Here is a 57,671-nt window from a genome sequence, read left to right on the forward strand (position 1 = left end):
GTCATAACCAACCTCGACTGAGCTTTGATGGGTATTTCAAAGCCTAGTCAAGGCTGTGTGAAACATCAAAAAGATATGGCTGTCCTGTATTTTTGATCCTCTAGTCAAGGCTGGGCGAAACATCAAAAAGATATGGCTGTCCTGTTTTCTCGTGGTCCTGTTTTCTCGCTATTTTCTCGCTGTTTTCTCGCTTCTGCAATCATACCCTACCCTTATTTACTAACTATTACGTTGACTTATTTGATAAGCTATCTGTTTCACATGTTCAAATGTAAACATTTGACTCCGGCAAGTAGGAATTGTTTTCACTAACTGCCGATGATTCAATATCGGAAATGGCGGCTTTGAATCTCGATTAATGAACCATCCTGGAAACACCAACACAGGCATCGGCGAGACTTCGACTCCACTCGATTTACTGAGCCATTCACCAACCCATTTGGCTTGCCTAACAGCTTGCTCCAGAGGTTTAGTTTCAACCCAAGAGGGAAAGAGCAGCTTGCCGTCTTTGAACGTTAGCTCGTGATCTTTGCCACCGTTCTTTTTGTCTTTATTACGCTTATGGCGTCCCTTGGTTTCGATAACAAAAACACCATTCGAGCCAACCACTAAATGGTCAATATTGAAACCATCGGCCTGAACATCATGAAAGACTTGATAGCCTAATCCCTGCAAGCCAATGAGTTCATTTGCCGTAGCCACTTCTGCCGCATGACCAAGCCGCAGCTTGGTCAATTTACTAAATGACTTCCATAGTTTGAAAGCGGCATAAGCAACCCCTAAGACACTTACGGCAAGAAACGACCAAGGTATCGAACCTGAAACGATGTTCTGATGAATGCCAGCCACCGCAAAAGGCAAACAAACCACCATCACGGCGATCATGAATGCGCCAATAACGTCAAAAAGTAAGTCTTGAATCTGCTGTTGTAACCCTAAAGCGGGGATGCGCTGTAACTTATCACGGTCAATGGGCAACCTGACAGTCCGGTCTCTATGCCACAGCATCAACCGCATGACTAGCAACACAACCGCCATGCCTGATAGCAGAAAAACCACGGATAGGGTTTGAATAACGATTTCGCTCATGCTCTTCCTTGAGTAAAACAGATTAATTTAGCTTTATACCATGAATCTCTTCAAAGATACTTTGATGATGATTCAGATATTTTTCAAACCGTTCTCGGTCATTTGGAGTTAATTTCCCAGAAGCTAAGGCATCTCCTTCGTTAATGCCCAAGCCCTTCAGACTAAATAACTGTTCCAAATAGTAGATCACAGGAAGGGAACTCAGTCCTGTTTGAGCGTTCAGATCTATCGCCAAACAAACCCACCACTCGTCCAAGGACTGATAATGGCCATCTTAGCACCACTTTGCCGCGCTGAGTGTTAGCGCATGCAAAAACTGATTCAAAAAACCAATGATAAGCGCTTTGCCAGGCGTCTGATGGCGATGTTGATGTTGCATCAGGGGCTGTCAGCTTCTGAGGAGCAAAATGGGGACACCCATAATTCTTGGCAGGTTTCACTGATCCGGTCCTAGAAGCTGCCCTGACTGGATTTTTCGGTCACACCGCCTGTAAGGCTGTTATCCGCATAAACATCATTCCAGTATTACTGGCCTATATCTATCCCATTGATTGTACGGGGCCTTCAACTCTTGTAAAATCCGTCAGCAGGCTTGAGTGCGGGCCACTTTTGTGGTCACTGGAAGGAAAATCGGTAAATGGAATTAGTCAGCTCTTCGCATTGCGCGGCATCTTATGCTGCGCCTCCATCTGTAATTTTCGATGCCATATTCGGTGCACTTTTCGATGCACTTTACCGAGCATCTTGCAATCCATCTCGTTCTACATTTTCCGGCGCACTATCGACAGCGAATCTAGCCAAATCCAGGGCTTGTGTCCCCCTAAGCCCAAGTTCATCAGAACGATAAAACTACGGCGTTAAGCATCTGCAGTGGCCAACAGGCTAATAACCATACCCTACAATAAGTTGTTTATATTATGTCCCAATTTATAGAATCCCTCCCCGACTACTTTAATGCTGTTAAAAACAGTGACGGCTTTCCTGAAAAGTTCATCAACGACCTTTTCCTGATTGGTAAATGCAGCGCCGATACCGACTGCGTGAAAGAGATCCGCCAACTGCTGAAACAGCATGCGAGCCAGGATATTCAAAATGCCTTCAAGTGCCGCAAGAAACTGATTAAAGGCGAGAAAGAGCCTGATATGAGAGATGTCTTCTGTGTCCTTTGCGAATATGCCAGCCTGTCGGCCGAGCTGGATGTCGATTACCTCTATGCCAGGCTTGGACATACCATCATAGATATTCGAGCCGGTCAGCCGCTGGAGGCACTCTGCGAGCGCCCCGAGCTGTTGGCGCGTTTCCCCTCGGTGACTTTTCTGGCCATCGAAGAAGTGCCCTTTTGTGGACAACAGTTGCCTGAAAGTATCGGTAGTCTGCCACTGCTTGAAAAGCTCAACATTGAAGGCGATTACAAGACACTACCCAAGAGCATTGAAAAGCTTAAGAAACTGCAAGAGTTTAAAATTGACTCTGTGCCGCTGGAAAGTCTAGATCTTGATTTTCGCCAACTGACAAACCTTAGCAGCCTAACCTGGTACGATACCCCTATCTGCGGCGCCGAGCTGTTTGATTTACCGGCCGGATTGACCAAGATTGATTTGGGGTTAGTCCCGGATTTACAACGCCTTGGTACTAATCTGGATAAGCTGCCACAGCTGCAACACTTAAAAATCTCATGCTGTCCCCAACTTGCATCTATTGATGAGCAACTGACCTTAGCCAACCTCAATAAGCTGACACTATGGAAAAACCCGTTATTGAGTTCAATCCATGCCAATACGGTGCTTGGCAATCAAAAAACATCTTTCACTAATGGCATAGATATCCGCTTTGCCCCAAAGGTATATGAAGATATAACCCGGCTTAAAATCCAAGAAAAGAAACTGCTGGCATTGGTCTGTGAGCATGCTGCATGTTTTCCTCATCTCAAAGAGTTGCACCTGGGTTATACCAGAGACTTAACCGGCATTCGCTTCCCTTTTGGGGCGTTTTCGCAACTGGAGAGCATCTGGGGGGCAGATTTCGGCGACGACGGCTTCTGGGATGAACTGCCTCTATGTCAATGCCTTAAAAACCTTAGTTTTAATTCGACCAACTCGGAAACCATCCCCGAGTCGTTTAAAAAGATAGCGGCGCTGGACAGCCTCAGCATAATAAACGGCCAAAAACTCACCATAGATGCGTCATTGTTGCCGCGAAACATCAAAAAGTTGGAAATCGACCGTTGTCATCGCCTTATTGCCCCAACCGAGAGACTAACCCTGGATGAACTCATTCTAAGCCATTGCCCGGTGGACAATGAACGGCAGCTGTTCAGCAATATTTCTACAGCTGTGATGAAATACTACCCTGACGATGACACGCCGGACACGGGGGAAGAGCTGTCTCAATACCTGCCTCAGCCAGAGCGACTCACCTCCTTCACCACTAGACTGACGACAGCTAAAATCGCCGATCTATTAATGCATTGCCCCAATCTAGTGTCGCTCAATATTGACCCGGCCCAAGTTGAGACTGAGCTTGAGGATGGATGCGCAAACCCAAGGGAGACTTTACCTGGTTTGAATTGCCCCGCCGTTACCCAGTTGACCTCGCTGGAGCTGCACAATACAGACGTCGTTACCCTTGGCCCATTGTTAACGAGTAGCCCCAAGCTTGAAACAGTTGAACTCAACAAATTCAACGATTTCCCTGCCAATGTTTCGCTGCCACGGCTGAAAACCCTGTTGATTTCACGCAGTGATCTTAAAACCCTGGCCTCACTCGATGCGCCGGCATTGGAAACCTTGAAACTGGTCCTGTGTTATGAGTTTGGTCTGGAAGCCACCAAGGCCTTGGTGAAATATACCCGCTTGCATCACCTTAAACTGATGGGAATGCACAAGAGCCTGGATCATTTCCCCATAGAGCTTAAGGCACTACCGTTAAAACGGCTTTCTCTGAGAGGCGGCGATATCAAGGTTATCCCTGATTTTATCGGTGAGTTTACTGAGTTGGATACCTTATCTCTGGAGGATTTTGTCACTGAGTCTCTACCCGAGTCCATGTTGGCGCTTGAGAAGCTGGAACGCTTGAGTATCGATTGCTGCAAATTCCTTAAACCCATCCCTCCCAGCTTCAGAAAGCTCAAGCTGAAAGTCCTTTGTTACACCATAAGCAAATTCGGTGGTTTCAACATGAACCCCAAGCTGTATCAAAACTTGCTGACCCCGAATTACACCGAGCAGACCAAGTATCTCGACGATTAAGCCGAGCAATTGCAAAAGCGTGTCTGAATCTCTCTTTGGTTAAGCCAGACAAAGAGTGATTCGGCGCACTCATGCCGACTCAGGTCGTAATCTCCCGTACTCAAAACGATAGAGATGATCGGCCAATCTGGCTGTTTGATGTTCACAGTGAGAAACCATCACCAGGGTACAATGGCCGGCGAGGCGTTTTATCAAGGCTTCAATTTGTGCAGTAGCTTCGGGATCGAGTGAAGATGTAGGCTCATCGAGTAATAAGATATCCGGCTCAAAAATCAGGGTGCGGGCCAGGCAAAGGCGCTGCTGTTGCCCGCCAGATAAGGTTGAGGCCGGTGCCGACAGGCGATCTTTGACCTCATTCCACAACGCCGCCTGCTCAAAAGCTTGCTGCATCTGTTTCAGCGCGGCCTCCCCCTGCAGGTTACCGACCACTTTCAAGGGAAGTAATAGGTTTTGCGCCACACTGCCGGGAAGCAGTTGCGGATGTTGAAACACCATACCGACTTTACGGCGCAAATAGGGTAACTCTGTGGTTTTCAGTTGATTGACCGAAAGCGGCTTATCTGCCACGCAAAGCGTTATCTCACCCCGGGTGCGACTATGTTGATATTCGTCATTGAGGCGATTGAGCGCCCGTAACAGGGTGGTTTTCCCCGAGCCTGACGGCCCGCTGAGCACATTGATCCGCCGCCGATGGATCTGCATGTTGATGTTTTCGAGTGCCGCTTGTTGACCAAAATACACACTGAGGTTAGACACAGTGCCCGCGACATCCGCAGCCTTTGATAACGCCATACTAATGATTCCTTCCGGGAAAACGTGTCACCCAGTTGGCCATGGAAAATACCGTGGCAGTTAAACACAGGAGTGTCAGCGCGGCACCAAACGCCATCTGCAATTCGGCCTCGCTCTGATACTGGGCACTGTAATAAAAAATCGTAAAAGGCAGGGCTTCAAACCGTTCAAAGATCCCGCCAGGTAACCCCGCATTGGCAACGGCGCCGGTCAGCATGATCACCGCGGTATCTTCTGCGGCCCGGCCAATGGCCAACATGATGCCGCCGCGGATCCCGCGCTCGGCCTGGGGCAACAATACAAAGCGCAAAGCTTGCCACTGTGTCATGCCGAGTGAGAGTGCGGTTAAACTCAAAGACACAGGCAGCGCCTGCAGCGCCGTGCGGGTAGAAACGGCCAGATAGGGAATGATCAACATCGCCAGGCAAAATGCCGACAGTGCCAAACAAGTGTTGGCAGAAGGCAGCAAGGTGTTGCGCAGTAACAGAATAAGGGTAAAGCCAAATAAGCCCATCAATATCGAGGGAACGCCGGCCAGGATATCGACCGCCAGCTCCAATAGCACCTTTGCCTTGGATGTTTTCGCCGTTGCCAGCCAAATTCCGGTTGCCAGTCCGGGCAGCAAGGCGATCATCAAAGCACTGGCAACTACCGCCAGGGTTCCGACACAGGCAGGCCAAATACCATCCCAGATAGGCGCCTGTCCCAAGAAACCTTTTAAGGGTTCAGTATCACCAAAATAGAGCGACAGGCTGAGCGTGGGAACGCCTCGATATAGAATAAATCCCAGCAGTGACAAGAGACACAGCAACAGCATGGCGCTGCAGAATAAGCACCAATAATGGAAACACTTGGCTTTCAAGACCCAGAACCCTCGGTGGTGGCCTTGGCAGACGAAGTCATATAGCGGATCAACAGAGTCACCAGCACACTGATAGTGAGCAGCAACAAACCGGCGGCAAACAGTGAGTTGTACATGGCGCTATCATTTTCCGTGGCCAGCACCAAGCCAATATGCGCCGTCAGGGTGCGAACCGAATCAAATACACTGTCCGGAAGCTGCGGCGCATTGCCGGCCAGCATCAAAGGCAGCAAGGTATCGCCTATGGCCCTGCCAAAACCGAGTAAGGCGGCGCTGGCCATGGCGCGGCGGGCATTGGGTAATACCAGATGATACAGGGTTTGGAGATCGCTGAACCCCAGAGAAGCAGACACCATTCTGAGTTCTTTGGCCAAAGGGCGACATTGACTGTCCAACATCATCACCATCACAGGCAAGATCAACAGCACTATCACCAGAGTGGCACTGATGAGGCTGAACCCCGAACCGGTTCGAAAGGTTTCCCGGATCAGCGGCACCAGCAAAAACACAGCGGCCAACCCATACACCACAGTCGGGATCCCGGCCATCAAGCGGATCAGCGCCCGGATAAAACGCGCAGGCCTTCGATAGCGAGGTAATAAACAAAACCCTGTGATGCCAAGGGCGATAGGAAATGCCAACAGTAAGGCCAGCAGTCCCAACAAACCGGAGCCGGCAATCATGGCAACTATGCCAAATTGCCCCTGCTCCGGTTGCCAGTGTAACGACAACACGCTGGTTTGCGGGTTGAAAAACACCGGCAATGCAAACCACATCAGAAACCCAAACAGCAGCACTATCAGCAATAATACTGATGCGGCCAGAAGTTGCAGTATCCGCTCAGCGGAGATCTGTGTGGTCATGAGTCATTAATGTCCGACAGGAATATATCCGGCTTCACGGATAAATTCAGCGCCGTCTGGACCATAGATATAGTCAATAAACGCCTGGGTCAGCCCCTTAGGTTGTCCCTTGGTATTCATATACAGCTTACGCACTACAGGGTATTCGCCGGAAGCACAGGCTTCATTGGTGGGCAGCACATTATCCAATATCGGCGCTTTCACTGTCTGATCGATATAACCGACACTGCTGTAACCTATGGCACCGGGATCGCGGGCAATCGCAGTTTTCATCGCACCATTGGAAGGTACAACATTGGCCTGAGCCGAAACCGGCGACTTATTCAGCAACTTTTTAACAAATACCGAGCGGGTACCGCTGGCTTCGTCACGGGTGAAAATATTGATCTGCCGATCTTCACCACCCAGGCTCTTCCAGTTGGTTATTTTACCGGAATAGATATCCATCACCTGTTGCGAGCTCAGCTGTTGAATGGGGTTGGCCGGATTGACGATAACCGCAACGCCATCGATGGCAAATGGGAAAGAAAGCAGACCGTATTTCAGTTCACCCGGCTTCAGAGGGCGGCCGGTATTACCGATTTCAACCAGTCCCTTGGCAACTTGCTGCGCCCCCACACCACTGCCGCCACCGGCAATAGTAATGCGAATATCGTTATTGGCAGACATAATAGTTTTTGCCGCCTGCTTCATCACAGGGATATGCGCGGTACCACCGGCAATGTTCAAGGTACCGGACAAGTTTTCAAAGCGATCGAGCTCAGACGCCATGCCAACAGCAGGAACCGCCAGCACAGAGCATAATAACAACTTGATAAATCTGAATTTAAGTCGCATGTCATTTCCTTTGGAATGCACTTGAGCCGAAACAGTCAGCCCAAATAAATAGGTGTAGTTCGGTGCCGAGCCTCACGGCGCGCAATGATAACAATCACATCAAATCAACCTTTTGACTCAAATCACAAATAAACCCAACAAAAGTAACCGCCCCAACGACAGGAACCTATGACAGTCAGGACCAAACAACCGAAACCGAGCTCAGAATGATTTCCATACTGGCTCTGCAGCTCAATATGCCCTCCCTAGCCGAAACCACTCTGGCTGAGTTAAGCCGCTTGAACGACAGTTTTCTACCGCAATATGCGCACATATTGCGCCTCGGCGGTAACGGGCAACAGGCACTGGAAACCTATCTGGATTACCTGGGAAAGTACCCGCAAGACTTGCAGGTATGGTTAAAACTGGCGCAGTTCATGCGAGCAGTACAACAAAATGAAGCCGCCATCACCGCATTTTCCAAAGTCCTGGAGCTCGACCCCAATAATCTCAGCGCCAAGCAAGGATTAGCCGAACTACAAACCCAGAAATAGAGATGGTGCAAGCAAGCCACTTGTAAGTGGCTTACAGTCTGGGATGCAAGGCGTGGTTCGCAGCAAATGACTCAAGTCCTTTACAATAGACTCGCCTTCCCCTGGCCGCCGCATGCGGCCTTTCTTTTCCCCTTTCGCCACCGTTATAATGCCCCGGCAAATAAGCGCAGTTCCGGAGAACAAAACTTGAATCACAGCTATATTCCACTCGATCAGTATCGCCGTAAATGGATCTTCAACCATAAGGATCTGCCGGTCAGTGACCAGGATAAGACGGCTATATTGCCGCTGGATCAAAAGAGCGCCATGGAAGTGTGGAATCGCTGGATAAGCAACAAAAGCAGCTGTGCCGAAGACTTTACCAAGGGCGATTGGGCCAGCCGCAGCTCCACCTGGCACCAGACCGAATACTGGCAAAGCCATTGGGACAGCGAAGACAACAGCCTACCGGAACCCTTGGCCGATTTTATTGATTGGCCGGCAGATACCCCTGTGTATTTCTGCTATGAAAAGTATCAGGTGATCCAAACTCGCTGGGAAATCTTTGCCCGTAACTGGAAATGCTTTCTGTTTTTCGATGATGGCCCTTTGCTGATAAGTCCCAAACACAAGCAAGCCGTCTGGTTCAGTCAAGATGGCAACTTCAAAATGGGTCTGCGAGGCTAAGGAAGGTTTTTGGCAAACATTCAGTGAGCAAGAAGAACCTTGCCGGTTCAGCCACTCAGAACGACCAATACCAAGAGAACAAGATGAAAAAAATAATCTTAACCGCTCTATTACTTGGCTTATCGCTGTCTGCCACAGTGGATGCCCGCGAAATTGCCGGTGAAAATATTCCAGATACTCTAAACATTCAGGCGGCAACGCCGCTTAAGCTCAATGGTGCCGGGGTACGCAGCAAGTTCTTTATGGATCTCTACATAGGCAGTCTCTATCTGCCAATAAAAGCGACCACTACAGCCGAAGTATTGGCGCAGCCTCAGGCGGCGGTCAGCTTGAAAATAGTCTCGGGTCTTATCACCGCAGATAAGATGCGCTCGGCGATAACTGAAGGTTTCGATGACGCCACAGGCGGCAAAACCGAAGCTATACAAGCCGATATCGACCGATTTATGAGCCTGTTTCAGGAAGAGATCAAACAAGGCGACAGCTTCCTCCTGTATACCAGCCAGGAAAATGGTGTCAGTGCCTACAAGAACGGTGAGTTGCAAGACACTATCGCCGGAGAGAACTTTCGCCGCGCGCTGCTGAATATCTGGCTCGGCGATGAACCGGCGCAGAGCAGCCTGAAAAAAGCGATGCTGGCCGACTGAACTCCTCAGCCAGAAAATCGCTCAATCGAAAGGGAGAAGTTGCCCGCCACGGCGGGCAACTCAATCAAAAACGATAGCTAAGATGAACAGCGCCTGCCGGATAGTTATCCAACTCGCGCTTGATCTCAGGTTCACTCAACTCAAGTTCCGGGTTGATGAAGTAACCCACATAGGCGTTGAGATTGAACCCTTGTCCCAACTGCCAGCCCAAACGGGCGAAGCTGCTGATTTCGGTCAATTCCAGCGTTTGCTCATTTTCCCCCACCAAGATCCGCTCGGTGCGCTGGGAGGCTCCCAGCCCCAACTCCATATCCGGTGAGATCCGATAACTGAACTCTATCCCGGCCGGACCGGTAAAACCTGCCTGAAACGGGTTGCCCACCCGCCATCTATCACTGAGTTGCCAATCGATAAGCAGATAAGGAACCGTACGCACCTCACTGATATCATTAAGATATGCAATACCAAAACCCAACATATTACCCGAGTTGAACCTGTGAACAGCACCGGCTATCACACCATAACTTTCGGCATCCGAAGAGGAGACTTCATCACTGTAGGCATACTGTAACTGAGGCGTTAGCATCAAGCTCCAGTGTCTATTCAGATTATATCTCAGGCTGATGGAAGCTGAATAACGCTGAGCAGAGTCAAACTGGCTGGCAGCAAAAATCCTATCGGCAACACTATTGTCAGGTAAAGCGGAAAAATCCCAGTCCAGTTTGTCATAACCCAGGCTGACACCCAGCCCCCAACGTTTATCCAGTTGCCAGTCAGCCCGCGCGCCCAGAAGATAACTGCGACGCCCCAGTTCCCCGCCACCATCAATATCCGAGTCGGCATTTTCAAAAGTGGCCAGACTCAGGCTATAGCGGGATGTCGAAGCCTCTGCGGCAAGCAACCCTGCACTGGCACTCAAAGTGCTCAGCAAGATAACTGTAGCCGTTTTGTTCATCTCATGTCCTTTTGCCGTTTAAATAAAACTCAATTATAACCGTACGCTACCCCAACCTATGCGCTTTAAGAAACAATCCGGCCGTCTCAAGGCAATAATCCCTGTGCTGCGCCTCGAGTTGCCCCGTGTCCAGCCCCAACTCTTTTCTGAGCCGTAGCTCACCAAATAACATCAGGCTCAGCCTCACCGCTGCTTGGCGCTTATTGCCGAAGTGATAACCGCCATGACGCTCAACCTGAGTAAAGAAATCCACCAGCAACCCCAACATGTACTCGGGTCCGGCATCGAAATAAAGCTGCGCCGGTTCCGGATGAGTATCGACCTGGGAAACACAGGCGCGATAAACGGTAATAGCATCTTCACTGACGATCAGCTCGCCGAAATACTCGGCAAACACCGCCAGCGCCTGCTCCGGCCGGGCGGCGTCGGCCAACAGTTCTTCGGCAACCTGACGCACCACACACTTGGACTCGATAGCCGCCACAAACAGCTCATCCTTACAGCCAAAATGAGCGTAAACAGTTTGTTTCGATACCCCGGCCCTCTTGGCCACTTCATCCATGCTGGTATGGGGAAACCCCTGGGCGCAGAAAAGTTCGATAGCGGCCTCCAGTATCTGAGCCCGCTTCTGCTCGCTACGAGTTAATTGCTGATTATTCATAACCTTATGACTTACACCTTGTTCGGCAACGTCTTGGAAGGCATTAGAGCACAAAATAGACTAGACAGTCCAGTTCAGCCAAATTAGACTAGCAAGTCCAGTTTAACTTATTGCTAACAATCGGTAATCAGCACAGGGAGACGTCATTGCAACAGCGCATCAAGGAAGTTAAAAAACCAAATGCTTCAGGGCTAAAAATCAAATTTACCCACCTCCAAGGCCAGGGTCGCGCCGCGCTGTTGGTTGCCCTTACCTTGATGTTATGCCTGTCAGCCTGCCAACCACAGCCCGTTGAGCAAAGTGAAACCAAGCCCGCAGTGGTCAGCAGTGCCGCTCTTGTACTCAAGCCAAGTTACACCAAGCTGCAGCAATTCAGTGGCAGCGTGCGCGCCGGCAATACCACAGGCATAGGTTTCGAGCTCCCAGGAAAACTGCAAAAACTCCTGGTAGATACCGGCGATAGAGTCGAGCGAGGACAATTGCTGGCACGGCTGGATACCAGCTTGCTGGAAGCCGAACAGACCGAATTACAGGCGGCACTGGATCAGAATAATGCCGATATCAAACTGGCCCAGGCAACGTTGAAACGCTCACTGGAACTCAGAGCCAAACAATATCTTTCCGAGCAGCAGCTCGATGAACTCAAAGGCAAACTGGCCAGCTTGGAAGCCGGGCACGCCAGGCTGGGAGCCTCACTGAAAGCCAATGAACTTAAACGGCAAAAATCGCTTCTCATCGCCCCCTTCGCCGGGGTGATAGCCGCCAGAGAGCATAATCTCGGTGAAGTCATTGCCCTGGGCAGCCCGGTCTTTACCTTGGTGCAAAGCAACAATTTGCAAGCACTGATAGGGGTGCCGCTGAATATTGCCGAGCAGTTGCAACCTGGTGTAATTCTCAAGCTCAGAGTCGCCGAACACTATTACCAGGCCAAGTTAAAAGGGATCAGCGGCCAAATAAATCCCGTCACCCGCACAGTACAACTCAGGTTTAGTATCGACTCTGCCTCTGAAACCACACCTATCAATGGCGAACTGGCTTATTTGCAGTACCGCCGTGAAGTTCTCCGTGAAGGCTACTGGGTCCCGGTGTCGGCGCTCACCGACGGTATTCGCGGTCTGTGGAATCTGTATGTGCTCAAACAAGATACCGATGGGTTTAAACTGCAGCGCCGTGATGTGGAAATTCTCTATACCGAAAGCGACAACGCCTTTATCAGCGGCGCCATCAGCCCGGGAGAGCAGTTTGTCACCACGGGCCTGCATAAGCTGGTTGCCGGGCAAAGAGTCGCGCCAAGCGCCGCATCAGCAGCAAGAGGTGGACAATGAACCCTCTTATTAAGGCTTTTGTCGAGAATGGCCGCCTCGCCAGCCTATTGATAGCCCTGTTGCTGGTTGCCGGGCTCGGCGCCATATCCAGCCTGCCACGCACCGAAGATCCCCATATCACCAACCGCTTTGCCTCTGTGATCACCAGCTATCCAGGAGCTTCGGCCGAACGGGTCGAGGCACTGGTGACTGAAGTACTGGAAAATGAGCTGAGACGACTGGAAGAACTCAAGCTTGTCCAGTCCACCTCAAGACCCGGGGTCTCGGTGATTCAACTCGAGCTCAAAGATACCGTCACAGCAACCGAACCGGTCTGGTCCAGAGCCAGAGATCTGCTGGCCGACAGCAGCAACCGCTTGCCGGCAAGTGTCAATCCACCGGTACTCGACGATCAACTGGGTTACGCCTATACCGCCATCATAGGCCTGGGATGGCACGGCGGCGGTGAAGCGCGTCCCGACATTCTCAGCCGTTACGCCAAAGAATTGCAAAACAAACTACGGCTCTTGAGTGGCACAGACTTTGTCAAACTCTATGGCGCTCCGACGGAGGAAATTCTGGTCACGCTGGATGGCGAACGTATCAATCGGCTCGGGCTGACACCGGGAGCCGTTGCCGACATTCTCAATCGCGCCGATAGCAAGGTGTCGGCCGGTGAAATCAACAACCAGAGCTTCCGGGCATTGGTGGAAGTTTCCGGTGAACTGGACTCGCTGGAGCGTATCCGCCAGGTGCCGCTGAAGACCGACCGTTTCAGGCAACTGATCCGCCTTGGCGATATCGCAACAATCAACCGCCAGCCCAAAGATCCGTGGGATAATCTGGCGCTGCTTAACGGTGAGCCCGGTATTATGGTGGCCGCCCGCATGCTCAACAACACCCGGGTGGATATCTGGAGTGAACAAGTGCGCCGGATCACAGCCGAGTTGGAACAAAGTTTTCCCGCCAATATCCGCATGCAATGGCTATTTGAACAGGAAGGCTACACCAACGAGCGCCTGCAGGAACTGCTGTTCAATCTGCTGCAGGGGTTTGTGCTCATTCTTTTGGTGCTGCTGGTGACTGTCGGCATGCGCAATGCGCTTATCGTCGCCTTGTCACTGCCACTGACGGCACTATTTACCCTGGCCTGCATGAAGTTTACCGGCCTGCCCATTCATCAGATGTCGGTCACCGGCTTGGTGGTGGCGCTGGGGATCATGGTGGATAACGCCATTGTGATTGTCGATGCCATTGCCCAGCGCCGCCGCGAGGGTATGAGTAAGCTGCAGGCGGTCAACACCACCATCAGGCACCTGTGGCTGCCGCTTGCCGGTTCCACCATCACCACCATGCTGGCATTCACGCCGATAGTGCTGATGCCTGGCGCCGCCGGCGAGTTTGTCAGTGGTATCGCCATTTCAGTGATCTTTGCCCTGCTCGGCTCTTACCTCATCTCCCACACCCTGATAGCCGGTCTCGCCGGGCGTTTCAGCCGCGCCAGGGACAACAATCGCTGGTATCACCACGGAGTGAACTTGCCAAGGCTGGCCAGAGCCTATAGTCAGACTCTGCAACTGGCGCTCAACTACCCGAAAACTGCCGCGCTGCTGATTGGTATCTTGCCACTGACAGGCTTTGTGGCCTCCGGGCAGATGACAGAGCAGTTTTTCCCGCCATCGGATAGAAACATGTTCCAGCTGGAGCTCTATCTTTCGCCCCATGCCAGCCTGGCGAGGACAGAGCAGAGAGTCAAACAACTCGATAGAGAGCTGCGCAGCACTGACGGCATAGAAAGCGTCAATTGGGTCATAGGCGGGAACGTGCCATCCTTTTACTACAACCTGACTCAAAAACAGCAGGGCGCCAGCCAATACGCCCAGGCAATGATAACAACCCGCGACTTTCGCACCGCTAACCGCTTAATTCCCGAGTTGCAACAGCAGCTGGATAGAGACTATCCGGATGCGCAGATCCTGGTGCGTAAACTGGAACAGGGCCCGCCCTTCAACGCCCCTGTGGAGCTAAGGCTCTATGGCCCCAACCTCGACCGCCTGGCCGAGCTTGGAGATGAGGTGCGGCGACTGCTGGCAGAGACCCGGGATGTGATCCACACCCGGGCGACCCTGAGCCCGGGGGCGCCCAAGGTGTGGCTGCAGCTCGATGAAGATGCCAGCCTGATGGCCGGCCTGAGTTTGAGTGAGATCGCCTCACAGATCCAGATGTCCACCACAGGCATCACAGGTGGCAGTTTGCTGGAGCAAACCGAATCGCTACCGGTGAGGGTCAAGCTCGGTGCCGGTGTCGGCGAACAGCAATCCAGGCTGTCACAAATAAGCCTGCTGTCGCCCAATGGTGAGTCGATTCCGCTTTCGGCCGTGAGTCAAAGCCATGTCAATGCCAGTCGCGGCGCCATTCCTCACTATAATGGCCAGCGGGTTAATATACTCGAAGCCTATATCGCCTCAGGAGTGTTGCCGCAAAAAGTACTGGAGCGGATTAAACCCAAGCTTGCCGAGCTCAATCTGCCCGCCTCCTACCGGATAGAGATAGGCGGTGAGAGTGCCAAACGCGATGAAGCCGTGGGTAATCTACTCTCCAATATCGTCTTGGTAATCACCTTATTGCTGAGCGTCTTAGTGCTCTCCTTTAACTCTTTCAGACTCACAGGTATCATTCTGCTCAGCGCCCTGCAATCGGCAGGGCTCGGATTGCTGGCGGTCTGGGCTCTGGGTTATCCCTTTGGCTTTACCGTGATAATAGGTCTGCTGGGCTTGATGGGCCTGGCCATCAATGCCGCGATAGTGATCCTGGCGGAGCTCGAGTCCGAGCCTATGGCGCGCCTGGGCAACACAGACGTGATTCTTGCAGGGGTCATGCGCTGCAGTCGCCATATCGCTTCGACTACAATCACCACAGTGGGCGGCTTTCTGCCGCTGATCCTGGCCGGCGGTGGTTTTTGGCCGCCCTTTGCCATCGCCATTGCCGGGGGCACAGCGCTGACCACCCTCTTGTCTCTGGTTTGGGTACCTGTGGTCTACTCCCTGTGGTTGAAGCCGCAGCCCGAGTGTTCCCGCAACTTGCCGTTGAAAAATGAATATTAACCCCAAAAGACAAGCGCGGGCCGGATCGTCGTCGCTATTGATGTTGCGCGTATCGCCCTAGTATCAACCCGCTTGCGCCTCAAACTATTCGGCAGCGCTTTGTTCGAGCCTCTCCCAAGTCTCTGCAGACAGGAATGTATGTTGCCCCATGAGTAATACTCGTACTTCTTGGGAATCTTCTTTTATTAATCAGATAGTTACAACCACTTATTTCCATCATCTGATTTACCCACTTTATGGTTTAATCAACAGCGCAAACAAAGTTGCAAGCGTCATGTAACACATTTTGCGAATGTAATATAAAAAACAAAAAGTTATCCTTGCGGCGTCGCTATAATAAAGCATCTTCTAAAATAAAAGGTCGGGTCCATAGTTAGATTCAGGTCAAAACTTGTTTAACCTGAATGAGATAAAGTTCAACAAACCGGTCAAACAGGAATAACGATAATGAATTACCGCAACTGGCCTATCGCCAAACAGATCGGCACACTGGCTTTTGTGCTGACAATTTTGGTGTTTGGCGTTCTGAGTAGCATCTCCTACCTGACAGCCTCATCTACCCTGAAAGAGAAAGCGATAACCGCCATGGAGCAACAGGTTCATGGGGTCGATGATCTGCTGGCATTGCAATACGAGAGCTTGCTATCTCTGGCTCATCGCAATGCCGATGTATTCAGGGCCATGTATCCGGGCCAATTCCATAAACCGGAAAACAAGACGGTTAGAGTTCTTGGAATGGATACCCCTGCATTGATGCATGAAAAGGAACAGCTCAACTCTTCCCGCAGTAAAGTTGACCGATATGCCAACCTCACCGGCGGTAATGCCACAGTATTCGTTCGTGACGGCGATGACTTCCTTCGTATAGCAACCTCACTGAAAAAGGCCGATGGCAGCCGCGCGCTGGGGACTTATCTAGGCACAAAACACCCTGGCTATCAAAAACTTATTCAGGGTCAGGACTATGAGGGCTATGCCAAGCTGTTCGGCCGCGACTATATGACAGTTTACCGTCCGGTCAAAGACGTTCAGGGCTCGGTGATAGGTATTCTCTACATAGGTTTCGACATTAGCGATTCCCTGGTTCAGCTGCAGCAATCGGTCAAACAGCTTCGCCTGGAGGAAAGTGGCACCTATCTGCTGCTGCGCCGCGCCGACAAAGTCGTAGTGGCTCATCCAAGTTTACCTCAGGGTCAAACCATCACAGAGGCCGATCTGGACGGCATGCCACTTGATGAACTAATGAACAGTGAGGGAGTTAAAGGCTACCTCAATGGCAAAGGCGTGGAGATGATTGCCTACAGTGCCACAATCCCCGGCTGGAACTGGGAGCTTATTGGTCAGGTTAAGGCCGCCGAGCTGAATGAAGAGAGCCAAACTCTGCTGCTGATCAATGCCATGGTCGCCGTGGTTGGCATTTTGGTTATCACTATTTTGCTCTCTGTTGTACTGGTACGCACCGTCAGGCCGTTACAAACTCTGCAACGTCATATGGAAAACCTGGGCAAAGGCGATTTCAGCCAAGCACTGCCAAAACTCGACAGCCGCAGCGAAAACGAAGTGGTGCGGATAAGCAACAGCGTCACCGAAATGACCATGGGGCTCAAGCAACTGCTTCAGGCGCTGCAAGGCTCGGTACAGACGTTGGAATACCAGGCAGAACAAGCTCAGGAAGTCGCCCGTCTCAACGGCGATGAAGCCCAGGCTCTGATGGCTCAAACCGATCAAATCGCAACCGCTATCGAGGAGATGTCCACCTCGATACGCGATGTCGCCAATCACGCCGGAGAAAGCGCTAACCAGAGCCAGCAGGTGGATGAAGCCTCCCGCGCAGGTCACCAGCAACTGACTCAGGTAGTACAGGGACTGGAAACTCTCAGCATACAACTGAGTGAAAGCCATATTGCGGTCGAAGGTGTCGCCAAAGAAAGTGAAGCTATTAACACCATTACAGAAGTTATCAATGGTATCGCCGAACAAACCAACCTGCTGGCACTGAATGCCGCCATCGAAGCCGCCCGAGCCGGTGAACAAGGACGCGGTTTTGCTGTGGTGGCCGATGAGGTGCGCACCCTTGCAAGCCGCACCCAGGCGTCGATTTCGGAAATCGGTCAGACCATCACTTCGCTGCAAGCCAAGGTCAAAGATACGGCTATGCGCATGGATCAGAGCCATCAGTTGGGTAATCGCTCCGCCGAGCAGGGAGAGGAAGCCAACAATCAGTTAACTGCCATTGCCCAGCGAATTGCCGATCTGGCCGTATCTGTCAGCAGTATTGCCAGCGCTACCGAACAACAAAGTGCTGTAGCCGAGGAAGTGACCCGCAACCTGCATCAGATAACCGATCTGGCCCGTGAAGGCGATATCCGTGCCACAGAAACAGTCACCTCAGCCAAAGAGCTGACAGAGTTGGCCGCCGCACTGAAAAAACAGATAAGTGTCTTCAAAGTCTGAGAAATGAGGAAGTCTCGGCAAAAGTAAAGGCTGAGAAATGACATGGAAAACACTTGATGCCATAAGCCGCCCAAATAGAGAACCCAGCTAAGCTGGGTTCTCTTGTGTTATAGCAAGGGTTACTGCAACTTCAGTTGCAGTAACCCAGATAAGCGGTCAATCCTTTGCAATGATTATCCAATAATTATCGACTCGTATTCTCAGGGCGTTAACCGAAGAACAAACGCCAAAGCCAAGAGGCGTCCAAATCTTCCTTGCATTGATTGTACTGGGCAGCATAACGACGGGAGCGATTGTCCACCTTATCGGCCACCCGCACCAGCCAGGCCTTGCTGCGGTAACTGCCACGTTTGTAGCCGCCCCAGCCTTCGTGATAATTGAGATACTGGTTACGGGCGTCCCACTTGGACACGCCATTGATCTTATGGCTCTTGTAGATAAACCAGCCCATAAAATCCATTGCATCATCAAAATCGCTGCGACTGGCCCAGCTGTTGCCGGTCTCACGCACATAATCGTCCCAGGTCATGGTCTTGGCCTGGGCATAACCATAAGCGTCACTGGCGCGCCCGATGGGAATGATCCACAAGAAATATTCCATAGGTGGCGCCGCATTATGCTTGAAGGAGCTCTCCTGATACATCATAGCCAAGGGCACATGCACGGGAACGCCCCACTTTTCGCGGGCATCCTTGGCGGCGTTGTACCAAGATCTGTGCTCTTTGAAGATGGCGCAGATATTATCGGGATCTTTGGGAGGCGAAGTGGCGCAGCCGCCCAAAAACAGGGAAGCGGCAATCATAAGCGCCGGGGCAAATTTGGATAACAACTGTTGCTTCACGAGAAATCTCACGGCTTTCAAAGGCCAGGCCTTTGCTTGAACTTGAGCTCAAGTGTCGCCCGAGTCAAACATCAAATGCAACCTGAGCCTCTGAAAAAGTGAGCTTTATTGTGCCTTAGGCAGTTCACATTCATGAACTTCCTGTTGCCAAACCACAGGCTCCCAGTAGTCGGTATCTTTGCCGGTATAGCGCCTGTCGGTATTGAACTTGGCCGCCAGGTGATAACGTTGCCCGGCTTCCACCTGCAACTTAAGTTCCTTGGGTGTGCGGGCCGACAGCCGTACCTTGAGCTCAGGTGAATCTATCAGCTCAGAGACGGTAAAACTGTGTTCACCCGGTGGTAACTGATAGTTGGGTTTAGAGATCACAGGTTGTCCATCAAGATGGGTGACCACCAGGCGATAAAACTGCTGCTCCCGATCCGGCTCCAGATAACCTGAAACCGTACCACATTCGCGCCCGGGCTCAGGAGCACTGGCGCAGGCCGACAGCAACACTGCTGCGGCCGAGATTAACAACAAAGACTTCACTGACTGACTGCTTCCTTGGCTGGTTCATCGGCAAAATACTGAACCAGAAAATCATCAAAACTCAAACCTTCTGCGGCTTCCAACTGCAACTGACTCTCGATTGAGGCCTGGGCTTCAGCTTCAAAAGAAGCCAGCGCCGCGGCACTCAGCGGATAATTCAGCAGCTGCTGCTGATATTCTTTTGCCAATGCCATCACCCAGGCGCCGTGATCCAGCCCCTTTTCCGCCAGGGTCTTCATCACCTGCCCAGACAGGGTTTCATTCGGGTCGATAACGGCTTGATGCCACTTGGCCAGCGCCTGCTGATATTGGTCGTCATCTTTTCCATCGAGCAGCTCGGCCAATTGCTGCAACTCGGCAAACAGAGCCAGCATCCACTGCTCGCGCGCCACAGGCACGCCATTTTGATTCAGCATCAAACCAGGTTTACGCCCTTCCAGCACCACGGCCTTAAGATTGGCGCCTATCTCTTGCTCACCGGCGGCGTCTGTGGTCGCCGAAGGACTCAACAAACAGTAGAGCAGGAACAGATCCAGAAAACGCACCTGAGAGGCTTCAATACCGATAGCACTGAAGGGGTTTACATCCAGCGCCCGCACTTCGATATATTCCACCCCGGCTCTTGCCAACGCCTCGGAGGGTTTTTCACCGCTACGGGTCACCCGCTTGGCGCGAATGGGGGCATAGAACTCATTTTCTATCTGCAACACATTGGCGTTGAGCTGGCGATATTCGCCGTCGACTTTCACCCCTATGTTGGCAAAGTTGTCCGAAGGCATCTTGATAGCGGCACGGATCCCCTGAAGGTAATCCGCCAGCGAGTTATAGCTGATACTGAGCCGCTCCTGTTCCTTGTTGGTGTAACCCAAATCACTCATTCTCAGTGAGGTGGCCCAGGGTAGATACAGGGTGCCAAGGCCCATTTTTTCAAAATCCAGCTCTGTCTGCTGCTCTTTGATGAAAGAGTGGCACAACGCCGGCGAAGCACCAAACAGATAAGGCAGCACCCACACCAAACGACGATAGTTGCGGATAAGGCCGAAGTAACGTTCCGAGATAAAATCACAACGGGAAACCGACTTATCACTCTGGGCATAGAGCAGATCCCAAAGCTCATCAGAAACCGAGAAGTTAAAGTGCACCCCTGAGATGATCTGCATCAAGGCGCCGTATCTGTAGGTCAGCCCCTTGCGATAGAGGGTCTTCATCCGCCCAGCATTGGAACTGCCATATTGGGCAATGGGAATATCCTTCTCGTCGCCCACATAGCAAGGCATGCTCACGGGCCAAAGCTGTTGTCCCTTAAGCTGATTGAGAGTAAACGCATGGGTTTCGGTGAGGCCGGTGAGCAGCTCATCTATGCTGTGGGTGACCGGCGTAATGAACTCGAGCAACGCCTCACTGTAATCGGTTGTGATCCGCGAGTGAGTCAGGGCCGAGCCCAGAGTTTTGGGGTGACCATCCATAGCCAGGTGCCCGCTGGCATCAATTCTCAAGGCTTCTCGCTCAATCCCACGGCGCATATCCTTAAGTGCGGCGCGACCTTCGGCTCCTTTGAGCATTGCGACAGATTCGGTAAATGACTTCAAATTCTTGTTCTCTGCTTGGGCGGCCTAAGCCTTTATCTGGCCAATAGACCCGGGCATACCTGCTCCGCTTTCATCTTTTGGTATTCAGCACCAAAAGGCACAGGACTGCTCTGTATGACGGTTGCCCAAAAATAAAGCCTAAGCGGCCTTTCAGGCAAGTGTAATTTAAAAGACACAGGCGGTGATGCCCTTTCAAGCATCACCGCCTTGCGTAGTGGCAAGCGAGTCGTAACCCGCTGCGGTTAAGATCAATATGGGGTCAAAGTGGCCGTTTTACAAGGGCAGATTGATCACTGAATAACCCATTGCCTTAATCCCGGGCTCAATAAGATTTTTATCCCCGACCACCAATATCTGCATGCTGGCAGGATCCAACCATTCTTTAGCCAATTCATTGAGGCTGTCCAGCGTGGCATCATTGATAATCTCATCCTGACGGGCGGTAAAATCATCGCTCAGACCGTACTTCTGGATCATGCGGATAAAACCGGCCTTTTGGTAAGGCGTTTCATAATCCAAAGCCTTACCCTGAGAGATGGAGGCCCGCATAAAGTTAAGCTCTTGTGTCGTCATCCCCTTATCATGATAAGCCTTGAGCTCCTTGATAAACTCGGCCAGCGCCTTGTCGGTGACATCACTGCGAACGCTGGCACCCGCTTTGAAGTAGCCCTGCTCAATCCCACCACTGAAGAAGCTGCGGGCACCATAGGTGTAGCCCTTGTCTTCCCTGAGGTTAAGGTTGATACGGCTGTTGAAGGCGCCGCCTAAAGGATAGTTCATCAAGTAAGCCTTGAAGAAGTCGCCCGTGGCATCGTAAGGCAGGGCGCGCTTGCCTATGCTGATAACCGACTGGGCCGCTCCCGGCTTATCGATAAGAAATACCACACCGGGTTTACCCTCGGGCAACTCACCCAAGGTCGGCAGAGACACAGCCTGGCCGCCCCAAGGCTCCAATCCCTTTAGCTTGCCGAGTAGCTGCTCGCGGGGCAGATCGGTTACCGCCACCAGTTGAGCGTTGCCGGCACGATACTGCTCCTTATAGAAAGCCTTGATATCATCGAGCGTCAGTTGGCTGACACTCTCAAGCGTACCGTTATCATTGACACCGAGACTGGTTTGGCTGCCAAACAGCAACTTGCTGAAACCCTCTTCGGCCAGATAGTTGGGATCCGAGGCCAGATGTTGCAGGCTCTGCAACTGTTGCTGTTTTACCCGCTCGAAATCGGTTTCCTTGAAGCCTGGCTCAAACAGCCTTTCTTCGACTATTGCCAGGGTCTTATCCAGGTTTTCGGTCAAGGCCGAGATCCGGATGCTGCTTTGATAGCCGCTGCTGTCGAACACCACGGAAGATCCCAACAGCTCCAGCGCCTGGGCTAGTTCTTCACTGCTGCGTTTGGCGCTGGACTCATTGAGCATGGCCGCCGTCAAACCGGCGAGCCCGGCCTTTTCCACCGGCACCAATCTGTGACCACCGTTGAGATAGATGACCAGCTCGGTAGTAGGCGTTTCATGGCTTTCAGTGCCCATGACACTGATACCGTTGTTCAGCTGGGCAGACCAAAGCTTGGGCACCTGCATGGAGGGCGCCTTGCCGGCAGCGGGGATCTTACTGCGATCGAAACTGCTGTTGGCACTTGCTGCCTGCTGCAACCCGGCAACGGCGTTGGCGGCAACCCTTGGCTCAGGCGGGGTAAAGTTATCGGCCTTGGCCACCAGCGCCTTGGCGCCCATGGGCACCACACTCATCACCACGCTGGGCTTATCCTTGATGTAGCGCTTGAATACCCGCATCACATCTTCTTTGGTCACAGCATCATAGCGGGCCAAATCTTTGGCTATCTGATTGGGATCACCGGCGAATGTCTGGTTATAGGCCAGGTTGGACACCTTGCCCGACACACTCTGCAGCGAGAAGATGCTGTCGGCGCGGAACTGCACCTTGACCTTCTGCAGATCTTCATCTGTGACGCCCCGCTGTTCAAATTCGGCGATCGATTCGCGGATCTTGGCCTCTATCGGCGCCAGAGCTCCGCCCTTGGCCGGATTGGCCAAGGCGTAGATGGACATTTGACAGGCCAGCTCCTGGCAAGGATGACTGACCCCTGCCTGCACCGCATAACCATCTTTCACCAAATTCTTGTAAACCAGCGAGGTCTTGCCGCCGCCGAGAATATTGGCCAGCAGATCCAGCGCGGCCTCATCCTGGTGACGGGCATAAACGGTTGGGAAAGCAATACGGATGAGTGGCAGATGGACATTGTCTTCCATCGAGATATAGCGGCTCTTGTCCAGCGTTACCAAAGGTTTGGCATCGGTCGCCACCTCAGGCCCCTTGGGAATATCGCCGAAGTACTTGCTGACCCAGGCCAGCGTCTGCGCGGTATCGATATCACCGCCTATGGTCAGGGTGGCATTGTTGGGGCCGTACCAGCGTTGGAAGAAGTGTCTTACATCATCGGGCGTGGCGCGATCGAGATCCTCGGGCCAACCTATCACAGGCCAGGAATAAGGATGACCGGCGGGATAAAACGCCTGATTGAAACGTTCATTCATCCGCCCATAAGGACGGTTATCGATGCGCTGGGCCCGTTCGTTTTTCACGGTTTCCCGCTGCACTTCAAATTTCTTGTCGGTCAGGGCCGGAAGCAGATAACCCATGCGGTCCGACTCCAACCAAAGCATTTTTTCCAACTGATTACTGGGAACGGTTTCGAAATAGTTGGTGCGATCAGTGTTGGTGGTGCCATTCAAGGTGCCGCCGGCTTCGGTGACTATCTTGAAATGCTGTTCATCGGCCACATGCTCGGAGCCCTGGAACATCATGTGTTCAAACAGATGGGCAAAACCACTGCGCCCCGCCTGCTCTCTGGCCGAGCCCACATGATAGGTTACATCCACATGCACCAGAGGATCAGAATTGTCCTGATGCAGTATCACTGTCAGGCCGTTGGCCAAGCGATACTTGCTGTAAGGGATACCGACTTCACCGGCCTTGGGGGTGACCGACTCGATGAGAGTCACGCCTGCCGGCAGTTGTACCGAGGAAACCTCAGCCAATCCTGTGTCGGTCTGCACTGAGCAACCCGCCAATGCGGCCGAAATTGCCGCCGCCAATAACCATTTCTTCAAAACGTTACTCCTTCAACCAGAGACTGAAACCCAATAACTCATTGCAGCCACTCTAAAGCCAACAACACAATTATCAAATAGCGCAGGCCCTTGCCTGTCAAAATCATCAGAGTGGATTTTGTAAGAGGAAGTTTCATCCAACCTGCTAAAAGGCACAGAATATCGCCGATCAGCGGCACCCAGGAAAGTAACAAGGCCCAATAACCGTAGCGCTTCAGCAGCGCCAGCGCCTGCTTGTGACGACCGCTGTCGAGTTGCTCGGGCGTGACCGCCTTGCGCCCCAAGAGCCCAAGTAGATAACTGCTCAAGGCCCCCAAGGTGTTACCTATAGTGGCGCTAAGCAGCAGCGACAATGCCATCTCCGGCTGCTTGTCCAGCAAAGCCAGCAACAAGACTTCCGAGCCTCCAGGCAGCAATGTCGCCGCCAAAAAAGCGCCGCTGAACATCAGCCAGAGTTCCCACATAAGATACCTTCCTGCATACTGCCTGAATCAAAGGCCCGTCCAGGCAAGTTCAAAGATAAATAGTTTTTAGCGCTGAAAGATATAAGAAAACAATGTCATTGCCCAGCTAAGTCTCAAGAGTTTAAATCATACAATCGCGATAGAAAGCCACAAAACCAGGGGTTAAAACCAGCCCTTAAATGGACAAGGAAAGGAGTCATAAATGCAGGAGCTGAACTTTATTCAATCTGTTCAGGAGCGGGATATTGATTTGATGTTGCTGGAGGAGTGCCACACTTCAATGGCCTTCTGCAATTGGTTGGTTTCCCGGGTATATGAATTCCCCCACTCCGTAGAGTTTATCGGCGCCTGGCATTCTGTCATTCACAATCAATACGGTGAGTCGGATCTCGTGGTGATTTTCAAGGCCAATGACGGCTCCCATCAAGCCATTCTTATCGAAAACAAGATAGATGCAACGCCACAACAGCAACAAGGGTTAAGGTATCGCTACCGCGGCGAACATGGGATAGAACAGGGCCATTGGGTTGATTTTCGCACTTGTCTCTTGGCTCCACAAAAGTACCTGACATCCAACAATGAGCCCTATGATAAAACCATCGCCTATGAGGAACTCATGGCGTACTTTGTCGCCCAAGGGGCATGGTACCGGGCACGGCTTATGGCCGAGAGCATCAACAAGCAAAGACGTGGATACCTTCCCAGCATTAGCCTCGAAGTCACAGAGTTTGCCAGGTGTTATCTTGAGTTTGCGAAAAGACATCACCCGGAGTTGAACCCGGAAACACCCAAAAACCGCGCCGCCGGACATTCCTGGCTGCATTTCTACCCGCTACTGCCCAATAAGCAAATCCGCATCGTTCATCAATTGGCAGGAAGCCTGGTCAAAATCATGTTTCTGGGAGCAGCCGAGCAGCTTGATATACTCACGCAAGCCTTCGGTGCTTATGCAAGCACAGGACTCATGATCAAACGCTCCGGCAAGTCTGTCGTGATGGAACTGCCTACGCCGCCCATTGACCCTTTTAAAGACAAATTCGAAGATGTCCAACCGCAAGTGCAACAATCCATTGCCCAAGCCAAGAAACTGAGACAGATGTTAATTCAGGTGCTGGCGGATAAAGGCATTGCAGCGAGCAATATTCAAGCATCTGACTGGTACTCTTGAAGAACCCCGGTCTATGATTAAGCCATATCTCTTTGAATAGTGAGCAATCATGGCCCGTCTTTTGTTTCTACCTATTATCCTTTCCCTGTTCTGGATAGCGTTTTTACACTTCAACAATGTCCCTTTGGCGCAGGGGAAACGCGGTTTTATTTGGATAATAGGCGTCAGTGGTGCCTTGATTGCCCTGCTGTCACTGGCCATCTGGCTGACGGCCTAAGCTTTTGATATGAGCCTTTGAAATGAATGCTTGAATCGACTCAGAGTGTACCAAAACCCGCGCGTTGCAGATTGCCCTCCAGCAAACCTTAAAACCGATAACCGGCGCGGCACACTGGCTACGCCGGTTATTTTTGAACGTCATGGCTCTCAGCGATTCAGCGCGCAAAGCGCTCAGTTCCCCAATACCGCCAGCAGAATACCGGCAGCGACCGCACTGCCCAGCACCCCGGCCACATTGGGGCCCATGGCGTGCATCAACAGGAAGTTTTGCTGATTGGCCTCTAGCCCCACCTTATTCACCACCCTGGCGGCCATGGGAACGGCCGAGACCCCGGCGGCACCAATCAAGGGGTTGACCTTGCCACCACTGAGTTTACACATGAGCTTGGCCATCAAGACCCCGGCAGCGGTGCCAATGCTGAAAGCCACCGCCCCGAGCAGCAAGATCCCCAATGTCTCGACCCGAAGAAACTGCTCGGCCGAGAGCTTGGAACCAACCGCCAATCCGAGGAAGATAGTGACGATATTGATAAGTTCGTTCTGCGCCGTGTTGGAAAGTCTATCCACCACCCCGGATTCGCGCATCAGGTTTCCGAGACAGAACATGCCCACCAAGGGGGTCGCCGTCGGCAAAAACAATATGGTCATTCCCAGCACCATAAGGGGGAAGATGATCTTCTCCTTCTTGCTGACTTCCCGCAGCTGTTCCATCTTGATCTGCCGCTCGGCTTCCGTGGTCAAGGCCCGCATGATGGGAGGCTGAATGAGCGGCACCAAGGCCATGTAGGAGTACGCGGCCACCGCAATGGCTCCCAGCAAATCAGGCGCCAGTTTGGAGGCGAGGAAAATGGCCGTCGGACCATCGGCGCCGCCTATGATGGCGATGGCACCGGCATCTTGCATACTGAACTCAAACCCGGGTACCAGGTTCAAGGCTATCGCACCAATCAGGGTGGCAAAAATCCCGAACTGAGCAGCCGCGCCCAGCAATAGCGTCTTGGGGTTGGCTATCAGGGCACCGAAGTCTGTCATGGCGCCGACCCCCATAAAGATCAGCAGCGGAAAAACCCCAGTATCTATCCCCACGTGATAAACATAGTAGAGCAGCCCATTTTCCTCGGTAAAACCTGCATTGGGGATATTGGCCAGAATAGCGCCGAAGCCGATGGGAAGCAGCAGCAAAGGCTCAAACTTGCGCACGATTGCCAGATACAACAACAAGGCACCGACCAACATCATCAAGGCCTGTGGCCAGGTAAAGTGCGCTATTCCCGTCTCAGACCAAAAAGCGAGTAAACCGTCCATCATCGCTCCTTAGGCCAGTGCCAGCAACTTGGTACCGACGCTGACGGCATCACCTTCCTTGACCAGGATGCGGCTGACTACACCATCGGCCTGAGCCCGGATCTCAGTTTCCATCTTCATCGCCTCGAGTATGATAACGACATCACCGGCGCGAACGCTGTCTCCGGCAGCCACCTGTACCTTGAAGATATTGCCGGAAAGCGGCGCACTCATCTCCAGTTCCGGCCCAGAGGCAACAGCAGGAGCCTGCACAGGAGCAGCCTGCGGCTCTGCCACCGGCAAAGGCGCTACCTGACTGATATCACCGCCCTCACTGACCTGCACCACAAAGCGCTGGCCCTGCACGTCCACGGTATAAACCTCCGGCTGACGCCCACCGGTGGCAGCCTTGGTTTGAGTGGCTTGTGGCTGAAGAGCTTCCAATTCTGGCTTGGGTTCAAATGCCGCTGGATTGCCACGGTTCTTAATAAACTGCAGGCCGATTTGCGGGAACAGCGCATAAGTCAGCACATCATCGTCGCGCTCTTCGCTGAGGCTCAAACCTTGCGCCAACGCTTTTTCGGCCAGTTCGGCCCGCAGATGTTCAAGCTCGGGCGCGAGCAGATCGGCCGGGCGGCAACTGACAGGCTCGGCCCCCTGCAACACCCGCTGTTGCAATTCACTGTTCACCTTGGCCGGGGTGGCGCCATATTCGCCCTTGAGTACACCTTCCGTCTCCTTGGTCAGCGACTTATAGCGCTCGCCCATGAGCACATTGATTACCGCCTGAGTACCGACAATCTGGGAGGTGGGGGTCACCAGAGGAATAAAACCCAGATCTTCCCGCACCCTTGGGATCTCCTCGAGCACTAGATCCAGCTTGTCCTCGGCGCCCTGCTCTCTGAGCTGGTTTTCCATATTGGTCAGCATGCCACCCGGCACCTGAGCCCGCAGAATGCGTGAGTCTATACCCTTGAGTGCCCCTTCGAAACGGGCATATTTTTTTCTGACCTCACGGAAATAGGCGGCAATCTCCTCCAGCAGCGCCAAGTCATAGCCTGTTGCCCTATCGGTGTCTTCGACCATGGCAACCAAGGTTTCGGTGGCACTGTGACCATAGGTTTGACTCATGGAAGAAATGGCAGTATCCAGCACATCGACCCCGGCCTCTATCGCCTTTTGATAGGTTGCGGTTGATAACCCTGTGGTGGCATGGCACTGCATGGTGATCAAGAGATCGGTTTCCGACTTCAAGCGGCTTATTAGCTCAAAGGCCTCCATCGGCTTGAGCAAACCGGCCATGTCCTTGATACAGAGTGAATGGCAGCCCATGTCTTCCAGCTGCTTGGCCATCGTCAGCCAGGTTTGCTGTGTATGTACGGGGCTTGTGGTATAAGAAATTGTGCCCTGGGCATGGGCACCAACATCAATCACGGCTTTCAGCGCCGCTTGCAAGTTGCGCACATCATTCATGGCATCGAACACCCGGAATACATCGACCCCGCTCTCATGGGCGCGCTCGACAAACCGGGTCACCAAGTCGTCACTGTAATGGCGATAACCCAGCAAATTCTGGCCCCTCAATAACATCTGCTGCGGGGTATTGGGCATGGCCTGTTTCAGCGCCCGGATCCGCTCCCAGGGGTCCTCACCCAAATAACGGATACAGGCATCGAAGGTAGCACCGCCCCAGGATTCCAGGGACCAGAAGCCAACACTGTCCAACTTGGCGGCGATTGGCAACATATCGTCGATACGCATTCTGGTTGCCAATAATGATTGGTGAGCATCCCGCAGGACAACGTCGGTTAATGCTAAAGCTTTACTCATCTTTCTTATCCATCAGATTACGGCAGTTAAGCCTGTTTGCGGTATTGGTGAATGGCACAGCTAATAGCTGCCAACTGTTGCGGCGTGGGCGCACCGGCCTGGGGCGCGACTGTGAATTGCGCCCCTCCCATGCCCTGAGTTTGTGACTGACTCTGTTCCAAATTGGGTTTGGGGGCCAAATAGCGTGCCGATACTCTGATCCCCAAAATCAGCAGCCCCAAGAACAGATAAACCAGCCCCATACCAAGCAGCATAATCCCCACAGCTTCCAAGAGTTGCTCAGAAAGCGACATTATATCTTCCTCATTTTGTTAACAGATTGGCAGGCCTTTTCCTGTCTATGATTTGCTTGGGGCGATAACGCTCACTCCCCCAGGAGCTAACACCAATAATAAATATGCGAAAAAATATGATTTTCTGTCATTAGATGTTTTAGCCTAGCAGGCCAGCCTCTGCCAGACTATGTGACTTAGGTCAAAAACGATAACCAATCTATAACAAACAACCCCTACCCATGTAAATTGGTCATACCAAAATAAATCAATAAAAGTTCAAAGAGGATGATGATTCATAAATATTCATCTTGAGTTTTTAAGGAAAAGACAATGACACTATCAATATGAAGTAAAGCTGACATAGAGAATGTCTGTAAGACCAGTGAGCTTCAACATAGAGGCATTATGAATATAAATGGGGAGCCGTTAATTTTATCCGGGTAAGTTCGCTTCCCGCGGTGAAGTTGTCCGTGATGGATTCCCTAAAAATCAATCAGCCCGGTTAGCAGCCGCAGCCTGAAGCAACAGCGAAATGGTAAGCAAAGCAGGTGTAAGGCCCAGAGGAGGACTTTATCGCAAGGCGCAAATGAACCTGTATCTCCGCGGGCAAGTTTTCGGATAAAACACCACAGGAAAGTAATTACAAACGGGTAAGAGTCAGATAGCAAAACGCCCCGCGATTGCGGGGCGTCTTACTTCTTTGCTATTTGGTGCGCATGGAAGGAGTCGAACCTCCGACCGCCTGGTTCGTAGCCAGGTACTCTATCCAGCTGAGCTACATGCGCTTAATCCGGAACTCAGAAAGCTTGGCTCTCAGAGTATAGTAAAGAATGGCGGAGAAGGAGGGATTCGAACCCTCGATGGGAGATAAAGCCCATACTCCCTTAGCAGGGGAGCGCCTTCGGCCACTCGGCCACCTCTCCGCGTAAATTGGTGCGCATGGAAGGAGTCGAACCTCCGACCGCCTGGTTCGTAGCCAGGTACTCTATCCAGCTGAGCTACATGCGCTTAAATTCATTACGTACTTTACTTGATATCTGGTGCGCATGGAAGGAGTCGAACCTCCGACCGCCTGGTTCGTAGCCAGGTACTCTATCCAGCTGAGCTACATGCGCTTTCAGATAAGCAATTTTCTTAGCAGTCTTTAAGGTTTCAGATGGTGCGCATGGAAGGAGTCGAACCTCCGACCGCCTGGTTCGTAGCCAGGTACTCTATCCAGCTGAGCTACATGCGCTTGATCATCTTGAAAAACTAAAGCAGAAGTGGCGCGCATGGAAGGAGTCGAACCTCCGACCGCCTGGTTCGTAGCCAGGTACTCTATCCAGCTGAGCTACATGCGCGAATTGTATTCTTTACTGCTAAAACGAAAAATGGCGCGCATGGAAGGAGTCGAACCTCCGACCGCCTGGTTCGTAGCCAGGTACTCTATCCAGCTGAGCTACATGCGCGTATTTCACGTTAAGAAATGGCGGAGAAGGAGGGATTCGAACCCTCGATGGGAGATAAAGCCCATACTCCCTTAGCAGGGGAGCGCCTTCGGCCACTCGGCCACCTCTCCGTTTTCTTGGCGCACATATTACTGTTTGAAGAAAATAAGTCAAACCCTTTTTCCGAAACCTTTTCCGTTTGTCCTGTTTTTAATCAGCCCACCTAAATAACGCGCAAATCCTGTGCTATCAAGGGTTTTCCGGCGCCAAAAAATAAAAAAGCCAGTTTAAAAACTGACTCTTCTATTCCTGACGGAGGTTCACTTTGTGTCGCCTCAGAAGTTACCACCTTCAGAAGGGGTTCCGGTTTTCTCAGACTGAATACGCTGATAAATCTCCTCACGGTGCACAGAAACTTCTTTGGGTGCATTCACACCTATACGTACCTGATTCCCCTTCACACCCAGCACTGTCACTGTGACCTCGTCACCAATCATCAGTGTTTCGCCAACACGACGAGTCAAAATCAGCATTCGATTGCTCCTCTAGTTTCCATATTTTCTACACACGGCGCTCATCCGTCGTAACCATTATTATAAGGTGAGCTTAGTACAAATTAATAGTATTCAATACTAAATCCGTTGTTTAATTACACCTTATTTAGTTCAAAAGCGTGATGTAGAACTCGAACTGCCCTGTATAAATCCGCTTCATCAATAACCAAAGACAGCTTTATCTCTGATGTTGCCATCAACTTAACATGAATTCCTTCATTCCCCAAGATATCAAACACCTTGGCGGTTGCCTCGGCTCTGCGATGCACGCCGGCGCCTATCACAGAGACCTTGGCCAAGGATTTTTCAAACACCAATGGCCCCAACGACAGGCCAAGAGCCGCCTCATCAAGCACCTTTAGCGCCCAAGAGAGCCTGTCGGCATCCATGGTAAAACTGACGCCGTCATCCGTCCCCGCCTTGGTTACCAAATCAACGTCGACACCGTTTTCGGCCAACAGTGAAAATACTGCCGCAAAAGGGTCTGGTGAATCGTCAGAGCGGTTAAGACTCAGCATCGCCTGCCCTTTACTGCAAGCGATACCGGCCACTTGATTACTCTTGTCTTCACAGGCATCGAAACGGATCAGTGTGCCACTGCCGGGCTCAAAGCTGGAAAGCACCCGCAAGGGAACCTGAAAGCGCTCGGCATAAGACACTGAATCCGGGTGCAACACCTTGGCACCCAATCGAGCCATCTCCAGCATCTCTTCGAAGCTGATGGCATCGAGTTTCTGGGCGCTCGGTTCGATATTGGGATCTGTGGTATAGACACCGGCCACATCGGTAAAAATTTGACATTCCCGCGCCTTGAGCGCAGCAGCCAATGCCACCGCCGTGGTATCAGAGCCACCACGGCCAAGAGTGGTCACTTCCCCGAATTGATCCCGTCCCTGGAAGCCGGCCACTATCGGGATAATGCCCTGGGCCAGCAACTCCTGCAGATACTGAACATCAACTCGTTCGATACTGGCACGGCCAAACTGACTATTGGTATGGATTTGCACCTGAGCGGCATTGAGCGACTTGGCTTTAACACCACGTTTTGCCAGTGCCATCGCCATCAGGGCAATACTCACCTGCTCGCCGGTGGAAACCAGCATATCCATCTCCCGCGCCGAGGCTTCAGGGTCAATCTGCCCCGCCAGCGCAAACAAACGGTTGGTTTCACCGGCCATGGCAGAGAGCACCAACACCTGATGCTCGCCGCTCAATTGAGCCTTGGCAATCTGCTCGGCAATCACCTCGATACGCTCAATCGAGCCTACCGAGGTGCCACCGAACTTTTTGACATACAGTCGCTCGTTACTGCCTGAACGTACTTCTTGTGTCACATAGACCTCGTTGGTGGCGAAATTATGCCAGACGTTCAGTCAGCCAAGGCGTTACCGATGCCAATGCCTGAGGCAAGTTGGCAACTTCACTTCCACCGGCCTGAGCCATATCGGGGCGACCACCGCCCTTGCCACCAACCTGCGCGGCCACCATGGCCACCAATTCACCGGCCTTCACCTTAGCGGTCAGGTCTTTAGTCACCCCGGCGATAAGGTTGACTTTGTCGCCATGAGCCAGACCCAGCACCACTATGCCAGATTGCAGCTTCTGCTTAAGTTCGTCCTGCAGACCACGCAGAGAGCCTGGGTCAATGCCTTCGACCTGTTTCACCAACACCTTGACTCCGGCAATCTCTTGCGCATCGGCAACCATATCGGCGCTGGCAGCGGCGGCCAGTTTATCTTTAAGCTGAGCAATCTCTTTTTCCAGTTGGCGGCTACGCTCCAACTGCGCCTTGAGTTTGGCGACCACAGAGTGACTGTCTGCCTTGAGCAAGTTAGCGGCATCATTCAATTCCTGCTGTTGCTCGGCGACGAAAGCCATGGCTGCAGCACCGGTTACCGCTTCAATACGGCGAATACCGGCGGCAATACCGCCTTCGGAAGTGATCTTGAACAGACCTATGTCACCGGTGCGGCCCACATGGGTACCACCACAAAGTTCAATCGAGAAGTCACCCATAGTCACAACCCGAACCTGGGCATCGTATTTCTCACCGAACAAGGCCATGGCGCCTTTAGCTTTGGCCTGCTCTATATCCATCTCGGCCGTTTGCAGCTCGTGGTTACGACGGATCTGGGTATTAACCATCTCTTCAACCGCCTTGAGCTCTTCAGGCTTAACCGCTTCAAAGTGGGAGAAGTCAAAACGCAGACGCTCAGGCTCCACCAAAGAACCTTTCTGGGTCACATGCTCACCCAATACCTGACGCAGCGCGGCGTGCAGCAAGTGAGTCACTGAGTGGTTCAGCTGGGTGCGATGGCGCAGTTTCTTATCGACTTGCGCAAGCAGCTCCTGACCCAGAGTCAGTTTGCCTTTACTCAGTTGGCCGATATGGCCTGTGGCCTGGGCATACTTTTGGGTATCGCTCACCTCAAACAGCAGACCTTCGGCTGTCAGTTGGCCCTTATCGCCTACCTGGCCGCCCGACTCGCCATAGAATGGGGTTTTATCCAACACAATAACCGCTTGCTGACCGACTTGCAGAGTGTCGACCGCCTGACCATCGACATAGATGCCGATAACCTTGCCGTTGCCGCTCAGTTCGCTGTAACCGCAGAACTCACTGTCGGCATCAATCTTCAGCCCGGCGTTATAATCGGCACCAAATTGACCGGCGGCCTGAGCCCGGCTACGCTGCTCGGCCATCGCCGCATCAAAACCCTCTTCATCGACCTTGATATTACGCTCGCGGCAAACATCGGCGGTCAGATCCATAGGGAAACCATAGGTGTCATAGAGCTTGAATACAGTTTCACCATCCAGGGTATCGCCCTTGAGTTCAGACAGGGCTACATCCAGAATCCCCAGACCACGCTCAAGTGTACGGGCAAACTGTTCTTCTTCGGCTTTCAGCGCCTTTTCCACTATGCTCTGAGTCGCCTTAAGGCCCTTGGCGGCATCGCCCATCACGTCAATAAGTGTAGGTACCAGCTTATAGAAAAAGGTATCAGTGGCACCCAGCTTGTTACCGTGACGCACGGCGCGGCGGATGATACGCCGCAGTACATAGCCCCGGCCTTCATTGGACGGCATCACGCCATCGGCAATCAGGAAAGCGCAAGAGCGGATGTGGTCGGCAATAACCCGCAGGGATTTGTTTTCCAGATCTGTTACGCCGATGATCTCGGCCGTCTTGGCAATCAGAGTGCGGAACACGTCAATTTCATAGTTGGAATGCACACCTTGCATAATGGCGGCAATACGCTCTATCCCCATACCTGTATCAACAGATGGCTTGGGCAGAGGTTCCATCACCCCATCGGCCTGACGGTTGTACTGCATGAAAACTATGTTCCAGATCTCAATAAATCTGTCGCCATCCTCTTCCGGTGTACCTGGGCGACCGCCAGGGATATGGTCACCGTGGTCATAGAAAATTTCAGTACAAGGACCACAAGGGCCTGTATCGCCCATTTGCCAAAAGTTATCTGAAGCATAAGGTGCGCCCTTGTTGTCGCCGATACGGATAATATCCTCGGCGGGAACTCCTATCTGCTTGTTCCAGATATCAAAGGCTTCATCATCGGATTGATAAACGGTAACGCACAAACGTTCCTTGGGCAGCTTGAGCTCTTCGGTCAAGAAATTCCAGGCAAAGCGAATGGCATCTTCTTTGAAGTAATCACCGAAGCTAAAGTTACCCAGCATCTCAAAGAAGGTGTGGTGACGGGCCGTATAACCCACGTTATCCAGGTCGTTATGTTTACCACCGGCGCGAACACAACGCTGCGAAGTGGTAGCGCGGCTGTAGCTACGCTTGTCCATACCGAGGAATACGTCTTTAAACTGGTTCATCCCGGCGTTGGTAAATAGCAGAGTGGGGTCATTGCCTGGCACCAGAGAACTGCTGTCGACTACCTGATGGCCATTCTTGCGGAAAAACTCCAGGAAAGCACTTCTGAGTGCTGCTGTGGTTTGGTACATAAATCGTCCTGAGTTACTTAAGCCTGAATAATGTATAAAAAGTGGTCTAAAGGCGTGCATCGCCCGGCCACTCGAGCGCTCTTTTGCCAAGCATTATAAGCATGCAGCGCCAGAATACCAATTAGATTGCGCAGGGTATGACGCCTGATACAGCCGAGGTACAGAGAGCATTAACGGCATAAGCCAAAACCGGATTAACGGGGTAGGCAAATGCTATTTGCCATAGGTGTTGAATTACTCAGCGAGTATAGAAACCTGCGCGGGCAAACCAGGATACAGAGGCTTTAGCGGGATATAACCATGGGCGACAAGCGCAAAAACTAGCACCTGGATTGCGTGCTGGTACAGAGCGCAAAAAAGGCTGCAACTTAATAAGAGTGAATGTTGGGGTTTGTCAAATGAAGTCAGTTGCAGAGATTTGGCAGCGGTAAACTTGGTTATGAAAAGGGCTTTAGTGATAGAGAAAAATCAGTCGTAAGGGTCATATTCAAGGGCGAATGCCACTTGATCATAACTAAAGCCCTGCCCCATCAAGTGACGAATTCGGCGAGCCTTTTCTTTCATATCATCAGCGGGAGTATCGCCGAATTTCTTTAGTGCGCGGCTGCGCGCCAAGGCAAACCAGTCACAATCACAGGCATCCAAAACCTGCTCGATACACTGTTTGTTCAAGCCTTTTTGCATCAGTGCCTGACGCACTTTTCCCGGGCCGTGGGCCTTGGCAATATGGCTGCGCAACAAGGCTGCAGCGAAACGCTGATCATCGATAAAGCCTTTGGTTTCCAGACTATCCAAAGTCTGTTCTACCTCAAGCGACTCAAAGCCCTTGCCCAGTAAACGGCTCTTGAGTTGCTCGCGGCCATAGTCGCGGCGCGCCAACAGCGCGACCGCAACATCCATTACCGACTGGCTCAGAAAACTTCTCCGGTTTCCAAGTCGATATTGCCTTCACCCGTCTCGGCGCTGGCAGGAGCTGCTTCTGCTTTGCTGAGCAGTTTAGCGCGCAGTGCCGCTTCGATTTCGGCAGCCACTTCAGGGTGTTCCTTGAGGTACTTACCTGCATTGGCGCGGCCTTGACCAATCTTGTCACCCTTGTAGCTGTACCAGGCACCGGATTTTTCCACCAGCTTGTGGGCTACGCCTAAATCAACCAGCTCACCGGTACGGTTGATACCCTGACCATAGAGAATTTGGAAATCGGCTTGTTTGAAGGGGGCGGCAATCTTGTTCTTAACCACTTTAACCCGGGTTTCGTTACCAACAACCTCATCACCCTCTTTGATAGCGCCTGTACGGCGGATATCGAGACGAACTGAGGCGTAGAACTTAAGAGCGTTACCACCAGTGGTGGTTTCAGGGTTACCGAACATGACCCCAATCTTCATCCGGATCTGGTTGATGAAGATAAGCAAAGTGTTGGACTGCTTGAGGTTACCGGCAAGCTTACGCATTGCCTGGCTCATCATACGAGCCGCCAGCCCCATATGGGAATCACCGATTTCACCTTCGATTTCAGCCTTGGGAGTCAGAGCCGCCACTGAGTCAACAATGATAACATCAACGGCACCACTGCGAGTCAGCGCATCACAGATCTCCAGCGCCTGTTCACCCGTATCTGGCTGAGAACACAGGAGGTTATCGATATCCACGCCCAGCTTCTTGGCGTAGATAGGATCCAGTGCGTGCTCGGCATCGATAAAGGCACAGACTTTGCCTTCACGCTGCGCCGCAGCAATCACTTCCAGTGTCAGAGTTGTTTTACCTGAAGATTCAGGACCATAGATCTCAACAATACGGCCCATTGGCAGACCGCCGGCCCCTAGAGCCACGTCCAGAGAAAGCGAACCGGTAGAGATGGTTTCGACATCCATGGTTCTGTCTTCACCCAGTTTCATGATAGAACCTTTACCGAACTGCTTCTCTATCTGTCCCAGAACTGCGTTAAGCGCCTTCTCTTTGTTTGGATCTATTTTCATTCCTGTTCCCTCTTGATTGCGGCGTAATACGTCGCCTGAAATCTATGTTGCCGCCCCTTTATTCAGAGCTTTGGGGTAAATACCAATCTGCCACCTAGTATACTGTACAATCATACAGTATCAAGTGCTGGCGGTAATTTATTTAAAGGCCGCTTGCTGATCAATCACTTGTGACCGAAGGCGTAAAATTTCCCCGCCCACGACTGGCTCAGTGATGAATAACTGATACTATTGGCGCCATTGAAAAAGGGCAACCGCTCTTGGAAACACAGTCAAGGAAATATCTGAAAGCTCCCATGAATGCAGTGATTACGCCTATGGATAACCCGGATTTGGAAAAACACACCCCTATGATGCGCCAGTATCTATCGATGAAGGCGCAGCATGCCGAAATGCTGCTGTTTTATCGCATGGGGGACTTTTACGAGCTGTTTTACGATGATGCCAAAAAAGCCTCCGAGCTCTTGGGTATTTCACTGACGGCCAGAGGCAAGAGTGGTGGCGATCCTATTCCTATGGCAGGTATTCCTTATCATGCGGTGGAGGGCTATCTAGCCAAGCTGGTGCAGCTCGGTGAGTCGGTTGCCATCTGTGAGCAGATTGGTGATCCGGCCACGTCCAAAGGGCCGGTCGAGCGCAAAGTAGTGCGCATAGTGACTCCCGGAACTCTCACCGATGAAGCGCTGCTGCAAGAACGTCAGGATAACCTGCTGGCCGCCGTCTACGAAGGCAAGAACGGTTTTGGCTACGCCACCTTGGATGTGGCCTCCGGCCGTTTTGTGATTGCCGAGCTGGCCACCCTTGAATCATTGGAGGCCGAGCTGCAACGCACCAAACCGGCCGAGCTGCTCTACAGCGAAGACTTTTCCCAACAAAGCCTGATTGCCGGCATCAAGGGCAAACGCCGTCGTCCCGAGTGGGAGTTTGACTTGGATACCAGCATGCGATTGTTGCTGGATCAATTCGGCACCAAAGATCTGCGTGGTTTTGGCATAACAGACGCCAGGCTGTCACTGCAGGCGGCCGGCTGCCTAATGCAGTATGTCAAAGATACCCAGCGCACCGCTCTGCCCCATATCAATGCCATTACCCGCTTTAACCAGAGCGACAGTATAGTGTTGGATGCTGCCACCCGGCGGAATCTAGAACTGACGGTGAACCTTGCCGGTGGCCGGGACAATACTTTGGCTTCGGTGCTGGATGCAACCGCCACCCCCATGGGCAGCAGGATGTTACAGCGCTGGATCCATCAGCCACTCAGAGACCATCAACAGATTGGCCTGCGGCAAACCGCTGTGGCAGAGTTGATTGCCAGCGGCCTGTTCGAGCCGTTGCATGACGACCTAAAGGCGCTTGGTGATGTGGAGCGGATCATGGCGCGCCTGGCTCTGAGAAGCGCCCGCCCGAGAGACTTTGCCCGTCTGCGACAAGCGCTGGCGCTGTTGCCGCAACTGCAGCAACTATTGGCAAATACCCAAAGCCCCGAGCTTGGCCGTTTGAAACGTCAGCTCAGTGAATTCCCTGAAGAGCTCGCGCTGCTGGAGCGGGCGATTGTCGACAACCCGCCGGTACTTATTCGTGATGGCGGCGTGATCCGCGATGGTTATCATGCCGAACTGGATGAATGGCGCCGCCTTAGTGAAGGCGCCAGTGACTATCTGCAACAGTTGGAAGTCAGGGAAAAAGAGCAAACGGGAATAGCCACCCTGAAAGTCGGCTTCAACCGGGTACACGGCTACTATATCGAAGTTTCCCGCGGCCAGTCGGCACTGGTGCCTCTGAGCTACCAAAGACGCCAGACATTGAAAAACACCGAGCGCTATATCATCCCAGAACTGAAAGAGTATGAAGAGAAAGTGCTTTCCAGTCAGGGCAAGGCGCTGGCACTGGAAAAACAGCTTTGGGACGAGCTGTTCGATCTCCTGCTGCCCAAGCTCAGCGAACTGCAGGCCTTTGCCATGGCGGCGGCCGAGTTGGATGTACTGAGCAACTTTGCCGAGCGGGCCGACAGCCTCAACTACCACCAACCGGAGTTGAGCGATAAGCCGGGCATACATATTGAAGCCGGGCGTCACCCAGTAGTTGAGCGAGTCAGCCAGGCTCCCTTTATCGCCAACCCGGTAACCCTTAGCCCTGAGCGTAAAATGTTGGTGGTCACAGGCCCCAATATGGGCGGTAAGTCCACTTACATGCGTCAGGTGGCGCTGATCACCCTGATGGCACATATCGGCAGCTTTGTGCCGGCAGATAAGGCGATTCTGGGGCCTGTTGACAGGATCTTCACCCGTATCGGCGCCTCGGACGATCTGGCCTCGGGCCGCTCCACCTTTATGGTGGAAATGACAGAAACGGCCAATATTCTCCACAATGCGACCGCAGAGAGCCTGGTGCTGATGGATGAGATTGGCCGCGGCACCTCCACCTATGACGGCTTGTCACTGGCCTGGTCGGCGGCAGAGTATCTGGCCCAGCGACTGGGCGCCATGACACTGTTTGCCACCCATTACTTCGAGCTGACTCAGTTAGCAGAATTGATGCCCCAGGTTGCCAATGTACATCTGGATGCCATGGAGCATGGCGACAGCATAGTCTTTATGCACGCAGTGCAAGAAGGAGCCGCCAGCAAGAGCTATGGTTTGCAGGTTGCTTCACTGGCCGGTGTTCCGGCCTCGGTGATCAAGGCCGCCAAATTGAAACTGCAACAACTTGAAAGTCGCGATCACGGTCAGGCACCCCATGTTCAGGCACAGGCCACACTGCAACTGGAAACACCGCCATCTGAGCTTGAACTTCTGCTTGGCAGACTGAATCCGGATGAACTCAGCCCGAGAGAGGCGCTGGACTTAATCTATAAACTCAAGGCGTTGGCAAACTAAACCTTTGAATTTCAGTTTTCAGCTCAACTTGAAACAACGATTTCACCGAGCAAATGTGCCTGTTGCGCGGTTGATATGAAGGCTGCTTCGTAAAATAGAAAATCCGATGACACTGGTCATCGGATTTTCAGCTTTTCCATAAGATCCTGGTTTAAATGCTCAACACTGAGCCCAGATTCTCCTTCAATGCATCATGGCCTGACTTAGAACTTGTGCTCCAGACCAACACCTATGTACTTGTCATCATCATCCACATTTTCCATGGAGCGATTGGTGTAGAAGGCAAACAGCTTGGTTGGCTTACCCAGCTTGTAGTCAGCACCGATAGACCAGGAATCACCCTTATCTTCCATATCCTGCCACTGACCTTTCAGAGTCACTGCATCAATCTTGTACGCCGCGCTCAACAGGTAACCGTTCTTGCTGTCACCATCGACGGACTTCTCTTCCTGCTGGAACATACCACCCAGAACGAAGTTGGCCAGCTTGGCCTGTACTGTGGCGCGCAGGACATCGTAGCCCTTAACTTCTGAGTCATAAGCAACAGAGGCGAATACTGCGCTCTTTTTCAGATCCTTGTCACCGTACATGGCAGCAATAGAGAACCCATCTTCACCACCCTGTGACTTGGCAGCTTCAGCAGCATAAGTGGCACCAACTTTGAAACCACCGAATGAAGGTGACAGGTAAGTTACAGTTTGCTCAATACGGTTTTCACCCTTGAACAGGCTCTTGAGGTCGCCTGACAGGTCGTTGAACTGGTCAACTTTACCTTGAGCGACTTTCAACATGGTGTCATTACGACCCACAGAGACAGCACCGAAGTTACCTTTCAAACCAACAAACTGATTACGAGCCAAGAAGTTATCTTTGGCATCATTACCTGTATCTACCTCATATTCCACTGTGTAGAATGCAGCCAGATCGTTACCCAGATCGAATTCGCCTTTCACGCCAAAACGAGAGGCATTGCTTTGAACCGCAGTTTCAGAATCGTCAGCAGCAGCTTCGTCATTTGACTGAACAGTAACATTCAACTTGCCGTAAACGGTCAGCGGCTCGGCAGCGTGGGCAGAGGCCAGAGAGACTGAAGCTATGGCTGAAGCGAGTAGTGTTTTGCAAAATGCATTCATCATTAATTCCTTTCGACGTTCTCTTCGTCTTGGTTATTGGTTTGGAACGAGCGAAAGTGTGCAACGAGTCTGTTGCAGTTTTATTTCATCTTTTAACCTGCCAGATTCATTATGCCTTTAGAATCTCCTTAAAAAAGGCAAAAGCCCTTAACCACGCGGGCTAGCGACAAGCAATACACCATATGACATTTTGGTTAAATCTTTCCCGGGTTGAAAAATCTGTGCTAACGGGGCGGGTTTACCTTGAGGATTTCATGCCTTACACTGCGGCTTTATTTTTCAAAGAGCGCCTGTCATGTGGTTTAAAAATCTCACCGTATATCGTTTCAACAAACCATTTTCTACCGATATAGAGGCACTGGAGACTGCCCTTGAGGGTTTCACCTTTTCTCCCTGCTCCAGTCAGGACATCAGCAAGTTCGGTTTTTCCAAGGCTTTGGGCAAACTGGGGCACACCCTGGTTCACAGCGCCAATAACCGTCACCTCATCTGTGCCACCAAAGAGGAGAAGTTGCTGCCTTCTCAGGTCATCAAGGAAGCGCTGGAAGAAAAGGTGTCGCTGCTGGAAGAGGAAGAAAACCGCAAGCTGACCAAGAAAGAGAAAGATGCGCTCAAGGATGAAATCACCACCACACTGTTACCAAGAGCCTTCTCCCGTCGCAGCCAAATCAAGGCGCTGTTGCTGCTGGATGAGCAACTGATCCTGGTAGATAGCTCCAGCGCCGCCAAGGCCGAAGAACTGCTGGCCTTGCTGCGTAAGGCACTCGGCAGCCTGCCTGTGGTGCCAATGAGCACCAAGACACCGATTGAAGTGCAAATGACCGAATGGCTCAAGCAAGGCAATGCCCCAGCCCCCTTCACCATTCAGGATGAAGCTGAGCTCAAGTCTGCCGCCGATGATGGCGCAACCGTGCGCTTCAAGCAGCAGGATCTCGGCGAAGAGGAAGTACTGGCTCACCTGGAAACCGGCAAGCAGGTGCATAAACTGGCACTGCACTTCGGTCAGTCCATCGCCTTTGTGCTGCAATCCGATGCCGGACTGCGTCGCCTCAAGTTCTCGGAAGAGTTCCGCGCCGCCACCGATGATGTTGCCGGTGAGGATCCGCTGGCCAAACTGGACGCTGACTTTGAGCTGATGAGCAGCGAACTGGTTGCGCTGATGCTGGCTCTGGTCGATGCCCTGGGCGGCGTTGAAGATAGCCTGTAATCCCTATCTCCAAGTAGAAAAGACGCCTGATGGCGTAATGCCGTTCACTTAGTGTGAACGGCATTAGAGTCTGCCTCAGCTTTGGTCAGCAAGCTCCAAGGCTGAAGTCCCCTGCGCTGAGATAAAATAGACGCCATAAAAAACACCGGCGCACCTGAAGATGCGCCGGCGTTTTCTGGACAATCAGATTCAGGACTTATCAGACTCAGGATGTATAGTTACCCTGAGCGTCAAACGGCCAGTCTATACCGAGCCAAGCCTTGAAGAAGGCTTTCTGGGCGCGGCTGACGCTTTCCTTGGGCTTAATTTGCAGCTTGCCGGATTGCTCTGAAGCCAAAGTCACACGCCGCTCTATGAGCTTATCGTCGTGAAACAAAGTCACAGTCAACTCATCACCTGCGTCAAAGTCGGCCAAACGTTTGCCATAACCTTCGGCGCTGACTTTCAAGCCATTGATAGCCAGCAACTGATCGCCGGCGACTATGCCCGCCTGCCAAGCCGGACCACCACGCTCAACACTTTGTAACACCAAAGAGCCTGAGGTGAGGGTCATACCGGCAAAGGCCTGCTCCTTACTGTCTTTGCCATAGGCGGTCTTAAGCCCTGCCTGACTCAGCAGTTTGTCAAAGTCCAGCACCAAGGGGGCATTGACATGGCTCTGCCACCAAGGCTCATAGTCCTTGCCGGATAAGTTTTTCAAAATACGTTTCACATCCGTGACATTGTACCCCTTGGGAACCTTATGCTCACGATAGAGACTTCGGTGCACATCCCGGTAGGACACCTCTTTATCTGTGTCCTGCAGCAGTGAGAAGTCCAGTGCCAACGAAGTCAGGTAACCTTCTGAGTAGATGTTCACACTGTGGTTGATGGCGTAATCGCCGCCTGTGCTGACCCATTGACCGGCGCTGGCTTCGGCCACCGACTGAATTTCCCGCCCCGGCTTATGCTGATTGGCATTGACCCGCTTGGCCAGGTCTTCCATAAACTCTTTAGGCGTCATGATCCCGGCACGCAGCAACAACTGGTTTTGAAAATAGCTGGTAGAACCTTCCGCCATCCACAACAGCTCTGTCATATTCTCCTGTTGGTAGTCGTAGGGCACCAGTCCCTCCGGGCGATAGGCCTTGACGTTCCAGGTATGAATAAATTCATGGGAAGCCGTGCTGATGAAACGCAGATAGTCCTGGCGCTCACGGAAGTTGAATCTGGGCAGCTGGATAATGGTTGAGTTCAAATGTTCGGTGGCGCCGCGGGCTCCCGAGGTGGCGTGCACCATATAAACATAGCGCTCGAAGGGATAGTCGTCCCAAATGGCCGCTGCCGTAGCGGACAACTTACCCAGATCGGCCTCTATCTGCGCCAGGTCATAGTTGCCCTCGCCCCAAACCACCAGCTCATACTGTTTGCCGTCGGCCTTGAAGGCGCGATGTTGGCTAAGCCCGGTTTCAATCGGCGAGTCGACCAACACATCATAGTTGGCAGCCACAAACGAATGAGGCTTATCACCCGCGGCCATCCCCGAGTAACTGCGCCAATCGCTCGGCACATCCAGTGTTACCTTGACAGGCTCCTGACGAAAATCAGGGCTGTACATGAATACGCCGCTGGCATCCAGAAACGCATGACTGGCATCAATATGCCTGACTCTTTGCCCCAACTCATTGGCGTAGAGCTGATAGCTAACTGTGACCGCAGTCGGCTTGGATAAAGCCACAGTCCACTCACCGCTGGCACTGCGTTTCCAAGGCAGGCTATTGCCCTGCTCGTCCGAGGCATGAAAACGACGAACCCCGTCCGCCAGCGGCAATACCTGATACTTGCCGGTACGCCAAACCGGCAGATTAACCTTGAGCTGTTGCCCGGAATGTTGCGGAAAAGTAACATCAACCTGAGCCAAATGATGTTCGGGACTTTTCAGATTTATCTGATAATCAATGTCAGCCAAAGCTGAAGATGTCCAGCCCAGTGTTGTCAGTAGGGAAGAGTAAGATATGATTGACAAAACAGCGGATTTCACTCGTAATTCCTTCTTATGTCATTGTTGTTATAAAATCGGCCGAGTATAACAATTCGGGGAGTTCACCTCACCCGTTGCTAATAAAAGCTAACAATTAAGTCCCCAAAGAAAGGGACAAAGGCAAATATATGTACTTTTTCAGGGTTATCTTCATCGCATCCATGCTGCTTGTGGGTCTGGCGCACGCCGATGAATTGGATGATATAGAGATAAATTTCAGAGAGCAGCCCAGGCAACTCCATAGCACTGTGGTCAGTTCAATACCAAAATCACTGCAATATCTTTCTCTTGAAGAGTTTCAGACCAGCGCATCTGAATTGGGCTATACATCGGGACAATTGATAAACCAGCTTATCCTGTTGGCGCGACTGGATCTGGATGCTCAAGTGCTGGTTCCGGGCCGGCTGGAACAGGCACTGGAAATCATTGAACTATTAAAGATAATTGCCCGCAGCGACTATGAAAAAGCCGCTCTCTATAACTTGGAAGGTCGTTATCTTGGTCGGGTTGATCAACAGTATCAACAAACTGTCGCACTCAACCAACAGGCGCTCGAGCAGTTGGGCGAAGCAGAAGACAAACGTAGTCAATTACTCAGGTATGTCATCTATGAAGATCTGGGTACAGTGAACCTGATAGCCAAACAACCTATCCCCTCTCTGAACGCCTACAACCAGCTCAGAGATACCGCCTACCAACTAAGAAATGATTACCTGATAGCCAATGCCGAGGCGGCGTTGGGCAAATACTATAATGTGAACGATCAGCAGACCAAGTCGCTGCAGCACTACACCGAAGCTTTCCGCTTGGCCAGCCGTTATAACCATCCCAATCAGAAGGCGCTACTGCAGCTGAACCTGGCCAAGCTCTATCGGGATATGGAGCAGTGGGACGAGGCTCTGGAGTTTGCTCATGGAGCAGCCGATGCCTATACGGCTATGGGTTCAGGCTCTTTTCTATCCCATACCATGACGGTTATCGCCATGGTATATGCCAATACAGGCGAATGGAATAAAGCAATAGACTACTACCTCAATGCCCAGCAGCTTGATGCCGAGCTGAAAAACTTTATCGCCCAGGGGTTAAACTTCCACAACCTGGGGGAAGCTTACTTCAATTTGAACGACCATCAGGTCGCCCTCGATTACCTGTTTCAGGCCAACGCAATATTCAAAGACAGAAAAAGCAATCATTACCTTGTTTACAATGAGATGCTGATAGCTGAAGTAACGCGCGCCATAGAGGATTGGCCTTTAACTATGCAGCACGCCACAGAAGCACTGCGACTGGCTAAATTATTGGCGTTACCACAAGAGCAGATTGAAGCTCTGGGTCATCAAACCTATGCTTACAAGGCGCTGGGACAATATCAACAGGCTTTGCTCTCTCAGGAGCAAAGCCTCCAACTACAACAACAGCTGCTGGAACAAGAACGGAATGCCAACTCGGATGTCAGCTCCTCTGCTGTCACAGAGCAAAAATTGAAGTTGGAAGTAAGTCAACTCAGGCAGGAAAAGCTACAACAACAAGATTCATTGCATACCCGTAATATCTTGCTGGTGGTCAGCTTGGGGTGCAGTCTACTGTTGCTGGCACTGACGATGCAGCAATATAAATTGCGTAAACGTATGGCAAAAACCAACCAGGCCCTGAAAACGAAAATGCAGCTGGAACCCATAACTGGCCTGCCCGGTTATCGCGCTCTGCTTGGCAATATTTCGAGTAAAACCAAGGGACTGGCGCTACTATCTCTTGAGAACGAGCTCAACAGCGACCTCACCTTGGGCAACAGCCTGGCGGCGCCGAGACTCGCGCAACAGGCTGAGGAGATTACCGCTACTACAGGTGCCAAGGTATTCCTGCTCAGACCCGGCCTATTTGCCCTGACTCTTACCGAAGAAACCAGACCGGCACAGCTTTACCATCAACTTAGCGAATGGCAATTCCAGGGGCAAACCCCAAGACTGGCCCTGGGGTATATTCCGCTGCCACTATTGGCTAACCCGGATGTTAAATTGTCTCTTGAAACCCTGGTTGAAACCACTCAGATGGCCCTTGCCGGAGCCATCAGTTTGCAGAATAACCAAGGCAGCTATGTCGGTTTCAGTACTCTGGACTTCACCCCGGCTGCCATCTTCTCAGCCCCGCTCTATCTGCAACTGCAAAAGAGCATTATCCGCGGCCTGATAAGAGTAGAAACCAATGGTGAGAAAGATAAGATCCACTGGCCGGAGGTACTCCAACCGTCCAGAAGCGAACATGTGTCAATAATTTGATCTAAACGACAAAACTTTGTCTCAACAACTAGATGGCAGATTTGCACTCCGGCCGGATTGCGATACCATTTAGAAGTGTCTGGAACCGGCGTCATAAGAAATCAAGCCTCTGATGACCCGACGATTGATTCGATCGCGCATCGAAGGAAAATAACAGGAATGAAGGACTCAAACGCAACGGTGTCGCAACTGGGTGTACTGAAACAGAAATTACACTCTACCAAAGCCGCGTTGGATGAAATGAATGAAGACAGAAATGCCAAACTGCAGGCGTTACTGCAGTTTATTGGTCATCTCAGTCTGGCCTGTAAGGGACAAAGTCTGGAGCTGGATAATAAACTGGCCAAGCTTAGACATAACCTGGGAACCTATGAGCGTATTGATGATGTCCTGCTGGATCTGGTCGATGTCGAACGTCTACTCAAGGGACAGTACCATCATGTGATGGGTCAACTCGAAGAAGGCCGCTCCAGTCTGAGCAAATTCAGCCGTCAATTGCAACGAGTCGACTCCATGCCCGAACGCCTCAAGAAAGAGGTCAGCTATTTCAAGCAGGAGCTGGGCAAACCTTTTCATACCGTCTGGGACTATATTCCAAAGGTCGAGCAACTGGTGGGCTTTTATGAGCAACTGCTCGAAAGCCAATTTGAATCAGAATCTCCCATTGCTGTCTTGCCTAAACACAGGCAGCTTGGCCATGAATTGGCGCAGATGATATCCAATATAGAGTTTCGCAAAGATCAGCGTGATCAGGTTTTGGTGATCAAAGAGCTGTTGGCCTCGGCCGAGATAGATGTCGAGGCTCTGCTGGAAGCCTATCAAACGATACTCTCACTGCTGCTGGACAACATTGCCCGCGAAAAAACCGCCTCGCAGGAGTTTCTGTTTGCCCTCAACGATGCCCTGAGTGCCGTACGGGAAGTGGTCAGCGATTCTTACAATCAGTCCCAGCGCAGCCATCAGCTCAAGAACCAACTGAATCGCGAGCTCAACGCCCAGGTAGACAATGTTGGCGCATCACTGGTAGATATTGATGACATCACCGAGCTAAAACAACAGATCAGCGAACAACTGGCCACCATTCGTGCCAGCCTCGCCCGTAAAGAAGCGCTGGAGCAGAGAGAGCAAGCCTTGCTACGCAAGTCGATAGAGATTATGCGTAAAGAACTGAACGACCTCTCCAGCGAAGCCACCACCTATAAAGAAAGGCTGTTTGAACAGCAAAAGCTCAACATGCTCGATACCCTCACCCAACTGCCCAACCGTGCAGCCATGGAGGAGCGGATGGAGCAGGAATACCGCCACTTCCAGCGCAATAAACAGCCCCTGTGGCTGGCGGTAGCCGACATAGATCACTTCAAATCCATCAACGATAGCTTTGGTCATACCACAGGTGACAAAACACTGCAGGTTATCGCCATGGCGTTGAAGAACTCCCTGCGTGATACTGAGTTTGTTGCCCGTTACGGCGGTGAGGAGTTTGTTCTCATCATTCCGGATGTTTCCCCCAAGGATATAGAACAACTATTGAACAGGGTGCGCGAAAAAATTAAAAATATTCCTTTTAAATTTAAAAATCAGCGTATTACAGTTACAGTATCCATAGGGGCCGCGCAGATATTGGATGGCGAACACATCCAGGAAACCTTCGAACGTGCCGATGCGGCCCTCTACAAAGCCAAACATGAAAGCCGTGACAGAGTCATTATAGATTGACCGCAATGACTCCGGTTTCAGCTCAAGGAGTCGTCATGATAGTCAGGATCAGTCCCCGCGGCAGTATGGACCAACTGTCGCAACTGGAGGCAGACCGCCTCAAACAGAGTGCCAAGAGTGACCTTTACCAACTCTACCGCAACTGCTCTTTAGCCGTTTTGGCCTCGGGGCAGCAGACTGATAATGCCAAAGAACTGTTTGAACAATTCCAGGACTTTGAAATCAATGTGCTGCGCCGGGAGCGTGGTATCAAGTTGGAGCTGGTCAACCCGCCGGCCAGCGCCTTTGTCGATGAGCAGATAATTGTCGGCATTCAGGAACATCTGTTTGCCGTGCTAAGGGACATCATCTATGTCAGCAACAAATACGATGGTCTGAAACACATCAACCTCACCAATGCCAGCCACATCACCAACGTGGTGTTCGACATTCTGAGAAACGCCAGAGCCATTACCCCGATGCAGGATCCCAATGTGGTGGTCTGCTGGGGCGGCCACTCAATAAACGATACCGAATACAAATACACCAAAGAGGTAGGCTACCAGTTGGGGCTGAGAATGCTGGATATCTGTACCGGCTGTGGCCCAGGTGCCATGAAGGGGCCAATGAAGGGCGCCGCAATCGGCCATGCCAAGCAGCGTATTCATAACGCCCGTTACATAGGCCTGACCGAGCCGAGCATTATCGCCGCCGAGCCGCCCAACCAGATAGTCAATGAACTGGTGATTCTGCCGGATATTGAAAAACGTCTGGAGGCATTTGTGCGTCTGGGGCACGGCATAGTCATTTTCCCCGGCGGTGCCGGCACCGCAGAAGAACTGCTCTACCTGCTTGGTATTTTGCTCAACCGCGAAAATGCCGATATTCCCTTCCCGCTGGTGCTCTCCGGCCCCAGAGAAAGCGAAGCCTACTTCCGCGAAATCGATGCCTTTATCGGCGCCACCCTTGGCGAGCAGGCGCAGCAGAAATACCAAATCATCATAGACGACGCCCCCCAGGTCGCGCGTATCATGCGTGCCGGGATGGAAGAGGTTAAACGTCACCGCAAGCAAACCGGTGATGCCTACCAATACCAATGGAGCCTCAAAATCGAGCCGGAATTCCAGTTGCCCTTTGTACCCACCCATGAAGTGATGGAAAACCTCAACCTGCACTTCCAGAGCAACAAGGCTGAGCTGGCGGCCAACTTACGCAAGGCGTTTTCCGGCATAGTCGCGGGCAACGTCAAAGCCGAAACCATGAAAAACATCGAGCATCATGGTCCATTCAAGCTCAAGGGTGACCCCGAGCTGATGGCCTTGATGGATAAATTACTGGGCGCCTTTGTCAGCCAGCAAAGAATGAAGTTACCTGGCACCGCCTATGTTCCCTGTTATCAAATAATGAAATGAACCGACTGCTGATTATCGATGGCATGAATCTGGTGCGCCGCCTGCATGCGGCGCAGCCGGATGAAGCCGACATGCAAGGGCTGACCGAGCGCAGCCGCAATGCCTGCCAGAAGCTTATTCGCCAGCACAGCCCCACCCACGTGGCCATAGTCTGGGACGGCGATGAGGAATCCTGGCGCAAACGCCTGTATCCTGATTACAAAAAAGGCCGCAAACCTATGCCCCAAGCCTTGGCCGATGGCCTGCCGGCACTGAAACAGGCACTGGCCGAAGCGGGCATCGGCTCCATCAATGCGCTATCGGAAGCCGATGATGTTATCGCCACCTTGGCCAGCAAGTTGTGCCTGCGCGGTGGTGAAGCGATTATTGTCTCTACCGACAAGGGCTTTTGCCAGCTGAGGTTACCGCGTTTACTGCTGTGGGATCATTTCAATGGCGCTGCCATGGATATTGCCGCACTGGAGCAGAAACTCGACATAGAGCAGAGCCAATTGCTGGACTTTATGGCCCTCAGCGGCGACAGCGGTAATAAGATCCCCGGTATTCAGGGAATAGGTCCCAAGACGGCCGGTGAACTGCTCAGAAGCTTTCGCACTCTGGCCAATGTCTACAATGCGCTCGATACTCTGGGAGCCAAACAAGCCAAGAAATTAACCGAGGGCAAGGAGATGGCGCGCCTCAGCTATCGCTTGGCAAAACTACGCACCGATCTCGAACTTAATATTCGCTTGAACCAGTATAGAGTCAAAGAAAGCTAAGACTCTCAACGCTCAAATTAAGCAATAAAATGGAAAAACCGTATGAAAGGTAAAGCCCCTGTGATTATCGGCAGCATCTTTGTCGCCTATCTGCTCTTTGTTGCCGTGGTCATCCTCTTCTATGAACCTAAACCCGAAGAGATGAGCTGGGAAGACAGGCAAGCCTATAACCTGTCCAAGGTCACTGAATTACAACTGGGGCAGACACTGGAACAAACCATTGAAACCCTGGGCAAAGCCGATTTCAGCGAAGCGATGCAAACCCATGGTCAGTCGTTGCAAGTGCTCTTCTACCGCACCCAGCATGTCAAATCAGACGGCAAGACCACCAAAGACGAATGCACCCCACTATTGTTTAAAGATGGCCGACTCCAGGCCTGGGGCGAGGACACTTATCAGCAATATCTGCAGCAACATATACAGCCCCTGCAGACCAACCCCAAACAGACACAGAAATAGCGAACCGGGCTCAAATATCGGCTTGAGTGCAAACGATCTAAACGCCTAAACCCTTGGCAGCCTTATTGGCTGCTAATTATTTTTAACAATCCTCTTCCAACGGATATACTGCATTCCCGGCCAAACGGTTTAATGACATATACAAATATGAATGACTAGCTGATTTTCCACCGCCGCTAATTCTATCTGGAACGGAACTGGCTGATAAAAGCCCCCCCAACGCTCAGCGGAATTGGGGCCAGATCTGGTGGTGGATTTTGCCCAGTGCCCTCGCCTGTTCTTTGCTAAACCTTGCGCCGACATCCTCTCTTCAATAGAGCCGTTCGGGGTTGAGCGTATTAAAAACCCTACAAGCCAGGTGAAAATCTGTATGCCGAGATAGACATAGGTACAAGAGACGAACTGGATAGCATTGCTGAAGTGCTCTATGCCTATTTTCAATCTAAAGAAGACACCCACAAACAAAACATATTACAAACACACTGTTTACACTAATACTGTCGCGAGTATCTTATACCACTCAATACAGAGTGAACTGTCTTGCTCTTGAGTAAACCCAGATTGAGCAATAAAACGGAATAACAATATGAAAAATAAGGCACCTCTCGTTATCGGCAGCATCTTTCTCGCCTACCTGGCCTTTGTTGCCGTGGTCATTATCTTCTACGAGCCAAAGCCGGAAGACATGAGCTGGGAAGACAGGCAAACCTATAACCAGTCTATGATCTCCGCCCTGCAACTGGGGCAAACACAGGCAGAAGTCACCCAAACCCTGGGCAAAGCCGACTTCAGCGAAGCCAAGCAAACCTATGGTCATTCACTGCAGGTCCTCTTCTACCGCACCCATCACAGTAAATCAGACGGTAAGACCACCAAAGATGAATGCACCCCACTGCTATTCGAAAATGGTCAACTGCTGGCCTGGGGCGAAGACACTTACCAGCAATATCTGCAGCAACATTCGCCGCAGCAAGTGCTACCCAAGGCCCCAGCTCAACCCGAATAACGGCAGCTATGACAGGCTGACACAGAATATTGAACACCCTCCTTCCCTCTCACGAAAAACAACACTTTACATCCAGAACCGACTGAAGAATCCCCTCCACATCGCCAGCCCCTACCCTATAAAAAAAGGCGACCAATTAGGCCGCCTCTGTGAGTTATTTTGCCAGCAAGAAAGTTCAGTCTTCCGCCTTGGGCTCGCGATAGGCTTCGCCCTTTTCAAGCCACTCGGGGGCCTTGGCACCCTTGAGGTAATGATCGAACCAGTCTTTCATCCGCACACTGTAATCCAGCTTGTTGGGATACTTCTTCAAATGGTGCGGCTCGTCCTGATACTGCAGCAAGACCACATCTTTTCCGGCGCGGCGCATTGCCAGGTACAGTTCAACCCCTTGCTCCCAAGGCACGGCATCGTCTTTGTCACCGAACATAATCATCATCGGCGTTTGAATGCGGTCGACATAAAACACAGGGGAGTTTTCTATGTATTTCTGCGGCGCGCGCATCAAACTTTCACCGATACGGCTCTGGCCGGTTTCATACTGGAACTGACGGGCAAGGCCGGTGCCGTGACGTATGCCGCTGTAGGCACTGGTCATATTGCTTACCGGGGCACCACTGACTGCGGCCTTGAAGATATTGGTCTGGGTCACGGCAAAGGCTGTCTGGTAACCGCCCCAGGAGTGGCCCTGAATACCCACTGCATCCGGATCGGCAATCCCCATGTCGATAAGCTTCTGCACTCCGGCGGTCAACGCCTTAACAGAACTGATACCGGGATAGCCGACTTCAAAGCGAATATCCGGCAGGAAGATGACGTAATCATCGGCGGCATACCAGGCAAAATTGGGCCTGTGATTGATTTTCATGTCCGGGAAGGCGTGCAGGCGATCGCTCATAAAGCGGTAGAAATACACCAACACAGGATAACGCTTGCCACTTTGATAGTTGGCAGGCTTGATTAGCACGCCGTCCATTTCACGGCCATCACCGTCACGCCAGTGCACCAGCTCTGACTTGCCCCAGGGCAATTTGCGGCGCTGGGCATCAAAGTCAGTTTGTTTGACCGCCTTGGCCGGTTCAAGCAAAGCCGAGCTGTAGAGATCCGGATAGCTGTCATAACGCTCCTGACTGAACAGCAAGGTATCACCCTTGTCGGCCCTGGCCAGCACAGACAGCTTGTTGTCGTTGGCAAGCAGCGGCGTCAGCTGAGCCCGGCCGATAACCGCACGGTAAAAACCGTCGGCCTTGGTCTTGTGGCTATAGCCCTGCAGCAACACAGCCTGGTTGCGCGCCACTGTGGCCGGATAAGCCTTGTCTGGCTGGGCCAGTGCTTCAATACGCAGACTTAACTGCTGCTTACGGCCCTCGCCGCTTGTCAGCATAAAGCCATCGTGGGAGCGGGTATCAAATTGCCAGATATCGTATTTGTCGTACACCAGCAGGCCTGAGTCATCCTCGAGCCAAGGGCCGAAGCCATAGCCGGGCGCCGCAGATGGATAATCATGATCTTCGTCGGCGAAGCTGACCTTGAGCTTGCTGCTGAGGTTATGTTTGCGACCGCTGGCCACATCATAGAGATAGATGCCGCCCTGCTGATAAAAGGCCAGGTATTTACCTGCCGGTGACAGGGTTGGCGCACTGTTGCTTGGCTGTTGGGTCAATACCCGGGTCTTGTGACCTGTATTGATATCCACCAGGAAAAAGTCCCGATAGAAACCGGCCCAGGTGATCATCTTGCGATAGGGAATATCCGAGCTCCCCAGCAGCACCCGCTTGTGTTCGCTCAACTCAATGTCCGGCACCTTGCGGTCGGCCAGTTGCACCAGGTTGCGCGAACCAAGATGCAGCACAGCCAGATAGGTGCGGCTCTGCTCTTTTTCATACTGTTTGACTTCGTTGGGCTTGATCAGCGGATCATCCCCATGCCAGAGGCGTAGATCCCGCTGGGCACTGACCAGCGCGGTGTCGTACAGGTCGCTGCTCTGCTCCACCTTGGGAATTTGCAGCTGCTTGCTTATCTCGGGCACCCGACCGAAGAACAGCCGCTCACCGTCGGCCGAAAAGCTCAGCTTGGCATGACGATTAATGAGCCAACCCTTGCTGTCGCCCTTACTCGGCAAAATCTGACTCAGTTTGCCCGACTCTCTGTCGTAGAGAGACAAGGCATAGGGGCGCTCATTCGCATCCAGCGCCGCATCACCTCGGGTATAGGCAAGATAGCGGCCATCACGGCTCAGTGCCAGGGCGCCAAACTGCTTGTCGGCTTGGCTGCTGACCGATTTGAGTTCAAAGCTGCGGGTATCGAGCACAGAGATGCTGTGGCTATTACTGGCACTGTCGTTTTGCGCCAGTGCCAGCACGCTGCCGTTATAAGCCAGTTGCCAGGCGGTCACATGCTCGAAACGCTGTGACTTACCGCTTGCCAGCGACAACAGCTCGAAACTGCTACCGGCATCCAGTTTCGGCGTTTTGGCTACTGGAGCCTCAGAGGCGGATGCTTGAGTGGCGGCTTGGGCTGAGGCCTCTTTGGCATCAATGCCGTTTGCCTCTGCGCTCTCTTTGCTTTCTTCATCGGCTTCATACCAGATAGCCAGCAAAGTGCCGTCTTCGCTGAAGGCATAAGACTTGACCCGCTCAAAGCGGCGCTGCTCACCTGTGGTGTTATCCTGCAGCAACAAACCATTTTTCAGCTTCTTGCGCGCCTTGGGGGCAAGCTTTTCCGATTCGAGCAGCGAAGGCGCCAGAGTAAAGGCAGTGTAACGGCCATCGGCTGACAACTGCGGCTTGGAGCCACCGGCGACATCATAAACCTTGGTATTGGCCAGTGACTTGACCACACCACGGCTGTCGCCGCGATCCGGCGCGACACTGTAGGCCAGCACCTTGCCTTGTGGGTCTAGAACCTGATCGGTAATCGACTCAAACTGCATTATATCCTTGAGGGTCAGTGAGGGGCTGCTCTGGGCACTGACAGCGGTCGCGAAACCGGCTGACAGCAACAGCAGCGAGGCTAAGGGCGTTAACTTCAAGATCGTCCTCTTCTTCATTGTTGTTAGACTAAAGTAGACTTTATTATTTTATTGGCGTTCCATCATGGTCAGGCACCTGCTCTTTAGCAAGCTAACCCACACAAAAAAGCGTGATATTGCTCACTATTCCCTGTGAAAACGCGTTGAAAGTGTATAGAATAGCGGCGTTCTAAAGTACAAGATCCTCAGTCGAAAACCGTGTCGATGACATGGTCTGATAAATAGCAGTAACGACCAACCGTGGAAGGACCTCTCCATGTCAAAAAGAACTATTACCGTGATCCCTGGTGATGGGATCGGCCCCAGCATTATCGACTCAGCCCTTAAAATTCTCGATAAGGCGGGGTGCGACTTTGAATATGAATTTGCCGATGCCGGTCTGACTGCTCTGGAAAAACACGGTGAGCTCCTGCCTCAGCGCACGCTGGATCTCATCGAGAAGAACCGTATCACTCTCAAAGGCCCACTGACAACCCCTGTTGGCGAAGGCTTCACCTCTATCAACGTAACCCTGCGTAAGAAGTTCAGCCTGTACGCCAACGTGCGGCCTGTGCTTTCCTTCAAGGGCACCCAAGCCAGATATGAGAACATAGACATCATTACAGTGCGTGAAAACACTGAAGGTATGTACTCAGGCCTGGGACAAAAGCTGTCTGAAGACGGTGCCATTGCCGAAGCCACCAGTATCATTACCCGTCAGGGTGCCGAGCAGATTGCTACCTTCGCCTATGAACTGGCTCGCAAGGAAGGTCGCAAGAAGGTGACCATAGTCCACAAGGCCAACATCATGAAGTCAACTTCAGGCCTGTTCCTGAAAGTGGCCCGTGAAGTCAGCCAGCGTTATCCGGACATTACTACCGAAGAGATGATTGTTGACGCCACTTGTATGAAGCTGGTGATGAACCCGGAAAACTTCGACGTGATAGTCACCACCAACCTATTCGGTGACATTCTGTCTGATCTCTGTGCCGGTCTGGTGGGTGGTCTGGGTATGGCCCCGGGCGCCAATATCGGCAGCAACGCCGCTATCTTTGAAGCGGTTCACGGCAGTGCCCCGGATATTGCCGGCAAAAACCTGGCGAACCCAACTTCAGTGATCCTGGCATCTATCCAGATGCTGGAATACTTGGGTATGTCAGATAAAGCCGCCGCCATTCGCGCCGCCGTTTCTGCGGTTATCGAAGAAGGCGACCGCACTACCCGCGATCTCGGTGGTACCCATGGCACCACAGACTTCACCCAAGCGGTACTGGATAGACTCTGATCTAATATCAACTCAGTAAGTTGCTAAAAAGGATGACCCAAGGTCATCCTTTTTTATACCTGTGTTGGCAGGCAATGGGAAACATCCGTCGCCGGAGGCCCAATTAGCGACTTTTAGCTGGAAGCTATGATAGCCGCTGTGCCAGCGGCCTAAAGTCGTGGAGCTTCACCCCACACCCGACCAAGAGGGGATCAACAGCAACCCCCTCTTGGATCTCCCTTGCCGCCCCACACGGTGTCGAAAGCCCCTCGGCCTAATGGCGCAAATAACTACCGCTTCAGACGCTCAGAGTCACATTCATGTGACTCTTATCCAGCTCAACATCCTGTTTCGCGCTCGTGAGCTCGTCGCTAAGCGACACTCGCCCCTGATTCGACTGTCGCTGCTTCGGCATCCATGCCTCGCTACGCGATTGTCATCAACGCCCTGCGGCCGCTTCGAGCGGGAATCGGTGCAATTCTGCAATCATAGCGTTACTTGAAATTGCTTATATGCCCACAGAAATACGCCCATATTCCAGGCACAGGCGGAACTGTGACCTTCCGAGCCAGGGATGGCGAGGCAGAGCTTACAGGGATGTACTCGCAGCGTGTCACAGGATCGCCTGTGCGAAAGGCGCACCGCAGGTGATTGGCTACACCGTGGCCCGAAGCTCGGCCAGTACTAATTTAGGAACTTTTAGCTGGAAGCTATGATAGCCGCTGTGCCAGCGGCTTAAAGTCGTGTCGCTTTGGGTTTCAAACCCAGTCAATTCTGTTGTAAAAACAACCCAAATCAGGGTTTTGTTGCCTTTGTCAAAACTTGACCTTTGGCTAATTGTTTTCAAATTCAGTACTGGGTATTGTATAACTAATTCAAACGCTTAGCTTTAGCACTTTCTTAAGCTTAAGGCCAGAAGCAGCAACACTCTTCCGATTTCAGCGGAATACAGGGACGAACAAAGTTTGGACCCGTGCGGTAGCCATGGCTTTACTCGGCTTTTATAGGACCTGGAGCGTTCATGACAAGCGCCTCAGAACTGAATTTTTATACAGTATTATTGACGTTCCGGGCAAAATGCCGGGAATTTGCAGCTAAGCTTGCGCGTTATTTCCATAACATTGCAGGAAATACTATTAAATTCATAACGTTAAAAAATACAGCTGGTAGATAATAGGTTTAGAAACCGCGCATGCGCGTTTAGCTGCAAGGGATATTAGGGCTAAACTCTATTATATCCAGCTAATACAAACAGATAGCGATGCGCGTTTACAC

General features: G+C 52.0%; 42 protein-coding genes and 8 tRNA genes. 18 read left to right on the top strand and 32 right to left on the bottom strand.

Annotated elements, in window-relative coordinates; genetic code table 11:
• Nucleotides 1-219: 219 nt before the first annotated feature.
• Together AYI96_RS12485 and AYI96_RS12490 are read right to left on the bottom strand one after the other, a co-directional pair.
• Nucleotides 220-1,089 (bottom strand): nuclease-related domain-containing protein, encoded by an 870-nt coding sequence (locus AYI96_RS12485; protein WP_071477240.1) that lies wholly within the window; start codon nucleotides 1,087-1,089, stop codon nucleotides 220-222.
• A 22-nt stretch (nucleotides 1,090-1,111) separates the two neighbouring features.
• Nucleotides 1,112-1,324 carry a hypothetical protein gene (locus AYI96_RS12490; RefSeq protein WP_144361694.1) on the bottom strand — a complete coding sequence of 71 codons (213 nt, stop codon included), beginning with the start codon at nucleotides 1,322-1,324 and terminating at the stop codon, nucleotides 1,112-1,114.
• A 682-nt stretch (nucleotides 1,325-2,006) separates the two neighbouring features.
• Between AYI96_RS12490 and AYI96_RS12500 the strand changes: the two genes are divergently transcribed.
• Nucleotides 2,007-4,337, top strand: coding sequence for a leucine-rich repeat domain-containing protein (locus AYI96_RS12500; RefSeq protein ID WP_039034377.1), 2,331 nt, complete (start codon nucleotides 2,007-2,009; stop codon nucleotides 4,335-4,337).
• Nucleotides 4,338-4,406: 69 nt separating this feature from the next.
• Here the strand turns inward: AYI96_RS12500 and AYI96_RS12505 are convergent, their stop codons facing one another.
• From AYI96_RS12505 to AYI96_RS12520, 4 genes are read right to left on the bottom strand one after another with little or no spacing between them, the layout of a single operon-like run.
• Nucleotides 4,407-5,129 carry a phosphate ABC transporter ATP-binding protein gene (locus tag AYI96_RS12505; RefSeq protein WP_039034378.1) on the bottom strand — a complete coding sequence of 241 codons (723 nt, stop codon included), beginning with the start codon at nucleotides 5,127-5,129 and terminating at the stop codon, nucleotides 4,407-4,409.
• A 1-nt stretch (nucleotide 5,130) separates the two neighbouring features.
• The gene (locus AYI96_RS12510) at nucleotides 5,131-5,991 is read right to left on the bottom strand and encodes a PstA family ABC transporter permease (protein WP_039034379.1); all 861 of its coding nucleotides are present in this window, start codon (nucleotides 5,989-5,991) and stop codon (nucleotides 5,131-5,133) included.
• The gene (locus AYI96_RS12515) at nucleotides 5,988-6,854 is read right to left on the bottom strand and encodes a PstC family ABC transporter permease (protein WP_039034380.1); all 867 of its coding nucleotides are present in this window, start codon (nucleotides 6,852-6,854) and stop codon (nucleotides 5,988-5,990) included. The genes AYI96_RS12510 and AYI96_RS12515 overlap by 4 nt, the downstream gene beginning before the upstream one ends.
• Nucleotides 6,855-6,860: 6 nt before the next feature.
• Nucleotides 6,861-7,691: a phosphate ABC transporter substrate-binding protein gene (locus AYI96_RS12520; protein WP_039034381.1), complete on the bottom strand. Its 831-nt coding sequence runs from the start codon at nucleotides 7,689-7,691 to the stop codon at nucleotides 6,861-6,863.
• A gap of 206 nt (nucleotides 7,692-7,897) precedes the next feature.
• On the opposite strand from AYI96_RS12520, the gene AYI96_RS12525 reads away from it, so the two are divergent.
• The 3 genes from AYI96_RS12525 (at nucleotide 7,898) to AYI96_RS12535 (ending at nucleotide 9,537) form a co-directional block, all read left to right on the top strand.
• Nucleotides 7,898-8,224, top strand: a complete 327-nt coding sequence (locus tag AYI96_RS12525; RefSeq protein ID WP_144361695.1) for a tetratricopeptide repeat protein — start codon at nucleotides 7,898-7,900, stop codon at nucleotides 8,222-8,224.
• Nucleotides 8,225-8,410: 186 nt separating this feature from the next.
• Nucleotides 8,411-8,890 (top strand): DUF2947 domain-containing protein, encoded by a 480-nt coding sequence (locus AYI96_RS12530; protein WP_039034416.1) that lies wholly within the window; start codon nucleotides 8,411-8,413, stop codon nucleotides 8,888-8,890.
• 83 nt (nucleotides 8,891-8,973) lie between these two features.
• Nucleotides 8,974-9,537, top strand: coding sequence for a chalcone isomerase family protein (locus AYI96_RS12535; RefSeq protein WP_144361696.1), 564 nt, complete (start codon nucleotides 8,974-8,976; stop codon nucleotides 9,535-9,537).
• 64 nt (nucleotides 9,538-9,601) lie between these two features.
• Here the strand turns inward: AYI96_RS12535 and AYI96_RS12540 are convergent, their stop codons facing one another.
• Both AYI96_RS12540 and AYI96_RS12545 read right to left on the bottom strand, forming a co-directional pair.
• A complete protein-coding gene (locus AYI96_RS12540) occupies nucleotides 9,602-10,492 on the bottom strand; it encodes a DUF6268 family outer membrane beta-barrel protein (RefSeq protein WP_101096061.1) in 891 nt (296 codons plus the stop codon).
• A gap of 46 nt (nucleotides 10,493-10,538) precedes the next feature.
• Nucleotides 10,539-11,153, bottom strand: a complete 615-nt coding sequence (locus AYI96_RS12545; protein ID WP_039034384.1) for a TetR/AcrR family transcriptional regulator — start codon at nucleotides 11,151-11,153, stop codon at nucleotides 10,539-10,541.
• Between the two features lie 257 nt (nucleotides 11,154-11,410).
• Here AYI96_RS12545 and AYI96_RS12550 point away from each other — a divergent pair, with 257 nt between their 5' ends.
• The 3 genes from AYI96_RS12550 to AYI96_RS12560 all read left to right on the top strand — a co-directional run bounded on the left by AYI96_RS12550 (nucleotide 11,411) and on the right by AYI96_RS12560 (nucleotide 18,015).
• Nucleotides 11,411-12,478: an efflux RND transporter periplasmic adaptor subunit gene (locus tag AYI96_RS12550; protein ID WP_144361724.1), complete on the top strand. Its 1,068-nt coding sequence runs from the start codon at nucleotides 11,411-11,413 to the stop codon at nucleotides 12,476-12,478.
• Nucleotides 12,475-15,561, top strand: coding sequence for an efflux RND transporter permease subunit (locus tag AYI96_RS12555; protein ID WP_144361697.1), 3,087 nt, complete (start codon nucleotides 12,475-12,477; stop codon nucleotides 15,559-15,561). The genes AYI96_RS12550 and AYI96_RS12555 overlap by 4 nt, the downstream gene beginning before the upstream one ends.
• Nucleotides 15,562-16,008: 447 nt before the next feature.
• Complete coding sequence (locus tag AYI96_RS12560; protein WP_144361698.1) at nucleotides 16,009-18,015, top strand: methyl-accepting chemotaxis protein; 2,007 nt, start codon at nucleotides 16,009-16,011, stop codon at nucleotides 18,013-18,015.
• A 208-nt stretch (nucleotides 18,016-18,223) separates the two neighbouring features.
• Here AYI96_RS12560 and AYI96_RS12565 read toward each other — a convergent pair whose 3' ends face one another.
• From AYI96_RS12565 to AYI96_RS12585, 5 genes are all read right to left on the bottom strand, one after another.
• The gene (locus tag AYI96_RS12565; protein ID WP_039034419.1) at nucleotides 18,224-18,817 is read right to left on the bottom strand and encodes a lipoprotein; all 594 of its coding nucleotides are present in this window, start codon (nucleotides 18,815-18,817) and stop codon (nucleotides 18,224-18,226) included.
• 144 nt (nucleotides 18,818-18,961) lie between these two features.
• Complete coding sequence (locus tag AYI96_RS12570) at nucleotides 18,962-19,387, bottom strand: hypothetical protein (protein WP_144361699.1); 426 nt, start codon at nucleotides 19,385-19,387, stop codon at nucleotides 18,962-18,964.
• Nucleotides 19,384-20,949, bottom strand: a complete 1,566-nt coding sequence (gene gshA, locus AYI96_RS12575; RefSeq protein WP_101096058.1) for a glutamate--cysteine ligase — start codon at nucleotides 20,947-20,949, stop codon at nucleotides 19,384-19,386. Before gshA ends, AYI96_RS12570 begins: the two co-directional genes overlap by 4 nt.
• 300 nt (nucleotides 20,950-21,249) lie before the next feature.
• Complete coding sequence (locus AYI96_RS12580) at nucleotides 21,250-24,105, bottom strand: M16 family metallopeptidase (RefSeq protein WP_144361700.1); 2,856 nt, start codon at nucleotides 24,103-24,105, stop codon at nucleotides 21,250-21,252.
• Nucleotides 24,106-24,143: 38 nt separating this feature from the next.
• On the bottom strand, nucleotides 24,144-24,569 hold the full coding sequence (locus tag AYI96_RS12585) for a YqaA family protein (protein ID WP_054745120.1): 426 nt from the start codon (nucleotides 24,567-24,569) through the stop codon (nucleotides 24,144-24,146).
• A 202-nt stretch (nucleotides 24,570-24,771) separates the two neighbouring features.
• On the opposite strand from AYI96_RS12585, the gene AYI96_RS12590 reads away from it, so the two are divergent.
• A complete protein-coding gene (locus AYI96_RS12590) occupies nucleotides 24,772-25,737 on the top strand; it encodes a PD-(D/E)XK nuclease superfamily protein (protein WP_186300060.1) in 966 nt (321 codons plus the stop codon).
• Nucleotides 25,738-25,786: 49 nt separating this feature from the next.
• Nucleotides 25,787-25,954 carry a hypothetical protein gene (locus AYI96_RS20325; protein ID WP_025010950.1) on the top strand — a complete coding sequence of 56 codons (168 nt, stop codon included), beginning with the start codon at nucleotides 25,787-25,789 and terminating at the stop codon, nucleotides 25,952-25,954.
• Nucleotides 25,955-26,127: 173 nt separating this feature from the next.
• Here AYI96_RS20325 and AYI96_RS12595 read toward each other — a convergent pair whose 3' ends face one another.
• The 16 genes from AYI96_RS12595 to recA all read right to left on the bottom strand — a co-directional run bounded on the left by AYI96_RS12595 (nucleotide 26,128) and on the right by recA (nucleotide 37,283).
• Nucleotides 26,128-27,261, bottom strand: a complete 1,134-nt coding sequence (locus AYI96_RS12595; protein ID WP_028781526.1) for a sodium ion-translocating decarboxylase subunit beta — start codon at nucleotides 27,259-27,261, stop codon at nucleotides 26,128-26,130.
• A gap of 9 nt (nucleotides 27,262-27,270) precedes the next feature.
• Nucleotides 27,271-29,070 (bottom strand): sodium-extruding oxaloacetate decarboxylase subunit alpha, encoded by a 1,800-nt coding sequence (gene oadA / locus AYI96_RS12600; RefSeq protein ID WP_144361701.1) that lies wholly within the window; start codon nucleotides 29,068-29,070, stop codon nucleotides 27,271-27,273.
• Between the two features lie 26 nt (nucleotides 29,071-29,096).
• Entirely contained in the window at nucleotides 29,097-29,363 is a 267-nt protein-coding gene (locus tag AYI96_RS12605) for an OadG family transporter subunit (RefSeq protein ID WP_101096055.1), read from the bottom strand.
• A gap of 690 nt (nucleotides 29,364-30,053) precedes the next feature.
• A tRNA-Arg gene (locus AYI96_RS12610) sits at nucleotides 30,054-30,130 on the bottom strand.
• A 46-nt stretch (nucleotides 30,131-30,176) separates the two neighbouring features.
• Nucleotides 30,177-30,268: transfer RNA gene (locus AYI96_RS12615), tRNA-Ser, on the bottom strand.
• 8 nt (nucleotides 30,269-30,276) lie between these two features.
• Nucleotides 30,277-30,353 (bottom strand) — tRNA-Arg (locus AYI96_RS12620).
• A gap of 30 nt (nucleotides 30,354-30,383) precedes the next feature.
• Nucleotides 30,384-30,460 (bottom strand) — tRNA-Arg (locus tag AYI96_RS12625).
• Between the two features lie 42 nt (nucleotides 30,461-30,502).
• A tRNA-Arg gene (locus tag AYI96_RS12630) sits at nucleotides 30,503-30,579 on the bottom strand.
• A gap of 29 nt (nucleotides 30,580-30,608) precedes the next feature.
• Nucleotides 30,609-30,685 (bottom strand) — tRNA-Arg (locus tag AYI96_RS12635).
• Between the two features lie 31 nt (nucleotides 30,686-30,716).
• Nucleotides 30,717-30,793: transfer RNA gene (locus AYI96_RS12640), tRNA-Arg, on the bottom strand.
• An 18-nt stretch (nucleotides 30,794-30,811) separates the two neighbouring features.
• Nucleotides 30,812-30,903 (bottom strand) — tRNA-Ser (locus tag AYI96_RS12645).
• A gap of 204 nt (nucleotides 30,904-31,107) precedes the next feature.
• The gene (csrA, locus tag AYI96_RS12650) at nucleotides 31,108-31,305 is read right to left on the bottom strand and encodes a carbon storage regulator CsrA (RefSeq protein ID WP_025011666.1); all 198 of its coding nucleotides are present in this window, start codon (nucleotides 31,303-31,305) and stop codon (nucleotides 31,108-31,110) included.
• Between the two features lie 116 nt (nucleotides 31,306-31,421).
• Nucleotides 31,422-32,660: an aspartate kinase gene (locus AYI96_RS12655; RefSeq protein WP_052248113.1), complete on the bottom strand. Its 1,239-nt coding sequence runs from the start codon at nucleotides 32,658-32,660 to the stop codon at nucleotides 31,422-31,424.
• A 22-nt stretch (nucleotides 32,661-32,682) separates the two neighbouring features.
• A complete protein-coding gene (alaS, locus tag AYI96_RS12660; RefSeq protein ID WP_144361702.1) occupies nucleotides 32,683-35,307 on the bottom strand; it encodes an alanine--tRNA ligase in 2,625 nt (874 codons plus the stop codon).
• Nucleotides 35,308-35,775: 468 nt separating this feature from the next.
• On the bottom strand, nucleotides 35,776-36,207 hold the full coding sequence (locus tag AYI96_RS12665) for a regulatory protein RecX (protein WP_144361703.1): 432 nt from the start codon (nucleotides 36,205-36,207) through the stop codon (nucleotides 35,776-35,778).
• A gap of 11 nt (nucleotides 36,208-36,218) precedes the next feature.
• A complete protein-coding gene (gene recA, locus AYI96_RS12670; RefSeq protein WP_039034396.1) occupies nucleotides 36,219-37,283 on the bottom strand; it encodes a recombinase RecA in 1,065 nt (354 codons plus the stop codon).
• 317 nt (nucleotides 37,284-37,600) lie between these two features.
• On the opposite strand from recA, the gene mutS reads away from it, so the two are divergent.
• Nucleotides 37,601-40,159, top strand: coding sequence for a DNA mismatch repair protein MutS (gene mutS, locus AYI96_RS12675; RefSeq protein WP_404830129.1), 2,559 nt, complete (start codon nucleotides 37,601-37,603; stop codon nucleotides 40,157-40,159).
• 203 nt (nucleotides 40,160-40,362) lie between these two features.
• Here the strand turns inward: mutS and AYI96_RS12680 are convergent, their stop codons facing one another.
• Nucleotides 40,363-41,295, bottom strand: a complete 933-nt coding sequence (locus AYI96_RS12680; RefSeq protein WP_039034397.1) for a porin — start codon at nucleotides 41,293-41,295, stop codon at nucleotides 40,363-40,365.
• Nucleotides 41,296-41,587: 292 nt separating this feature from the next.
• Between AYI96_RS12680 and rdgC the strand changes: the two genes are divergently transcribed.
• Entirely contained in the window at nucleotides 41,588-42,499 is a 912-nt protein-coding gene (rdgC, locus tag AYI96_RS12685) for a recombination-associated protein RdgC (RefSeq protein ID WP_025889123.1), read from the top strand.
• A gap of 205 nt (nucleotides 42,500-42,704) precedes the next feature.
• On the opposite strand, the gene AYI96_RS12690 is transcribed toward rdgC, so the two are convergent.
• Nucleotides 42,705-44,519, bottom strand: a complete 1,815-nt coding sequence (locus tag AYI96_RS12690) for a M61 family metallopeptidase (RefSeq protein ID WP_144361704.1) — start codon at nucleotides 44,517-44,519, stop codon at nucleotides 42,705-42,707.
• 128 nt (nucleotides 44,520-44,647) lie between these two features.
• Here AYI96_RS12690 and AYI96_RS12695 point away from each other — a divergent pair, with 128 nt between their 5' ends.
• The 6 genes from AYI96_RS12695 to AYI96_RS12720 all read left to right on the top strand — a co-directional run bounded on the left by AYI96_RS12695 (nucleotide 44,648) and on the right by AYI96_RS12720 (nucleotide 52,125).
• A complete protein-coding gene (locus AYI96_RS12695) occupies nucleotides 44,648-46,795 on the top strand; it encodes a tetratricopeptide repeat protein (protein WP_144361705.1) in 2,148 nt (715 codons plus the stop codon).
• A gap of 159 nt (nucleotides 46,796-46,954) precedes the next feature.
• A complete protein-coding gene (locus tag AYI96_RS12700) occupies nucleotides 46,955-48,511 on the top strand; it encodes a GGDEF domain-containing protein (RefSeq protein WP_144361706.1) in 1,557 nt (518 codons plus the stop codon).
• A gap of 35 nt (nucleotides 48,512-48,546) precedes the next feature.
• Entirely contained in the window at nucleotides 48,547-49,902 is a 1,356-nt protein-coding gene (ppnN, locus tag AYI96_RS12705; RefSeq protein ID WP_039034401.1) for a nucleotide 5'-monophosphate nucleosidase PpnN, read from the top strand.
• On the top strand, nucleotides 49,899-50,660 hold the full coding sequence (gene xni, locus AYI96_RS12710) for a flap endonuclease Xni (protein WP_144361707.1): 762 nt from the start codon (nucleotides 49,899-49,901) through the stop codon (nucleotides 50,658-50,660). Before ppnN ends, xni begins: the two co-directional genes overlap by 4 nt.
• A 42-nt stretch (nucleotides 50,661-50,702) precedes the next feature.
• Nucleotides 50,703-51,119 (top strand): DUF3192 domain-containing protein, encoded by a 417-nt coding sequence (locus AYI96_RS12715; protein ID WP_039034403.1) that lies wholly within the window; start codon nucleotides 50,703-50,705, stop codon nucleotides 51,117-51,119.
• Between the two features lie 586 nt (nucleotides 51,120-51,705).
• Entirely contained in the window at nucleotides 51,706-52,125 is a 420-nt protein-coding gene (locus AYI96_RS12720; protein WP_071476805.1) for a DUF3192 domain-containing protein, read from the top strand.
• A 175-nt stretch (nucleotides 52,126-52,300) separates the two neighbouring features.
• On the opposite strand, the gene AYI96_RS12725 is transcribed toward AYI96_RS12720, so the two are convergent.
• Nucleotides 52,301-55,153, bottom strand: a complete 2,853-nt coding sequence (locus AYI96_RS12725) for a prolyl oligopeptidase family serine peptidase (RefSeq protein WP_144361708.1) — start codon at nucleotides 55,151-55,153, stop codon at nucleotides 52,301-52,303.
• Nucleotides 55,154-55,409: 256 nt separating this feature from the next.
• Here AYI96_RS12725 and AYI96_RS12730 point away from each other — a divergent pair, with 256 nt between their 5' ends.
• Nucleotides 55,410-56,417, top strand: a complete 1,008-nt coding sequence (locus AYI96_RS12730; RefSeq protein ID WP_025011991.1) for an isocitrate dehydrogenase — start codon at nucleotides 55,410-55,412, stop codon at nucleotides 56,415-56,417.
• The last annotated feature ends 1,254 nt before the right edge of the window (nucleotides 56,418-57,671 follow it).

Origin of the sequence: Shewanella sp. MSW (assembly GCF_007636515.1) — a bacterium.
GTDB classification, from domain to species: domain Bacteria; phylum Pseudomonadota; class Gammaproteobacteria; order Enterobacterales; family Shewanellaceae; genus Shewanella; species Shewanella indica.

Excerpts from the sequence above, each read along its gene's own strand:
- AYI96_RS12590 (WP_186300060.1), top strand. The coding sequence starts at position 24,772 with ATGCAGGAGCTGAACTTTATTCAATCTGTTCAGGAGCGGGATATTGAT.
- AYI96_RS12700 (WP_144361706.1), top strand. The coding sequence starts at position 46,955 with ATGAAGGACTCAAACGCAACGGTGTCGCAACTGGGTGTACTGAAACAG.
- AYI96_RS12515 (WP_039034380.1), bottom strand. The coding sequence starts at position 6,854 with ATGACCACACAGATCTCCGCTGAGCGGATACTGCAACTTCTGGCCGCA.
- AYI96_RS20325 (WP_025010950.1), top strand. The coding sequence starts at position 25,787 with ATGGCCCGTCTTTTGTTTCTACCTATTATCCTTTCCCTGTTCTGGATA.
- ppnN (WP_039034401.1), top strand. The coding sequence starts at position 48,547 with ATGATAGTCAGGATCAGTCCCCGCGGCAGTATGGACCAACTGTCGCAA.
- AYI96_RS12555 (WP_144361697.1), top strand. The coding sequence starts at position 12,475 with ATGAACCCTCTTATTAAGGCTTTTGTCGAGAATGGCCGCCTCGCCAGC.
- AYI96_RS12505 (WP_039034378.1), bottom strand. The coding sequence starts at position 5,129 with ATGGCGTTATCAAAGGCTGCGGATGTCGCGGGCACTGTGTCTAACCTC.
- alaS (WP_144361702.1), bottom strand. The coding sequence starts at position 35,307 with ATGTACCAAACCACAGCAGCACTCAGAAGTGCTTTCCTGGAGTTTTTC.
- AYI96_RS12550 (WP_144361724.1), top strand. The coding sequence starts at position 11,411 with ATGTTATGCCTGTCAGCCTGCCAACCACAGCCCGTTGAGCAAAGTGAA.
- AYI96_RS12605 (WP_101096055.1), bottom strand. The coding sequence starts at position 29,363 with ATGTCGCTTTCTGAGCAACTCTTGGAAGCTGTGGGGATTATGCTGCTT.
- AYI96_RS12715 (WP_039034403.1), top strand. The coding sequence starts at position 50,703 with ATGAAAGGTAAAGCCCCTGTGATTATCGGCAGCATCTTTGTCGCCTAT.
- AYI96_RS12595 (WP_028781526.1), bottom strand. The coding sequence starts at position 27,261 with ATGGACGGTTTACTCGCTTTTTGGTCTGAGACGGGAATAGCGCACTTT.
- AYI96_RS12540 (WP_101096061.1), bottom strand. The coding sequence starts at position 10,492 with ATGAACAAAACGGCTACAGTTATCTTGCTGAGCACTTTGAGTGCCAGT.
- AYI96_RS12695 (WP_144361705.1), top strand. The coding sequence starts at position 44,648 with ATGTACTTTTTCAGGGTTATCTTCATCGCATCCATGCTGCTTGTGGGT.
- recA (WP_039034396.1), bottom strand. The coding sequence starts at position 37,283 with ATGAAAATAGATCCAAACAAAGAGAAGGCGCTTAACGCAGTTCTGGGA.
- AYI96_RS12565 (WP_039034419.1), bottom strand. The coding sequence starts at position 18,817 with ATGATTGCCGCTTCCCTGTTTTTGGGCGGCTGCGCCACTTCGCCTCCC.
- AYI96_RS12500 (WP_039034377.1), top strand. The coding sequence starts at position 2,007 with ATGTCCCAATTTATAGAATCCCTCCCCGACTACTTTAATGCTGTTAAA.
- AYI96_RS12525 (WP_144361695.1), top strand. The coding sequence starts at position 7,898 with ATGATTTCCATACTGGCTCTGCAGCTCAATATGCCCTCCCTAGCCGAA.
- AYI96_RS12545 (WP_039034384.1), bottom strand. The coding sequence starts at position 11,153 with ATGAATAATCAGCAATTAACTCGTAGCGAGCAGAAGCGGGCTCAGATA.
- AYI96_RS12665 (WP_144361703.1), bottom strand. The coding sequence starts at position 36,207 with ATGGATGTTGCGGTCGCGCTGTTGGCGCGCCGCGACTATGGCCGCGAG.
- xni (WP_144361707.1), top strand. The coding sequence starts at position 49,899 with ATGAACCGACTGCTGATTATCGATGGCATGAATCTGGTGCGCCGCCTG.
- rdgC (WP_025889123.1), top strand. The coding sequence starts at position 41,588 with ATGTGGTTTAAAAATCTCACCGTATATCGTTTCAACAAACCATTTTCT.
- csrA (WP_025011666.1), bottom strand. The coding sequence starts at position 31,305 with ATGCTGATTTTGACTCGTCGTGTTGGCGAAACACTGATGATTGGTGAC.
- AYI96_RS12520 (WP_039034381.1), bottom strand. The coding sequence starts at position 7,691 with ATGCGACTTAAATTCAGATTTATCAAGTTGTTATTATGCTCTGTGCTG.
- AYI96_RS12680 (WP_039034397.1), bottom strand. The coding sequence starts at position 41,295 with ATGATGAATGCATTTTGCAAAACACTACTCGCTTCAGCCATAGCTTCA.
- AYI96_RS12720 (WP_071476805.1), top strand. The coding sequence starts at position 51,706 with ATGAAAAATAAGGCACCTCTCGTTATCGGCAGCATCTTTCTCGCCTAC.
- oadA (WP_144361701.1), bottom strand. The coding sequence starts at position 29,070 with ATGAGTAAAGCTTTAGCATTAACCGACGTTGTCCTGCGGGATGCTCAC.
- AYI96_RS12535 (WP_144361696.1), top strand. The coding sequence starts at position 8,974 with ATGAAAAAAATAATCTTAACCGCTCTATTACTTGGCTTATCGCTGTCT.
- AYI96_RS12560 (WP_144361698.1), top strand. The coding sequence starts at position 16,009 with ATGAATTACCGCAACTGGCCTATCGCCAAACAGATCGGCACACTGGCT.
- mutS (WP_404830129.1), top strand. The coding sequence starts at position 37,601 with ATGGATAACCCGGATTTGGAAAAACACACCCCTATGATGCGCCAGTAT.
- AYI96_RS12485 (WP_071477240.1), bottom strand. The coding sequence starts at position 1,089 with ATGAGCGAAATCGTTATTCAAACCCTATCCGTGGTTTTTCTGCTATCA.
- AYI96_RS12730 (WP_025011991.1), top strand. The coding sequence starts at position 55,410 with ATGTCAAAAAGAACTATTACCGTGATCCCTGGTGATGGGATCGGCCCC.
- gshA (WP_101096058.1), bottom strand. The coding sequence starts at position 20,949 with ATGCTCAAAGGAGCCGAAGGTCGCGCCGCACTTAAGGATATGCGCCGT.
- AYI96_RS12585 (WP_054745120.1), bottom strand. The coding sequence starts at position 24,569 with ATGTGGGAACTCTGGCTGATGTTCAGCGGCGCTTTTTTGGCGGCGACA.